The 56,014-nt window shown below is 60.0% G+C and carries 54 protein-coding genes, 2 tRNA genes and 1 riboswitch (2 of these 57 only partly in view); of the genes, 32 read left to right on the forward strand and 24 right to left on the reverse strand.

Annotation, left to right across the window (positions count from 1 at the left end; all coding sequences use genetic code 11):
- Positions 1-117: the end of a phosphate regulon transcriptional regulator PhoB gene (phoB, locus tag N5D22_RS06440; protein WP_003493692.1), read on the forward strand. The gene continues 567 nt to the left of window position 1, outside the view; 117 of the gene's 684 nt are visible here — the last part of the coding sequence; the start codon falls outside the window, past its left edge; its stop codon occupies positions 115-117.
- 316 nt (positions 118-433) lie between these two features.
- On the opposite strand, the gene N5D22_RS06445 is transcribed toward phoB, so the two are convergent.
- Entirely contained in the window at positions 434-967 is a 534-nt protein-coding gene (locus N5D22_RS06445; RefSeq protein ID WP_279654861.1) for a GcrA family cell cycle regulator, read from the reverse strand.
- Between the two features lie 431 nt (positions 968-1,398).
- Here N5D22_RS06445 and N5D22_RS06450 point away from each other — a divergent pair, with 431 nt between their 5' ends.
- The 3 genes from N5D22_RS06450 (at position 1,399) to N5D22_RS06460 (ending at position 4,801) form a co-directional block, all read left to right on the forward strand.
- Positions 1,399-2,598, forward strand: coding sequence for an aspartate aminotransferase family protein (locus N5D22_RS06450; RefSeq protein ID WP_279654862.1), 1,200 nt, complete (start codon positions 1,399-1,401; stop codon positions 2,596-2,598).
- Positions 2,599-2,654: 56 nt separating this feature from the next.
- Positions 2,655-3,572 carry an ornithine carbamoyltransferase gene (argF, locus tag N5D22_RS06455; protein ID WP_279654863.1) on the forward strand — a complete coding sequence of 306 codons (918 nt, stop codon included), beginning with the start codon at positions 2,655-2,657 and terminating at the stop codon, positions 3,570-3,572.
- A 239-nt stretch (positions 3,573-3,811) separates the two neighbouring features.
- Positions 3,812-4,801: an Hsp33 family molecular chaperone gene (locus N5D22_RS06460; RefSeq protein WP_279654864.1), complete on the forward strand. Its 990-nt coding sequence runs from the start codon at positions 3,812-3,814 to the stop codon at positions 4,799-4,801.
- 48 nt (positions 4,802-4,849) lie between these two features.
- Here N5D22_RS06460 and apaG read toward each other — a convergent pair whose 3' ends face one another.
- The gene (gene apaG, locus N5D22_RS06465; RefSeq protein WP_279654865.1) at positions 4,850-5,242 is read right to left on the reverse strand and encodes a Co2+/Mg2+ efflux protein ApaG; all 393 of its coding nucleotides are present in this window, start codon (positions 5,240-5,242) and stop codon (positions 4,850-4,852) included.
- Between the two features lie 233 nt (positions 5,243-5,475).
- The gene (locus N5D22_RS06470) at positions 5,476-6,660 is read right to left on the reverse strand and encodes an O-succinylhomoserine sulfhydrylase (protein ID WP_279654866.1); all 1,185 of its coding nucleotides are present in this window, start codon (positions 6,658-6,660) and stop codon (positions 5,476-5,478) included.
- A gap of 43 nt (positions 6,661-6,703) precedes the next feature.
- Positions 6,704-6,782, reverse strand: a riboswitch (SAM riboswitch).
- Positions 6,783-6,855: 73 nt separating this feature from the next.
- On the opposite strand from N5D22_RS06470, the gene N5D22_RS06475 reads away from it, so the two are divergent.
- From N5D22_RS06475 to N5D22_RS06495, 5 genes are all read left to right on the forward strand, one after another.
- Positions 6,856-7,953 (forward strand): 2'-deoxycytidine 5'-triphosphate deaminase, encoded by a 1,098-nt coding sequence (locus N5D22_RS06475; RefSeq protein WP_279654867.1) that lies wholly within the window; start codon positions 6,856-6,858, stop codon positions 7,951-7,953.
- Between the two features lie 56 nt (positions 7,954-8,009).
- A tRNA-Gly gene (locus N5D22_RS06480) sits at positions 8,010-8,083 on the forward strand.
- A 363-nt stretch (positions 8,084-8,446) separates the two neighbouring features.
- A complete protein-coding gene (locus tag N5D22_RS06485) occupies positions 8,447-8,725 on the forward strand; it encodes a hypothetical protein (RefSeq protein WP_279654868.1) in 279 nt (92 codons plus the stop codon).
- Positions 8,726-9,054: 329 nt separating this feature from the next.
- Entirely contained in the window at positions 9,055-9,780 is a 726-nt protein-coding gene (aqpZ, locus tag N5D22_RS06490; protein ID WP_279654869.1) for an aquaporin Z, read from the forward strand.
- Between the two features lie 53 nt (positions 9,781-9,833).
- On the forward strand, positions 9,834-10,127 hold the full coding sequence (locus N5D22_RS06495; protein WP_279654870.1) for a hypothetical protein: 294 nt from the start codon (positions 9,834-9,836) through the stop codon (positions 10,125-10,127).
- Between the two features lie 198 nt (positions 10,128-10,325).
- Here N5D22_RS06495 and N5D22_RS06500 read toward each other — a convergent pair whose 3' ends face one another.
- Positions 10,326-12,263, reverse strand: coding sequence for a glycosyltransferase family 2 protein (locus tag N5D22_RS06500; protein ID WP_279654871.1), 1,938 nt, complete (start codon positions 12,261-12,263; stop codon positions 10,326-10,328).
- A gap of 170 nt (positions 12,264-12,433) precedes the next feature.
- Between N5D22_RS06500 and N5D22_RS06505 the strand changes: the two genes are divergently transcribed.
- Positions 12,434-13,195 carry a transporter substrate-binding domain-containing protein gene (locus N5D22_RS06505; RefSeq protein WP_347881138.1) on the forward strand — a complete coding sequence of 254 codons (762 nt, stop codon included), beginning with the start codon at positions 12,434-12,436 and terminating at the stop codon, positions 13,193-13,195.
- A gap of 36 nt (positions 13,196-13,231) precedes the next feature.
- Here N5D22_RS06505 and uppX read toward each other — a convergent pair whose 3' ends face one another.
- Positions 13,232-14,524, reverse strand: a complete 1,293-nt coding sequence (gene uppX, locus N5D22_RS06510; RefSeq protein WP_279654873.1) for a Wzx-type polysaccharide biosynthesis protein UppX — start codon at positions 14,522-14,524, stop codon at positions 13,232-13,234.
- 288 nt (positions 14,525-14,812) lie between these two features.
- On the opposite strand from uppX, the gene uppY reads away from it, so the two are divergent.
- Both uppY and N5D22_RS06520 read left to right on the forward strand, forming a co-directional pair.
- The gene (gene uppY, locus N5D22_RS06515) at positions 14,813-16,108 is read left to right on the forward strand and encodes a Wzy-type polysaccharide biosynthesis protein UppY (protein WP_279654874.1); all 1,296 of its coding nucleotides are present in this window, start codon (positions 14,813-14,815) and stop codon (positions 16,106-16,108) included.
- 26 nt (positions 16,109-16,134) lie between these two features.
- The gene (locus tag N5D22_RS06520; RefSeq protein WP_279654875.1) at positions 16,135-16,887 is read left to right on the forward strand and encodes a polysaccharide deacetylase family protein; all 753 of its coding nucleotides are present in this window, start codon (positions 16,135-16,137) and stop codon (positions 16,885-16,887) included.
- Between the two features lie 37 nt (positions 16,888-16,924).
- On the opposite strand, the gene N5D22_RS06525 is transcribed toward N5D22_RS06520, so the two are convergent.
- Positions 16,925-17,575, reverse strand: a complete 651-nt coding sequence (locus N5D22_RS06525) for a helix-turn-helix transcriptional regulator (RefSeq protein WP_006313323.1) — start codon at positions 17,573-17,575, stop codon at positions 16,925-16,927.
- A gap of 111 nt (positions 17,576-17,686) precedes the next feature.
- Positions 17,687-18,337: a response regulator transcription factor gene (locus tag N5D22_RS06530; protein WP_279654876.1), complete on the reverse strand. Its 651-nt coding sequence runs from the start codon at positions 18,335-18,337 to the stop codon at positions 17,687-17,689.
- Between the two features lie 242 nt (positions 18,338-18,579).
- Between N5D22_RS06530 and N5D22_RS06535 the strand changes: the two genes are divergently transcribed.
- Entirely contained in the window at positions 18,580-18,933 is a 354-nt protein-coding gene (locus tag N5D22_RS06535; RefSeq protein ID WP_279654877.1) for a DUF952 domain-containing protein, read from the forward strand.
- Positions 18,933-20,024, forward strand: coding sequence for a quinone-dependent dihydroorotate dehydrogenase (locus N5D22_RS06540; protein WP_279654878.1), 1,092 nt, complete (start codon positions 18,933-18,935; stop codon positions 20,022-20,024). The genes N5D22_RS06535 and N5D22_RS06540 overlap by 1 nt, the downstream gene beginning before the upstream one ends.
- Before the next feature lie 184 nt (positions 20,025-20,208).
- Here the strand turns inward: N5D22_RS06540 and N5D22_RS06545 are convergent, their stop codons facing one another.
- Positions 20,209-20,706 (reverse strand): CAP domain-containing protein, encoded by a 498-nt coding sequence (locus N5D22_RS06545; RefSeq protein WP_279654879.1) that lies wholly within the window; start codon positions 20,704-20,706, stop codon positions 20,209-20,211.
- A gap of 1 nt (position 20,707) precedes the next feature.
- Positions 20,708-20,974 (reverse strand): DUF6460 domain-containing protein, encoded by a 267-nt coding sequence (locus N5D22_RS06550; protein WP_003493739.1) that lies wholly within the window; start codon positions 20,972-20,974, stop codon positions 20,708-20,710.
- A gap of 168 nt (positions 20,975-21,142) precedes the next feature.
- Here N5D22_RS06550 and N5D22_RS06555 point away from each other — a divergent pair, with 168 nt between their 5' ends.
- The 3 genes from N5D22_RS06555 to N5D22_RS06565 all read left to right on the forward strand — a co-directional run bounded on the left by N5D22_RS06555 (position 21,143) and on the right by N5D22_RS06565 (position 23,543).
- Entirely contained in the window at positions 21,143-22,084 is a 942-nt protein-coding gene (locus tag N5D22_RS06555) for a class I SAM-dependent methyltransferase (protein ID WP_279654881.1), read from the forward strand.
- 134 nt (positions 22,085-22,218) lie between these two features.
- A complete protein-coding gene (locus tag N5D22_RS06560) occupies positions 22,219-22,830 on the forward strand; it encodes a YitT family protein (protein WP_035236585.1) in 612 nt (203 codons plus the stop codon).
- Between the two features lie 71 nt (positions 22,831-22,901).
- Complete coding sequence (locus tag N5D22_RS06565) at positions 22,902-23,543, forward strand: YitT family protein (RefSeq protein ID WP_279654882.1); 642 nt, start codon at positions 22,902-22,904, stop codon at positions 23,541-23,543.
- A gap of 26 nt (positions 23,544-23,569) precedes the next feature.
- Here N5D22_RS06565 and N5D22_RS06570 read toward each other — a convergent pair whose 3' ends face one another.
- Complete coding sequence (locus N5D22_RS06570) at positions 23,570-24,031, reverse strand: carboxymuconolactone decarboxylase family protein (RefSeq protein WP_279654883.1); 462 nt, start codon at positions 24,029-24,031, stop codon at positions 23,570-23,572.
- Positions 24,032-24,128: 97 nt separating this feature from the next.
- The gene (locus N5D22_RS06575) at positions 24,129-24,632 is read right to left on the reverse strand and encodes an Rrf2 family transcriptional regulator (RefSeq protein WP_279654884.1); all 504 of its coding nucleotides are present in this window, start codon (positions 24,630-24,632) and stop codon (positions 24,129-24,131) included.
- Positions 24,633-24,753: 121 nt separating this feature from the next.
- Between N5D22_RS06575 and N5D22_RS06580 the strand changes: the two genes are divergently transcribed.
- Positions 24,754-27,273 (forward strand): ligase-associated DNA damage response DEXH box helicase, encoded by a 2,520-nt coding sequence (locus N5D22_RS06580; protein ID WP_279654885.1) that lies wholly within the window; start codon positions 24,754-24,756, stop codon positions 27,271-27,273.
- Positions 27,274-27,301: 28 nt separating this feature from the next.
- Positions 27,302-28,030, forward strand: coding sequence for a ligase-associated DNA damage response endonuclease PdeM (pdeM, locus tag N5D22_RS06585; protein ID WP_279654886.1), 729 nt, complete (start codon positions 27,302-27,304; stop codon positions 28,028-28,030).
- Positions 28,031-28,048: 18 nt separating this feature from the next.
- On the opposite strand, the gene N5D22_RS06590 is transcribed toward pdeM, so the two are convergent.
- From N5D22_RS06590 to podJ, 4 genes are all read right to left on the reverse strand, one after another.
- Entirely contained in the window at positions 28,049-28,486 is a 438-nt protein-coding gene (locus tag N5D22_RS06590) for a universal stress protein (protein ID WP_020010966.1), read from the reverse strand.
- A gap of 159 nt (positions 28,487-28,645) precedes the next feature.
- Positions 28,646-29,473: a TIGR02186 family protein gene (locus N5D22_RS06595; protein ID WP_279654887.1), complete on the reverse strand. Its 828-nt coding sequence runs from the start codon at positions 29,471-29,473 to the stop codon at positions 28,646-28,648.
- Positions 29,470-30,396: a sulfite exporter TauE/SafE family protein gene (locus tag N5D22_RS06600; RefSeq protein ID WP_279654888.1), complete on the reverse strand. Its 927-nt coding sequence runs from the start codon at positions 30,394-30,396 to the stop codon at positions 29,470-29,472. Before N5D22_RS06600 ends, N5D22_RS06595 begins: the two co-directional genes overlap by 4 nt.
- A gap of 264 nt (positions 30,397-30,660) precedes the next feature.
- Positions 30,661-34,407 carry a cell division protein PodJ gene (gene podJ / locus N5D22_RS06605; RefSeq protein ID WP_279654889.1) on the reverse strand — a complete coding sequence of 1,249 codons (3,747 nt, stop codon included), beginning with the start codon at positions 34,405-34,407 and terminating at the stop codon, positions 30,661-30,663.
- 376 nt (positions 34,408-34,783) lie between these two features.
- On the opposite strand from podJ, the gene N5D22_RS06610 reads away from it, so the two are divergent.
- The 7 genes from N5D22_RS06610 to N5D22_RS06640 all read left to right on the forward strand — a co-directional run bounded on the left by N5D22_RS06610 (position 34,784) and on the right by N5D22_RS06640 (position 42,248).
- Positions 34,784-36,580, forward strand: a complete 1,797-nt coding sequence (locus tag N5D22_RS06610) for an acyl-CoA dehydrogenase C-terminal domain-containing protein (protein ID WP_279654890.1) — start codon at positions 34,784-34,786, stop codon at positions 36,578-36,580.
- 14 nt (positions 36,581-36,594) lie between these two features.
- Positions 36,595-36,834: a hypothetical protein gene (locus N5D22_RS06615; protein WP_078051282.1), complete on the forward strand. Its 240-nt coding sequence runs from the start codon at positions 36,595-36,597 to the stop codon at positions 36,832-36,834.
- Positions 36,835-36,872: 38 nt separating this feature from the next.
- Positions 36,873-38,081: an acetyl-CoA C-acetyltransferase gene (locus N5D22_RS06620; protein ID WP_174056039.1), complete on the forward strand. Its 1,209-nt coding sequence runs from the start codon at positions 36,873-36,875 to the stop codon at positions 38,079-38,081.
- Positions 38,082-38,224: 143 nt separating this feature from the next.
- Positions 38,225-40,441, forward strand: coding sequence for a 3-hydroxyacyl-CoA dehydrogenase NAD-binding domain-containing protein (locus N5D22_RS06625; RefSeq protein ID WP_279654891.1), 2,217 nt, complete (start codon positions 38,225-38,227; stop codon positions 40,439-40,441).
- A 314-nt stretch (positions 40,442-40,755) separates the two neighbouring features.
- Positions 40,756-41,181 (forward strand): hypothetical protein, encoded by a 426-nt coding sequence (locus tag N5D22_RS06630; protein ID WP_279654892.1) that lies wholly within the window; start codon positions 40,756-40,758, stop codon positions 41,179-41,181.
- Between the two features lie 238 nt (positions 41,182-41,419).
- A tRNA-Phe gene (locus N5D22_RS06635) sits at positions 41,420-41,495 on the forward strand.
- 159 nt (positions 41,496-41,654) lie between these two features.
- Positions 41,655-42,248: an alpha-ketoglutarate-dependent dioxygenase AlkB gene (locus N5D22_RS06640; RefSeq protein WP_279654893.1), complete on the forward strand. Its 594-nt coding sequence runs from the start codon at positions 41,655-41,657 to the stop codon at positions 42,246-42,248.
- Positions 42,249-42,257: 9 nt separating this feature from the next.
- Here the strand turns inward: N5D22_RS06640 and N5D22_RS06645 are convergent, their stop codons facing one another.
- From N5D22_RS06645 to N5D22_RS06685, 9 genes are all read right to left on the reverse strand, one after another.
- The gene (locus N5D22_RS06645; protein ID WP_279654894.1) at positions 42,258-42,842 is read right to left on the reverse strand and encodes a hypothetical protein; all 585 of its coding nucleotides are present in this window, start codon (positions 42,840-42,842) and stop codon (positions 42,258-42,260) included.
- 22 nt (positions 42,843-42,864) lie between these two features.
- Entirely contained in the window at positions 42,865-43,083 is a 219-nt protein-coding gene (locus tag N5D22_RS06650) for a hypothetical protein (RefSeq protein WP_279654895.1), read from the reverse strand.
- Between the two features lie 215 nt (positions 43,084-43,298).
- Positions 43,299-43,643 (reverse strand): monovalent cation/H(+) antiporter subunit G, encoded by a 345-nt coding sequence (mnhG, locus tag N5D22_RS06655; protein WP_003522773.1) that lies wholly within the window; start codon positions 43,641-43,643, stop codon positions 43,299-43,301.
- Positions 43,640-43,921: a K+/H+ antiporter subunit F gene (locus tag N5D22_RS06660; protein WP_003522772.1), complete on the reverse strand. Its 282-nt coding sequence runs from the start codon at positions 43,919-43,921 to the stop codon at positions 43,640-43,642. Before N5D22_RS06660 ends, mnhG begins: the two co-directional genes overlap by 4 nt.
- Positions 43,918-44,406 carry a Na+/H+ antiporter subunit E gene (locus tag N5D22_RS06665; protein ID WP_279654896.1) on the reverse strand — a complete coding sequence of 163 codons (489 nt, stop codon included), beginning with the start codon at positions 44,404-44,406 and terminating at the stop codon, positions 43,918-43,920. The genes N5D22_RS06660 and N5D22_RS06665 overlap by 4 nt, the downstream gene beginning before the upstream one ends.
- Positions 44,403-46,049 (reverse strand): monovalent cation/H+ antiporter subunit D, encoded by a 1,647-nt coding sequence (locus tag N5D22_RS06670; RefSeq protein WP_279654897.1) that lies wholly within the window; start codon positions 46,047-46,049, stop codon positions 44,403-44,405. Before N5D22_RS06670 ends, N5D22_RS06665 begins: the two co-directional genes overlap by 4 nt.
- On the reverse strand, positions 46,046-46,381 hold the full coding sequence (locus tag N5D22_RS06675) for a Na+/H+ antiporter subunit C (RefSeq protein WP_020810384.1): 336 nt from the start codon (positions 46,379-46,381) through the stop codon (positions 46,046-46,048). Before N5D22_RS06675 ends, N5D22_RS06670 begins: the two co-directional genes overlap by 4 nt.
- Entirely contained in the window at positions 46,381-49,299 is a 2,919-nt protein-coding gene (locus N5D22_RS06680; RefSeq protein ID WP_279654898.1) for a monovalent cation/H+ antiporter subunit A, read from the reverse strand. The genes N5D22_RS06675 and N5D22_RS06680 overlap by 1 nt, the downstream gene beginning before the upstream one ends.
- A gap of 106 nt (positions 49,300-49,405) precedes the next feature.
- Positions 49,406-49,783, reverse strand: a complete 378-nt coding sequence (locus tag N5D22_RS06685; protein ID WP_279655048.1) for a hypothetical protein — start codon at positions 49,781-49,783, stop codon at positions 49,406-49,408.
- A 517-nt stretch (positions 49,784-50,300) separates the two neighbouring features.
- On the opposite strand from N5D22_RS06685, the gene N5D22_RS06690 reads away from it, so the two are divergent.
- The 6 genes in view from N5D22_RS06690 to cheB are tightly spaced (at most 16 nt apart) and all read left to right on the forward strand, a layout consistent with a single transcriptional unit that may run on beyond the window.
- Entirely contained in the window at positions 50,301-51,896 is a 1,596-nt protein-coding gene (locus tag N5D22_RS06690; RefSeq protein ID WP_279654899.1) for a globin-coupled sensor protein, read from the forward strand.
- Entirely contained in the window at positions 51,896-52,195 is a 300-nt protein-coding gene (locus N5D22_RS06695) for an STAS domain-containing protein (RefSeq protein ID WP_279654900.1), read from the forward strand. The genes N5D22_RS06690 and N5D22_RS06695 overlap by 1 nt, the downstream gene beginning before the upstream one ends.
- Positions 52,192-52,557 (forward strand): chemotaxis response regulator CheY1, encoded by a 366-nt coding sequence (cheY1, locus tag N5D22_RS06700; RefSeq protein WP_003493773.1) that lies wholly within the window; start codon positions 52,192-52,194, stop codon positions 52,555-52,557. The genes N5D22_RS06695 and cheY1 overlap by 4 nt, the downstream gene beginning before the upstream one ends.
- 16 nt (positions 52,558-52,573) lie before the next feature.
- Entirely contained in the window at positions 52,574-54,841 is a 2,268-nt protein-coding gene (locus tag N5D22_RS06705; protein WP_279654901.1) for a chemotaxis protein CheA, read from the forward strand.
- A 13-nt stretch (positions 54,842-54,854) separates the two neighbouring features.
- Positions 54,855-55,763 carry a protein-glutamate O-methyltransferase CheR gene (gene cheR, locus N5D22_RS06710; protein WP_279654902.1) on the forward strand — a complete coding sequence of 303 codons (909 nt, stop codon included), beginning with the start codon at positions 54,855-54,857 and terminating at the stop codon, positions 55,761-55,763.
- Positions 55,760-56,014 carry the 5' portion of a protein-glutamate O-methylesterase CheB gene (gene cheB / locus N5D22_RS06715; RefSeq protein ID WP_003522763.1) on the forward strand. The gene runs 801 nt beyond the window's last position, so only the first 255 of its 1,056 coding nucleotides appear in the window; its start codon is at positions 55,760-55,762; its stop codon lies beyond the right edge, outside the window. The genes cheR and cheB overlap by 4 nt, the downstream gene beginning before the upstream one ends.

The following is a 56,014-nucleotide window of genomic DNA, read 5'->3' on the forward strand; positions in this document are numbered from 1 at the left end:
GTGGATGAGCGCACCGTCGACGTGCATGTCGGACGCCTGCGCAAGGCGCTCAATTTTTCGCATATGCAGGATGTCATCCGCACCGTTCGCGGCGCCGGATATTCGATGGAAGCCTGAGCCGGGCCAAACTGACGGTTCCGCTCTGGACCACATTCCACCAAAAACCGAAAGGCCCGACACCGGAATGGCGTCGGGCCTTTCGTTTTTTGGGTTTTCCCCACATGTGGCAGCTTGGTCTTTGTCTCAAGGGACGACCAAGCACCCGCAGGAATCCGGCAATGAAATCCGGATTGCGGGTCAGGTGGAGCAGTGATGCAGGATAGGCTCAGCGTTTCGCTGATGGGCTGACGCAGGAACTGCCTCGAGTTCTGTCACAAAAAAAAACGGGCCCGAAGGCCCGTAGTTTTTGAGTGTCGAATGCGTGCCGCAACACTCAAGCCTTGCGGCGCTCGCTTACCGGCTGGTAGGCAAGCTTCGCATGGAACTTGCAATAGGGCGAAGATTCCAGCGCTTCACAACCGCAGAAATGGAAGTCGTCTTTCAACGGGTCGCCGACCGGCCACTTGCAGGTGCGCTCCGTCAGTTCCGTCAGCGTCAGGCGACGGGAAATCGGCGTCACGACATTTCTCGAAGGAGCGTAATCGAGGACCTCAGCGGTCTCGATGTCGATCTCCTCGTGCAGCGCCGTTGCCGCGTTCGAACGGTTCAGGGCGCGTGCCGGTGCTGCGCTGACGCGGGTCGCGAAATTCGTCGCGCGTGGGGCAGGAGCCGCGGTACGCTTGGGCGCGGAGCGCGCCGAAGTGACCGGACCGCCGGCCTTGACGCGTCCCGGCAGATTGAGGCGATGGACCTTGCCGATGACGGCATTGCGGCTGACACCGCCCAGCTGTGCTGCTATCTGGCTGGCGCTCAGTCCCTCGGCCCACAATTTCTTGAGTTTCTCGACCCGCTCGTCTGTCCAGTTCATGCCGCTTCTCCGCTTGTCGCGTATAATTTCGGCAGAATCCCTCTCCGTCTCGTGGACATGCCGCGAGCGTGGTTTCCGCCGGATTTTTGGTGACTAGTTCCGCCGCAATGCAGTCTAGTAATTAGCGATTAACCTAGTGCCAGCCCGACTCCGTGGCAAGAGTCGCGGGAATCATCTGGAATCGATTTTCCGGTTTTCCCCAACTTGCTGGCGAGTTGAGTCTGAAAGGCAACACCTTGGGGCTGGCTGGCCTGCACCTACTAGTGCTTGAGAAGGCCGGGAAATGCGGACTTTTGTTGACATCGGCAGGCGAAGTGACAATAGTGCCCCTGCCGCCGCAAGGCGGCATTTTTGATTTTCAGGCGAGGGATAACCCCGAGAGCCTATTGACAACCGTCTGACAGCGCATCCGCGCAAGGAGTGATACAGCCATGGCCGAAGCCGCCGCGCCATTGTTCGATACGTTTGCAAGAGCCCCCCTGCGCTTCGAGCGAGGCGAGGGCGTCTGGCTGTTCACGGAAAGCGGCGAACGATATCTGGATTTTGCGGCGGGCGTCGCGGTCAACTCGCTGGGCCATGCCCATCCGCACCTCGTGGATGCGATCAAGACCCAGGCCGAGAAGGTCTGGCACGTCTCGAACCTCTATGAAGTTCCCGGCCAGGAAAAGCTGGCAAAACGCCTGACGGAAGCGACATTCGCGGACAAGGTCTTCTTTACCAATTCCGGCGCGGAAGCACTGGAATGCGCGATCAAGACCGCGCGTCGTTACCACTATTCCAAGGGCCATCCGGAAAAGTTCCGGATTATCACCTTTGAAGGCGCCTTCCATGGTCGCACGCTGGCGACGATCGCCGCCGGCGGGCAGCAGAAATATCTCGAAGGTTTCGGCCCCAAGGTCGAAGGTTTCGACCAGGTGCCGTTCGCTGATGTCGATGCGCTGAAGGCCGCCATCACGGCCGAGACGGCCGCACTTCTGATCGAACCCATTCAGGGCGAGGGCGGTATCCGCGCACCCAGCAAGGAGTTCCTGCAGCTCCTGCGGGCGCTGTGCGATGAGCATGGCCTGCTCTTGATCTTCGACGAAGTCCAGACCGGCGTCGGCCGCACGGGCAAGCTGTTCGCCTATGAACAGACGGGCGTTGCGCCCGACATCATGGCGGTTGCCAAGGGTATCGGCGGCGGTTTCCCGCTCGGCGCGTGCCTCGCCACGGCGGATGCTGCGTCCGGCATGACGGCAGGCGTACACGGCACCACCTATGGCGGCAACCCGCTGGCCATGGCGGTGGGCAATGCCGTGCTCGACGTCGTTCTCTCCGAAGGCTTTCTGGAAAAGGTCCGTGATGTCGCACTGGTCTTCCGCCAGGGCCTTGCCTCGCTGAAGGATCGTTATCCTGACGTCATCGAGGAAATCCGTGGCGAAGGCCTGCTGCTGGGCATCAAGGCCAGGGTTCCTTCGGGCGAACTGCTGCAGGCCATGCGGGCGGAACATCTGCTGGGCGTGCCCGCGGGCGACAACGTCATCCGCCTTCTGCCGCCCCTCGTCACCACGGCGGAAGAGGCTCGCGAGGGTCTGGCACGTGTGGAGGCGGCGGCTGCTTCCCTGACCGCGAAACAGGCAAAGATCGCCTGAGGAAACAATAAAGGGCGGGCCTCTCCCGGAGGCTCGCGAGCATGGGACTGTTTGAAATGGCTTCACCTAAACATTTTCTCGACCTGTCGGCCATGGGCTCGCAGGACCTGCGGGCAATTCTCGACGATGCGCGTGCGCGCAAGGTCGCCACGAAGGCCGGAACGGCGGAAAAGCCGCTTGCCGGCAAGATGCTGGCAATGATCTTCGAAAAGCCTTCCACCCGCACCCGCGTGTCTTTCGATGTCGGCATGCGCCAGCTTGGCGGCGAGACCCTTTTTCTGTCGGGCACGGAAATGCAGCTCGGCCGTGCGGAAACGATTGGCGATACGGCCAAGGTGCTGTCGCGTTATGTGGACGCCATCATGATCCGCACGACGGATCATTCGCGCCTCCTCGAACTTGCCGAACACGCCACCGTGCCGGTCATCAACGGCCTGACGGACGATACGCATCCGTGCCAGATCATGGCTGACATCATGACATTCGAAGAACATCGCGGACCTGTCAAAGGCAAGACCATTGCCTGGACGGGGGATGGCAACAACGTCCTGCATTCCTTCGTCGAAGGCTCGGCCCGCTTCGGGTACCGCATGACGATGGCGGTGCCGATGGGGTCTGAACCACATGACAAGTTCCTGAACTGGGCCCGCAACAATGGCGGCGAGATCATGCTGTGCCACGATGCCGACAAGGCCGTTGCGGGTGCGGATTGCGTCGTCACCGATACCTGGGTGTCCATGAACCAGGAACACAAGGCGCGCGGCCACAACATCTTCCAGCCCTATCAGGTGAATGAAGCCCTGATGGCCAAGGCGGAAAAAGATGCGCTGTTCATGCATTGCCTGCCGGCGCACCGCGGTGAAGAAGTGACGGACGCCGTGATCGACGGCCCGCAGTCGGTGGTCTTCGACGAGGCGGAAAACCGTCTCCACGCGCAGAAGTCCATCATCGCCTGGTGCATGGGCGTCATCTGAGCGGGATCACCCGGTCTGACGCGTGTCATGCCGGGTGCTTGAACTTGGCCATATAGATTACCATCTGTGGGACTTCGAAGGGGCTCGTCGGTTTGCTGGCGGGTCTGCTCCACGATTTGCACGTTTTTCTCCGGAAGCGGTTTCGCTTCCCGGGTCTCTGTGCGACAAGCAAAAAACTACATTTTAAAAGCCGGACTTTTGGACGGTAGCGGCGCCACGGCTGCGCCAGGGAGTATGACATGGCAGATGTAACGGTTGAACTCGACGATCTCGATTTTGCTGGCGACGACAAGGTTGTGCCTTTTCAGGTCGAAGGTCTGGATGTACGCGGCCGCGCGGTGCAGGTCGGGCCGCTGCTGAATGCCATCCTCGAGCGGCATGATTATCCCGCAGCGGTCGCGCGCCTGCTGGCGGAAGCGACGGTCCTGACCGCGCTGATCGGCACATCGCTGAAGTTTTCCGGAAAGCTGACCGTCCAGACCAAGGGTGACGGCCCGGTCGACCTGCTGGTCGCGGATTTCACTGCGCCGGAAAGCATGCGCGCTTATGCCCGTTTCGACGAGGAGCGGCTGGCGGCGGCGATTGCGGAAGGCGCAACCTCGCCGGAGCAATTGCTGGGCACCGGCATTCTGGCCTTCACGATCGATCAGGGCGCGGGCATGCAGCCCTATCAGGGCATCGTGCCGCTCGATGGCTCATCGCTGGAAGACATTGCGGGGGTGTATTTCCGCCAGTCGGAACAGCTTCCCACCCGCGTGCGCCTTGGCGTTGCCGAATTTTTCGACCGCGACGGCGAAGGTAAGCCGCGCCATGGCTGGCGTGCGGGCGGCGTTATAGCGCAGTTCCTGCCGCAGGCGCCCGAGCGGCTGCGCATGCGCGACCTGCATGGCGGCGACGGCGATGAGGGCGGTCACGAGGTGCAGGAGGACGATGCCTGGACTGAGGCGGTAACGCTGCTGAACACGGTGGATACCGACGAGCTGACCGATCCGCAGGTGCCGGTGGAACGCCTTCTCTTCAGGCTGTTCCACGAGAGCGGTGTGCGTATCTATGATCCGCAGGCCATTTTCGACCGCTGCAGCTGCTCGCGGGACAAGATCAAGGGGGTGCTCTCCGGCTTCACCGCCGAGGAGATCAAGGCGAGCGAGGAAGACGGCGCCATTGCCGTGACCTGCGAGTTCTGCTCCACCACCTATCGCTACGATGTCAGCGAATTTGAAACTGCCTGAGCAAGAGCCGCGCCATTCAGGGCGCGGCTTTTTCATTGCCGGGGAATGTCAGTTCAGGACCCGCATCAGGCCGGGTGAATCCAGCGAAAAGGCTGGTATGGTGACGTTGAATACCTCGCCACTTTCCGTTTCCATTTCATAATGGCCGAACATCAGGCCGGAAGGCGTATCCAGCGGACAGCCGGAGGAATATTCGTAGCTGTCTCCCGGCTTGAGATGCGGCTGCTCACCCACGACGCCGGGGCCGTAGACCTCGTCCACCTGTCCGTTCTGATCGGTAATGTGCCAATAGCGATTGACGAGGGTAACAGGAATATCGGAGTTATTTGCAATCACGACCTTGTAGCCCCAGACATAACGATCGTCATCCGGGTCGGATTGTTCCTCGAGATAATACGGATCGACCGTTACCTCGATATCCCTTGTCAGAGCACGATACATACGCGCCACACCTCGATATTATGCCTGCCGCCGCATCCTACACTATAGGTTCTGGCTATCGTCAAGAAAATGAATGACTTGACGGGCAGGGGGCGTCTCCCGTTGCGCTGTTTTCCACCGTTAGGGATAACGGGAAAGGTAAATATTGGTTGCCTGATACGGCCTTTTCGGGCCGCACGGACGAACCATGGCCCGACACGCGGTCAGGCCATGGCGATTTGCCGATTGAATTTTCAGGCCGAAACGGCCGCCAGACCCTTCGCCAGATCTTCCAGCAGATCGTCGGTATCCTCGATGCCACAGGAGAGGCGCAGGGTGCCGCCGGAAATGCCGAGTTCGGCACGCGCCTCGTCGGTGAGGTTCTTGTGCGTCGTCGTGCCGGGGTGGGTGATGAGGCTCTTGGCGTCGCCGAGATTGTTTGAAATCTTCACGATCTCAAGCGCGTTCTGCAGCTTGAAGGCCGCCTCCTTGCCGCCCTTCAGTTCGAACGCCACCAGCGTCGAGCCGCCGGACATCTGCCGGGCGATAATGTCCGCCTGCGGGTGATCGGCGCGGCCGGGATAGATGACCTTGGCGACCTTGCCGCTATCAGCAAGAAAATCGGCGATTTTGCCAGCATTGGCCGTCTGCTGTTTGACGCGCAGCGGCAGGGTCTCGATGCCTTTCAGAAGCGTCCATGCATTGAAAGGCGACATGGCCGGGCCAGTATGGCGGAAATAATCCTGCAGCTCTTCCTCGATCCACTTCTTGTCGGAAAGGATCACGCCGCCAAGGCAGCGGCCCTGGCCGTCAATATGTTTGGTGGCCGAATAAACGACGATATGGGCGCCGAGTTCGAGCGGCTTCTGGAAAAGCGGCGTCGCAAAGACGTTGTCGACCACCACCTTCGCGCCGATCTGGTTGGCGAGCTTCGCCACGCCGGCAATATCCACCACTTCGAGCGTCGGGTTGGTCGGGCTTTCGAGGAAGAACAGTCTGGTGTTCGGCTGAATCGCCTTTTCCCAGTTGCCGAGATCGCGTCCGTCGATCAGCGTGCATTCGATGCCATATTTCGGCGCAAGTGTTTCGACCACCCAGCGGCAGGAGCCGAAGAGGGCGCGGGCCGCAACGATATGGTCGCCAGCGCGCAGCTGGCACATGATGGCGGCGGTGACGGCGGCCATGCCCGAGGCGAGCGCACGGGCGTCTTCCGCGCCTTCCAGCAGGCACATGCGCTTTTCGAACATGTCATTGGTGGGGCTCGCATAGCGGGCATAGATGAAGCCGTCCGTTTCGCCCTTGAAGCGCGCTTCGGCGGCTTCGGAGTTTTCGTAGACGAAACCCTGGGTCAGATAGATCGCTTCCGACGTTTCACCGTAAGGTGAGCGTAGCGTACCGCCGTGAACCAGCTGGGTTGCCGGGCGCCATTTATTGCTCATGTGATCCCCTTCAAAACAAAAAAACCGGCCGCAAAAGCAGACCGGTTTCAATCACCCGGTCTTTTTAGCCACTTGTTTAACGTGGCTGCAAGCCGACCGGCCAAATCACCACGGGATAAGCTTGCCATACTGCCGTTACCGGCTTGCGTCAATGCTTTCCTTTTGGTTTTGTCGCCGTAAAAAGGAATGATGACGATGACGAGAACCACGGGCATTTTGGCGGATGGCGCGATCAAGGCGCTGTTTGCGGGCGGCAAGCTGAAGAGCGAGGCCGATCTCGATACTGATCAGGTGCAGCCCGCCAGCCTCGATCTCAGGCTCGGCTCGAAGGCCTATCGCGTGCGCGCCAGTTTCATGCCCGGCCCCGGAAACCGCGTCATCGACAAGCTCAATCGTCTCAGCCTGCACGAGATCGACCTTACCCAGGGCGCGGTGCTGGAAACCGGTTGTGTCTATATCGTTCCCTTGATGGAGAGCCTTGCGCTGCCGGCGGACATGTCGGCCTCGGCCAATCCGAAAAGCTCGACCGGCCGTCTCGATATCTTCACCCGCGTCATGACTGACGGCGCGCAGGAATTCGACAAGATACCGGCGGGTTATGCCGGCCCGCTCTATCTGGAAATCAGCCCGCGCACCTTCCCCATCGTGGTGCGACGCGGCTCGCGCCTGTCGCAGATCCGCTTCCGCATCGGCCATTCGCTGCTCAATGAAAGTGAACTGCTGAAGCTGCACGAGATGGAAACGCTGGTTGCCAGCGACACGCCCAACGTGACCGGCGGCGGCATCGCGCTTTCCATCGACCTCAAGGGTTTCGGCGAAAACGGCCTGATCGGCTACCGTGGCAAACACCACACGGCTGTGGTGGATGTCGACAGGAAGGCCCAGCACGACGTTCTCGATTTCTGGGAGCCGCTCTATGCGCGCGGCCGCGCCGAACTGATCCTCGATCCGGATGAATTCTATATTCTCGTCTCGCGCGAAGCCGTCCACGTTCCGCCGCTCTATGCGGCCGAAATGACACCCTTCGACCCGCTGGTGGGCGAATTCCGCGTGCACTACGCCGGCTTCTTCGATCCCGGCTTCGGCCATGCGCAGGCGGGCGGTACCGGCAGCCGCGCCGTGCTCGAAGTCCGCAGCCACGAGGTCCCCTTCATCCTCGAACACGGCCAGATCGTCGGTCGGCTGGTTTACGAGCATATGTTGCAGAAACCGGAAGGCCTCTATGGCACCGGCCTCGGCTCCAATTATCAGGCGCAGGGGCTGAAGCTCTCCAAGCATTTTCGCGCCGAATAACCAACCCGGCGGGTGCTTGACACCCGCTGCGAACTATCCGATGTCTTATGCGCGGCGCGGGTGTAGCTCAATGGTAGAGCAGCAGCTTCCCAAGCTGAATACGAGGGTTCGATTCCCTTCTCCCGCTCCAGCGATGCCGCGATCCACGTGCCGGATATTGCGTCACAAGCCGAATGTGATCGGCATTGAGCTTGACGCTGAAGGGTGGGTAAATATCGAGGACCTGCTAGCAAGGTCCATATTCCCCTGATACCCGAACTTTTGCTTGAAGTTGTTGAGACCAGCGACAAGAAGCGCTTCGCCATTTCTGCGGATGGGCAATTTATCATCTGAGAGTCAACTGACGCAAAAATAGTAATAAATTAGATAACTTTATTATAAAGAGAATTTCTATCTTCAAAACATTGATGTTCAAAAAATATTAGAAATAATGATGTATTATTCATAGTGACGAGTTTAATATTTGATTTTTTCTAGTGTATGGATCGATATTATGATCGAGAATATTATTTTAGGAGTATTTTATATATCTGTGACGGCGTATTTTTGGGTGTCTATGGCAATATCAGAAGTTCGAGATATTATGTTTTATAAAAACAACAACTGGAACTTTGAGCTTGATAGTCACCCGAAATGGAAGTCGTATGAAGGGGATTCAGATAAGCAGATTTCAAACAGATCAAGGGTAATATTTTGCATGCCAACTGCGATTCTATTTTTGTCTTTGCAGATGGTTGCAATAGTTTACGCAAGTATAATAAATTATATGTGAATAATATTTTGTTCGAGGAGAATATCTTATAATAACTTGAAATATTTTTAAATTAGAATTTAAGTCTGCATTTTTACTTGGGGTTATCGGTTTGATGGCGTGATATGTGACCTTTGAAGGAACGACGCGGCAGAACACCGCGTTGGGCTATTTGAAGTGTAATATCTGCAAAAATCTCGGTTCGACGGCCATCCGATGCCGTTCGGGTTGTGGATGGCATAACGCTTCGGAAGTAAGAGCGTTACCATAAAAGAATAGTACACAATTTTGCTTGACTACGATTAAATTGCACGTAACAGTTGATGCAGTCGTAACATAGGGGAAGTGTTATGAGTCGCAAGCTTCTTTCGGAATTTCTGGGTACCTTTTGGCTCGTGTTCGGAGGCTGCGGCAGTGCTGTTTTTGCCGCCGGCTTTCCTGAGCTCGGCATTGGCTTCCTTGGTGTGGCCTTCGCTTTCGGTCTGACGGTGCTGACCATGGCCTATGCGGTTGGCGGCATTTCGGGCGGGCATTTCAATCCGGCGGTTTCCGTTGGCCTTTCCGTTGCCGGTAAATTCCCGGCGTCGAACCTCCTGCCCTACATCGTGGCGCAGGTTCTGGGGGCGATTGTCGCGGCCGCGGCGCTTTATGTCATCCTTACGGGCAAGGCGGGGGCGGAGATTGGCGGTTTTGCAGCCAATGGTTATGGTGAACATTCGCCGGGCGGATATTCTCTCGTTTCGGCGCTGCTGATCGAGGTCATTCTGACGGCGTTTTTCCTGATCGTCATTCTCGGGTCGACACATGGCAGGGTTCCGGCTGGTTTCGCGCCGATCGCCATTGGTCTCGCCTTAACCCTTATTCATCTGATTTCCATCCCGGTCACCAACACATCGGTCAATCCGGCCCGCTCGACGGGGCAGGCCCTGTTTGTCGGCGGATGGGCGCTGCAGCAGCTTTGGCTGTTCTGGCTCGCGCCGATCCTCGGCGGCGCCATTGGCGCCGTGATCTGGAAGATTTTCGGCGAGGAAGAGAAGGCCGGCCATGCCGGTTCTGCCCAGCCTGCGCAGACTTGAATAAGAGGCTTTTGTTTCTCCGAATGGTCGGAGAAACAAGTGAGGAGGATGACATGGATCTTGCTTCTATATTGGCCCAGATCGTCGGCGGTGCGGTGGGCGGCACGGCTGGCGGAAAGATAGTGAAGGATTCCGATCTCGGCTCGCTCGGTAACCTGATCGCGGGCGCCATTGGCGGCATCGGCGGCGGAACCGTGCTCGGATCGCTGCTCGGCGCGGCGGGAGATGCGGCAGCCGGCGGCGTGGATATCGGCGCTCTCGCCGGTCAGCTCGTTGGCGGCGGTGTCGGCGGCCTGATCGTGCAGATCATCGTCGGCCTGATCAAGAACAGGCTTGTCGCCAAATAGAGTTATCAGGCCACTTCGGTGGCGACGTGAAACGCCTTGCCGTGGAGAAGGCCCGTTCGGCAAGGCATCTTGAATATTGATGCTTCGATAGCCCATCGTCATCGAAGCCGGAGCCGTCTTGCGAATTTCAGAAGTACCGTCTGGAATAGCAGGGCCTGTTCCGCGTATCGTGAAAAACCGCTCTCTGGTTCTGTCCCGTCAGGCCGGATTTTTGACGACTGGCACATGCGGTGTCTTGTTCCAGACGAAGGGCCTGGTTTTCAACTCCACCACGGCGCGCCAGGCCGCAACGGACATCATCAGCCAGTAGAGCGGGATTGCCGTCCAGCGGCGTCCGACCTGTTTTTTCTCGTAGGATATCATCCTGTTTCGGCCCATCAGCATGAAGATGGCGTAGCTTCCGAGGATATTCAGCGTATCGATGGTGAATAGAATGCCCTGCCAGGACAGCAGCATATCCCCGCCATTTTCGCGGATCGCCATGACCATGAAGGCGAAGGAAACGTACAGAAAGGGATGCGTCAGTGATGACAGGAGCATCCCGCCGATCAGCAGTTGAAAGACCAGATAGGCGCGCCATCCCATGTTGCGGGCGGTTGCAAAGGGTGCGCGTGTCATCACCAGCCAGCTTTGCAGCCATCCCTTGTACCACCGTGCACGCTGGCTCAACCAGACGGGAAGCGATGTCGGCGCATCCTCCAGCGTTTGCCGCCGGATGACGCCGCAACGATAACCGAGCCTGTGCAGCCTCAGGCCGATATCGGCATCTTCCGTCACATTATAGGGGTCCCATGCACCCGCCCGGCGCAACGCGGCGGTCCGGAAATGGTTGGAGGTGCCGCCAAGCGGTATTGGCAGCTTCTGCGCAGCGAGAACGGGCAACAGGCAACGGAACAGGCCTGAATATTCCAATGCAAAACATGCGCTGAGCCAGGAGGATTGCGCATTGCTGATGATAAGCGGCGCCTGCAGGCATGCCACCTCGTCCGGCTGCTCGCGGAAGCTGGCATGGGCTTCGCGCAATTGCTGCGGATGCGGTCGGTCCTCGGCGTCGTAGACGGCAATGAATGTGCCGCGCGCGCCGGAAAGCGCATAGGTCAACGCCTTGGGTTTGGTACGCGGCAGGGAGGGAGGCACCCTTACAAGCTCGATATGTGGACCGGGATCTATCCGCTGGATGGCTTCGATCGTTGCGTCGTCGTCCGCCTCGCAGACGAGCTTGATGTCGAGCCGGGATTTCGGCCAGTCCAGCCGTTCCAGCGCGCCGACAAGCTGTCCAACGACCGCTTCTTCTCGATAAAGCGCCACGAGCACGGTATAGACCGGCAGTTCTCCGTCATGCTGGAACGGCAGAACGGCTCCCGCCTCGCTTTCCCCGGGAGCGTGGATGAGCGCAAACAGCCTGAAAAGCAGTGTGGAGAGATAAAGCAGCGTCAGGGTGATGTGAATAAAGGCCAGCGCTGCCTGCGTATAAAACAGCAGCGAAAGAATGAGCAGGGTCACGAATACGCCGCTCACGAAACCCTGCTGGCCGTGCAGCGTGATCCTGGCGGAATGCTGTGGCGCCGCGTTGAAAAGCTGATGACGCGTCTCAAGGCAGCGGCGTGTTTCACCGGCCTTCCAGATTGCGCTGCGCATGGCCTGCGGCGTGGTCACGGCTAGTTCGCCGAAAAGATGCGGGTGCTGATCGAGTATGCTTCTCAGCATTTCCATGCGTCCCAGTTCGGGCACGATCAGCAGCACTGCTTTGCCATTCAGCGGCGTCAGCCGTAGCAATCGCGGTTCGGCAAGTTGCAGGTCCAGATGAGTGACATCCGTTACCCGGCCGGGATCGATTTCTGAAAGAAACGGCAATCGCAAAAATCTGGCAAAGGCACCGTAATACGCATTCGTATCGACGAGACCGCTCGCCAGGAGTTCATCCTCGACGGTTGAGCCGTTTTTCAGGGCCTGTTCTTTGAAAGTGCTGATATAGGGCTTTCCAAATCCAAGCGAGGTGAGGAAGCGCGTTGGTCCGGGTGTATCCGGCTCGATGGCGGACCGGAGTGGATTGCCGTCGATGGACGAAAATACAATTTTTCGCCCCGCTGGCGTCGTGCGAAACGATTCTCGTGTATATTGCCTAAAATGATCCATGCATCGCCGCCGCCGTCATGGTAATGCCCCACTTCCTGATATGGACAGTATAGATGAGAATGACGAATGTAACGCGGAATGTAGTTCTTGTTTTTACTTTAGTTTTTGCTTTACAATTTGTCGGTTTTTTAAGGGAAATTCATGCCGAGGGCCTCTCGGATGGAAACCGCATGCCGGTGCTTTTCGATGCGCAGGAGCGGTTTCCGGGAGGCGATCTTTCGTCCATTCCGCGGATCAGATTTCTGATGTCGGTTGATTTTCCGCCCTTCAATTTTACCGATCAGGAGGGCCGGCTGGCGGGTTTCCATGTCGATCTGGTCCGCGAAATCTGTGCTCAGCTGAAGGTGGAAAGCAAGTGCCAGGTGCAGGCCCTGCCATTTGACGAGCTGGAGGCGGCACTGGAAATGGGAGAGGGGGAAGCGGTGATTTCCGGCATCGCCACCACCGCCGACCTGCGCAAGAGTTTCACCTTCTCGCGCCCCTATCTGCTGTTGCCGGCCCGTCTTGCTGTCAACAAGGCCGCGAAATTTTCCGGATCCGGTGCCGACGCCCTGTCGGGAAAGAAGGTGGGTGTCGTTACGGGCTCGCGGCACGAACAGATGCTCAAGGCATTTTTTCCCAAAGCCATGGCTGAAGGTTTCGAGGGCTACGACCCCATGTATGAAGCCCTGAAGACGGGCAAGGTGGACGCCATTTTTGCCGACGGCCTGCGCCTGCCCTTCTGGGTTTCGGGCAGCGCCTCCGAGGGTTGCTGCGCTCTCTTCGGCGGGCCTTACATGTCGGACAGGTTTCTTGGTGAGGGCCTTTCCATCATGGCTGTCGATCCGGACAATGTGCTTGTGCCGGCCTTTGACCAGGCGCTTGCCGCGCTTTCCCGCAATGGCCGGCTGGAGGAAATCTACCGCCGTTATTTCCCCTACGGACTTTATTAGAACAGTGACTGGCCGGATTGGGCTCCGGCCAGTGCGTTATTTGGCGGGTGCAAAAGCCTCGCCATCGCGGCGCAATCGCAGAAGCGCGATCCAAACGGCGGCGGCGATGGCGGTTTCCACGATGAAGTAGCTGCCGATCGTTCCTGAAATGCTGAAGGACCAGGTGAAGAGGGCGACTACGACGGAGCCGATGAGATTGCCGCTGTTCCATATCTTGGCGCGAATATCCTGTCGCCCGGAAGCGCCGAGTGCCTCAAGCGCCGTTGCGGCAACCGCCATCGGCAGCACCGCCCAGCAGAGAACACGGGTTATGACGGGCAGCGAGACATATTCGTCTCCAAACAGCAGGGGCAGGAAGGGTGCGATGATGAAGATCGCCAACGCGCTGCCGGCCGCGATGAAAAGAGCGGCCTTCAGGACATTATAGGCGCGTTCTATGGTCTTGCCGATGCCCTGCAGGGCGGCGGAGGCCGAACCCGGATAGATCAGGCGGTTGAGAGCTTCTACGGAGAGGTAGGAACTGTCGAGAATACGACGGGCGATGGAGTAGCTGCCCAGAACCTCGGCGCTGGCGATGGCGCCGAGAACGAGAATATCGGCATTGCCACGCACGGCCTTGAACAGGAACTGGGTGGAAAACAGGACGCCGATGCGGATTTCTTCGCGAACGATCCGAAACACCGGCCGGCCGAGCCTGCCGATCGCCTTGACCGAGATAACGGCGGCAATCGTGTGTGCGGCAAGGTTCCACAGGGCCCAGGCCTCGACTGTTTCCACCTTGAAGACAAGGCATGCGACCACGGCGGCAATCGTGCGGGCCACGGCAAACATGACTTCCAGCTTGTTGGCGGAGGCAAAATCGGAATGGGCGATGAAGCTCTGCGTGGAAAGCGAAATGACCTTCAGAAGAACGAGGTTCGTCACCAGGATCAGGAAAGTGGTAATGAGCGTGTGCAGCAGGGTTTCCGAGGTGGGGAAAAACACCGGGATCGTTATCATGCCGACGATGGTCAGCACCACACCGGTGGCGGCGCTCAGGAGATAGCTGTGGCCGAGCATGACAGGAAACATGCTGCGATCCTGCGCCACGCGGCGGATGAGCGATTCCTGCGAGCCGATGCCGCAGATCTGCACACCGAGATTGGTGACGGCCGTGATGGAGGCGTAAAGCGCGAATTGTTCGACGCCGAGATGGCGGGCAAGCAGGGCAAATGTCAAAAGCTGGGCGGCGCTCGACATCAGCAGCGCCCCCCCGGATGCCATGTAGTTCAATCCCAGTCTCACCAGATGGCCGAACCGCGGCGTATTCAATGACACCTCATTCTCCATGTTTTTTCGACATTGCCGGGCAAATTCAAAGATAACCGCCCTGCCTTGCAATAGTTTGCGAACTGAAAAGGCCGGTGACCGGCCAGTAAACTGAATGCCAGTAATCCGAATGAATGACAGTTTCTCCTGTCTTAGCCGTCTTGAGGTAAGAGAGGGTTAAAGCAATTGCACAATAATGATGATAATCACCATTTATGGTTATTTGGACATGGCCCGGTTTCCAAGGGTTTTGTTATTCATCACAGGGCAGGCCGATGATCCGATTTTCCGTTCCCGATGCAGGCGACCATGCCGCGTTTTGCTGACACGCAGTCGGTTTCTGCGGGAGGTAACGCCATGTCACTTTCGGGTAGCCGTCGCGACGCGATTTTTTTCGTCGTCACGATGCTCTATATCTGGATTTCAGTCGCACCTTTCGAAAGTCTTGCGGTTCCAGCGGTGCCGCGCGCCGCCGCAAACCAGCTGACCGGTCTGGTGATCGCGCTGCTCCTGGGAGTATTTGCCCTGCGGCACCGGCTGACCGGGCTGCTGCTGCGACCGCGTCTGCCCATTTTGCTGCTGTTTTCCTGGCTGTTGATCTGCTCGGTGCTCGGTGAACAGTCCGGCACCTCGCTGCAACGCCTGATCTTCACGGCGCTTCTGTGCTTCATCACCAGCGTCCTGGTGGTCATGCCAAGGGACCGACGGCAATTCGACCGGATGATGGCTGTTTTCGCCATCATCCTGCTCGCGCTTTGTTATTTCGGGGTGATCTTCCTGCGTTCGCGCTCAATCCATCAACCTTTCGATCTCGATGAAAAAGCCCTTGCGGGCGACTGGCGCGGCATTTTCAACCACAAGAACGCCGCAGCGCCTGCCATGATCATCCTTTTCATGGTCGGGCTTTATCTGCGTAACGCCTGGTCTACGGTCGGCGGCATTGCAATCGCGCTGCTGGCGGGGTTCTTTCTCTGGAAAACCAACGGAAAAACCGCCGCCATGCTGTTACCCGTCACCATTGCGCTGGTCTGGCTCATGGAGAGACAGGCGGGACGCACATTGCTGATGATCGGCGGGCTTCTCACCTTCCTCAACATTGTCGCAGTCGGTTCCACCTATTTTCCAAGCATCCAGAATCTGGTCGAAAGTCTGGGGATCGATTCCACCTTCACCGGCCGGACCGACATATGGCGCCTGTCCTTCGACACCTTTGCGCAGTCGCCGATCTTCGGGCAGGGTTTCCAGGCGTTCTGGACAAGCGACCGGCTTTTATCGCAGGCCGATATTGCCGGAACCTGGGCAGTCACGGCTTTCCATGCCCATAATGGTTATGTCGAAAGCCTGCTGAATGGCGGCCTGCCGGCCTTTATCCTCACCATCATATGGCTCGTCATCATCCCCGCAAATGATTTCCGCACGGCGGTGGACAGGGGAACGGATCCGGGTCTGACTCGACTTTTCGGACGAATCTGGGTGTATGCCCTGCTTTCTTCGTGTCTTGAGAGTAATTTCTTTACCGGAACCGGGCCTATCTGGTCTTCTCTTCTGATCGCAATCTATTGTTTGAGGCATCAGGCTTACGACATACTTGAACAGGGGCAGTAACTTGTTGACAGGCCGGGGGGCTATGTATGACGCAGAAAATCGGGACGATCGCAGACCGGGTCAATAACCGGCTCGTGCGATATTTTCCGGGACCGGCGGTGCGGATCGAAACCTCCGGGCCGATCGTTTCCTTCACATTCGATGATGTGCCGGCGACTGCCTGGACAAATGGAGCCCGCATTCTCGAGGATGAGGGCGTTCGCGGGACATTTTACATTGCAGGCACTTTTATCGACGGGCACAACGAACAGCAGGAAATGATTTCCGCGAAAGGCTGCTCGGAGCTTGCCGCGGCTGGCCACGAGCTTGCCTGCCACACCTATTCCCATCGCAAGCTTTCGAGTTTTTCACGGCGCGGGCTTGCGGAAGACCTCGATCGCAATGACAGCGTGCTCGGCTCTTTCGACGGAAAACGCCACAGGCAGAATTTTTCCGTTCCTTTCGGCATGGCCTCGCCGATCATGCAGCCGCTGTTGCGGCGTAGGTTCAGAACCGCGCGCGGCATCATGCCCGGCATTAACCGGGGCGGCATCGATCCGCATAATCTTGCCGCCGTGGAACTGCGCTCGGATCGAAATTATCTCGATGCCGCCGATCGCTGGCTCGATGAGGCTTTGCAAAATGGCGGCTGGCTTGTCATTTTTACCCATGATGTTTCGGCGACACCGAGCTTTTACGGTTGCCCGGAAGAGAGATTCCGGGGTCTTGTTCGCCGGGCGACATCCGGAGGGGCGAAAGTCATGACGGTGGACGCCGCCGCAAGCGCGCTCGGACTCTGAGCATGTTGCGGCAGATTACGGCAGCTTTTCAAAGGGCTTATTGGCTGGCCCAGATGATGCGGGCGATCCATTCCACATCGGCCATGTCGAAGCTGCGGTTCGGATGCTCGGGGTTGAGTGAAAGAAGCTCGATATTCTTGGGGCTCTGCCGCGCCAGCACCTTGGCCATCACTTCACCGTCGCGGCTTTTCAGCACCACGCGGTCCCCGCGCCGCACCTGCGCGCCGGGCTCCACGATGAGGATGTCGCCGTCGCGGTAAAGCGGCATCATGCTCTCGCCCTGCACTTCGAGCGCGTAGACGCCCTGCTTGCGTTCGGGAGATGAGGGGAACTCCACCACATCCCAGCCCTGACCTGCCGGGAAACCGCCATCGTCGAAAAAGCCGCCGGAACCCGCCTGCGCGAAACCGAGCAGGGGAATGGCATTGTCCGCGCCGGAAGGCTGCATCGTCTGCGCCCTGCCGAAAGCATAACCGAAAAACTGGTCGACGCTTGCTCCCGTCGCCTCCAGCACCTTGGAGACGGATTCCGTCGAGGGCCAGCGCTTGCGGCCATCCGGGCCGAAGCGTTTCGATTTATTGAAGGATGTGGGGTCGAGACCGGCGCGTTTCGCCAAGGCCGAAGGCGTCAGCTGATGGCGTTCGGCAAGCGTATCGATGGCGCTCCAGATCGTCTCGTGTGAAAGCATGATAGAAAGCCCGCAAGTGGAGCCGATAGCGGAAAGCTCCTGTCGTTTACTGACCGGAATCTAGACCATATCCGGTCAGGAGTAAAGGAAGGAAAGGAATAAAATCCTTGCCTATGCCACCATGGCCGAGGTATTTATCTTGGCGAGCTGGATCACCGCCTGCGTGCGGCTATCGACCTTGAGCTTCAGCAGGATGGCGGAGACATGCGCCTTGATGGTGGCTTCGGAAACATTGAGCTCATAAGCGATCTGCTTGTTCAGCAGCCCCTCCGCCAGCATGCCCAGAACCCGGCTCTGCTGCGGTGTCAGCGTTCTGAGCCGGCCGATGAGATCGGCCACATCAGGGTCCTGTTCCTTTTCACCCTGATGTCCCGCCGGTATCCAGACATCACCTTCCAGAACCGCGCGAATGCCGTCTCTGATATCGTCGATACCCGAGGATTTCGAGATGAAACCGGAAGCGCCAAGTTCGATCGAACGGCGAACGGTGGTCGCATCGTCCGTGGCCGAAACGATGACGATCGGCAGGCTGGAAAACTCCGCTCGCAGCGCCATCAGGCCGGAAAATCCGCTGACCCCCGGCATGGCGAGATCGAGAAGCATGAGATCGGCGTCGTTGCGCGCTGCGGCCGCACTTCGGGCAGCCTCGAAATCCCCGGCTTCAATGATCGTCTGCTGTCCGTCTAGGCCGGATACGGCCTGTTTCAGGGCGCCGCGAAAAAGCGGGTGATCGTCTGCAATGATAATGACAAGTTCCGACATTCTGGCCCCCTCCCAAGGGCGTTATGCGGTTCTTTCCAAGGTACTGGTACACTCCCTATGCCGGTGGTCGAAACACGCCCGGCTTCTCCGCCAGAGGTTGCGCCAATCGGTTCCGCATTACAAGGAAAAGCTTGTGGACAGGCGGCCTTTCAGGCCAGCCACAATAAAAATGCCGTGGAAACTGTGGACAATCTGCAAGCTTTGCGGCAAATCCCGCTGAGTGGAAAGCCTTGGAGAGCCCTATGCAGGAAACGCCCGCGATCATCTATAAAATCGTGCCGGAGACGTTATGGAATGCGGCCAAGGCGAAGGGCGTGTTCGAGGGCGCCGCCATCGACCTGACCGACGGCTTCATTCATTTCTCGACGGCAAAACAGGCGGCCGAGACCGCCGCGCGGCATTTCTCCGGCCAGGTCGACCTGCTTCTGATCGCGGTTGACGGCGCCGCCCTTGGCGACAAGCTGGTCTATGAACCGTCCAGGGGCGGCGACCTGTTCCCGCATCTCTATGCCCCGCTTCCCCTAAGCGCCGTGCTCTGGGAAACGCCGCTCTCGCTCGATCATGATGGCCAGCACCAGTTTCCGGAGATTTTGTGATGAGCGGATTATTTTCCTCTGTCGGCCGCAGGGGCCTGTTTCTGGTCGATCCGGAAAAGGCGCATGGGCTGTCCATCGCGGCGCTGAAAAGCGGCTTTCTGCCCACCTGCATGGTGCCGCACGATCCGCGGCTGCAGCAGACGGTTGCCGGTCTCGTTTTCCCCAATCCGCTCGGCATGGCGGCGGGTTACGACAAGAATGCGGAAGTGCCGGGACCGCTTCTCCGTCTCGGTTTCGGTTTTACCGAAATCGGCACCGTCACGCCCAAGGCGCAAGCGGGCAATCCCAAGCCGCGCATCTTTCGCCTGGTCGAAGACGAGGGCGTCATCAATCGCCTCGGGTTCAACAATGAAGGCCATGCCGCGGCACTGGAGCGCCTGAAGCAGGCAAAGCTGCGCGGCATTGTCGGTGTCAATATCGGCGCCAACAAGGATAGCGAGGACCGCATCGCCGACTATGTGCAGGGCATAGAGGCGTTTTATGCGGTCGCATCCTATTTCACCGTCAATATTTCCTCGCCCAATACGCCCGGCCTGCGTGACCTGCAGGCGCGTGAAAGCCTCGCCGCCCTTCTTGCCGCGGTGCTGGAACGCCGCAAGGCGGAAGCCGAACGTTTCGGCAAACGCATCCCGGTCTTCCTCAAGATCGCGCCCGATCTGACCGAAGAGGGGCTGGACGACGTTGCCGAAGAGGCGCTCGCCCATGACCTCGATGGCCTGATCGTCTCGAACACCACACTTTCCCGCGAAGGCCTGCGGCCCGGTCCGCAAAGGGCAGAGGCGGGTGGGCTGTCGGGCAAGCCGCTGTTCGAGCTTTCCACAACGGTTCTCGCCAAGATGCGCCGGCGCGTCGGCGACAACCTGCCGATCATCGGCGTCGGCGGTGTTTCATCCGCGGAAACGGCGCTGGAAAAGGTGAGGGCAGGGGCTGATCTCGTGCAGCTTTATTCCTGCATGGTCTATGAAGGCCCCGGCCTGCCGTCGGCCATCGTCAAGGGCCTGTCGAAGCTGGTTGCCCGCGAGGGCGTAGAGTCCATTCGCGACCTGCGTGACAGCGCGCTGGACCGCTGGGCCGACCGCAAACTCGACTGAGCGCGACCTGGACGGTCGAGGCAGCGCTTCTTCTCTACCCTCATCCCTGTGCTTGTCACAGGGATCCGGCCAGCCCAAGTCCTCGGGCTGAAAAGAAGAGTCCTCTCGTCGAGTCGACGCATGTCGGCTGGTTTCCTGTGACGAGCACAGGAATGAGGAAAGAGGGTGGTTTCCCCGCTTTACCTCAGGCGCAGAGCACCATCGCCCAATAGGGCCGGTTGCGGCTGGCGGCGTCATAAGCGACCGCGACGCCTAGGCCATTATAGGGCCCGAGCATGTTTTCGAGATGGTTTTTCGAGCCGATCCAGGCCTTCACCACCCGTTCGACGCTGTCCTGCCCGGCGGCCACGTTTTCCGCGGCCGGAAGCGGCACATTGCCGTCCTTCATGCGGATAAGGAAACTGTCGGTGAGGCCGATCAGATGCGCCATCTTCTGCGCCTTGACCATGCGGCCGGCCTGATAGGCGGCAGCACCGCTGGCCGCACCATTGATGGAAAGCGGCGAAAGCCCCTTCGAGCGGCGCAGATCGTTGACCATGGGAAGTGCGGCCGCCGTCTCATCGCGGGTGCCTGACGGCATGCCCTTGTTGGTGGGCATCGAAACGCAGGCGGAAAGAACGGAACCGGCGGAAATCAGCACGAAGCCGCGCCGTGAAAGCGTTTGAAAGGTGGAATCGGTCATGTCAGCGGCGATAGCTCAGAAGGCGCAGGATGATGAAAACGGGAATGACGATCGTGGCCCCGAGGATCAGATAGTCACCGATTGCGCCCAGCGCATGAAAGCCGCTGCGCCACAGGTCGACCACGAAATCGCGCGCGCCGTAAATGATGTTCCACGGCGTCAAGCCGAAGATCGCCATCAGAAAGCCGACGAGCAATGAAACGACGAGCAGTTTCACCACGGTGCGGGCCACCGTATCACCCAGCATTTTGTTGACCTCACCGGCCATCAGCAAGTCTCCTGTTTTGTCCTGACATATGGGGCGCACCGCTTCGATGCAAGTTTTCGCGCATTATATCGCGCCATATCAGTCAATTCCACGCAGGGGCCATGAATTAGGACTTGAGTTTTTTTATGGCTTGATAAATGACAACCGGCATCTTCTCAGGAATCATTGATGGCCCCAAACCAGTTTTCTTCCGGTGACGTCATTGCCGACCGCCGGGCGGACTATGCCCGCATGTTGGCGGAAGGCGGCGATTATCCCGCCGCCGCCGAACTTATGGAGCAGGCGCTCGAACTTGCGCCGCGGTGGACGGCGGGATGGTTTCGCTTCGGGGAATATCACGAAAAGGCGGGGGAGACCGCAAAAGCCGTGGTGGCTTACGAGAAAGTCGCCGCACTTGATTTGGAAGGGCTGTTTGCAGCCGAACTGAAACTTGCGGTTCTTGGCGCCGCCGAAACACCCGAACAGCCGCCAAGCCGTTATGTGGAAGGGCTGTTCGACGATTATGCCGACCGTTTCGAAACCTCGCTTGTCGAGAAGCTGGATTACAGCGTGCCGCAAAAACTGGCGGAACTGATCGGCAAGGAAGCGAAAGACAGCGCCTTTGACACTGTCGTCGATATTGGCTGCGGTACCGGTCTCCTTGGTGTTGAAATCCGCTCCCTCGCAAAACGGCTCGAGGGTTTCGACATTTCCCAGAACATGCTGGCCAAGGCGGAGGAAAAGGCTCTTTACGATCATCTCGGCCAGGCCGATCTTTCATTGGACGAAGAGAGTTCGGGACTGTTCATCCCGACACTTGCGCAGCGCCGCGCCGATCTCGTCGCCGCCGCCGACGTGATGATGTATCTCGGCAGTCTCGAAACCGTCATGCCGCTTGTTTCCGCCCTGCTCAAGCCATCGGGCCTTTTTGCCTTCTCGGTGGAGGATGCGGGGGATGAGGAAGGTTTTATCCTGCGGGAATCCCTTCGTTACGCCCATTCCAAAAGCTACGTAACCGAGCTTCTTGAGCGCACGGGCTTTTCCCTCATTGAAATCCGCAAAACCACCATTCGCAAGGATGCCGGAAAACCGCTTTCCGGCATTCTTTTTCTTGCCCGCGCCAAAGCCTGAACATTCCGTTTCTTGCCTTTTTCGCGATAGGTCAGGCTTGCTTACTTATCCATCTTGATCGGCGATTTTTTGCAGTGCAAAATATGTCGGAAAGCTGAGGGAAAAGCGTGAGCATAACGAGAAGCGTTTACGGCATGTGGAGTTCCGATCCAGCCAAGCATGCGCCGGTGGAAGACGTTCAGGGCATCGTCACCGGTGCCATCGTCTCGGCGCTCGGCTTTTATCTCCTGAACAAGGTCGGCCTTCTGACCGGCGGCACCGCCGGCGTTGCCTTCCTGCTTCATTATGCCTTCGGCATCAGCTTCGGTCTGCTGTTCTTCCTCGTCAATCTGCCATTTTATTACCTGTCCTTCCGCCGCCTTGGGCTCGCATTCTCCTTCAAGACATTCATCGCCATCGGCCTTGTTTCGGTACTGACGGAAGTGGAGGCGCGCTGGATGGTGATCGACAGCATCAATCCGCTCTGGGCGGCGCTGCTTGGCGGCCTGCTTCTGGGCTATGGTCTGCTGGCGCTTTATCGTCACCGCGCCAGCCTCGGCGGCATTGGCATTCTCGCCATCTATATTCAGGACCGTTTCGGCATCCGCGCCGGTCTGATCCAGCTCGCCTTCGATGCCTTCGTGATGCTCTGCGCCTTCCTCGTCATCGATCCGGCGACCGTCGTTTATTCGATCGTGGGTGCCTTCGTTCTCAACATGTTTCTGGCCATCAACCACCGCTCGGACAGATACATCGTCGTGCGCTGAGCAAAGGTGGTTGAAATCCGTCGCGCTTCGGCGCAATAGCTCGGCAGGGTCCGAAAGACAGGGGGATGGGCATGGATGATACGACTGCGCGCAGGCGTCTGAACCTTTGGGCCTCCGCGCCGGATCGTCATTCATTGCTGGAGGATGCGCAGGGCGTTCTCGCGGGCAGCATGCTGGTTTCGCTCGGTGTCACGCTGTTTTCCGCAGCGGGCCTTTTGACGGGCGGCACTGTCGGCCTCGCTTTTCTCGTGCATTACGGCACGGAGCTGAGCTTCGGCACAGTCTTCTTCCTCGTCAACCTGCCGTTTTATTATCTCGCCTTCCGCCGCCTCGGCCTCGCCTTCACGGTCAAGACCTTCTGCGCCATCGCCATGACGGCGCTGCTGTCGGAATATATGCCCGGCTTCTTTGCCTTCCAGAGCATCAATCCGGTTGCTGCGGCACTTTTCGGCGGGCTGACGGTTGCGGCCGGCATGCTGGCGCTGTTCCGTCATCGCACCAGTCTCGGCGGTTTTGGTATCCTCGCGCTTTATTTGCAGGATCGTTTCGGCTGGCGCGCGGGCCTCGTGCAGCTCGCCTTTGACGGCATGGTGCTGGCCTGCTCGTTTTTCGTGGCCACACCTTTCGTCATCATCTGCTCTGTCCTCGGCGCGCTGGTCATGAACCTTACGCTCGCCATCAATCACAGGAACGACCGCTACATCGCCATGTAGCGGCCGCCCGTTTCGGGTTTAACAGGTCACGCCGCCTTCGCAGCCGCATCGACCGGATGCTGGGAGCGGAAACCGACGGCGATGCGGTTCCAGGTGTTGATCGCGCCGATGGCGACGGTAATCTTCACGATCTCCTCATCGGAAAAATGCGCCTTAAGCATCTCGAAGGCGTCATCCGGGGCGCCGGTTTCGGCAATCTTCGTCACCGCGTCCACCCAGCCGAGCAGCGCCCTTTCCTGCTGGGTATAAACGGGGGATTCCCGCCACACGCTCATCAGGTTGATCCATTGTTCGGAAAGCCCGTCATGGCGGCTTTCCTTCACATGCATGTCCACACAAAAGGCACAGCCGTTGATGATTGAGGCACGCAGCTTGATGAGATGAACGAAGCGGCGCTCCAGCCCGCTGCCCTGGACATAATTCTCCAGAGCCATGACTGCCTTGAAGGCTTCGGGGGATGCTTTGGCATAGTTGATACGGGTTTTCATGGGTCTCTCCATTGGTTGGGTCTGTTTGAGGACATGCGTTATCGATCCGGAAAGCCGTGAGGCTTCCGGTATTTCGGTGATCCTGTCTTTTCGGGTCTCAGCGCGCCATCGTCTTGCGCTCGTTCAGCGCCAGAAAGGCGCAGCCTCGCGCGGCAATCCCGCCATCATCATTGGCGGCGAGATCGCCCAGAATGTCGGCGATGGTGGTCTTGGCGAGCTCGGCCCGATAGGCTTTCTCCGCTTTCAGCATTGCGGCATTGATGCCGCAGGGCTTGGTGAAATAACGCCCCGGCAAAGGGTTCGGCCCGCGCTGGCGGATTTCTGCGCAGCGGAAGGCGGGCTGCGGCCCTTCGACAGCCAGCACGATATCGAGCAGGGTGATCCTGTCGGTCGCCCTGGCCAGACGGTAACCGCCCTTCGGCCCCGGCACGGTGGCGACTATTCCGGCGTTGGACAGCGACTGAAGATGCTTCAACAGATAGCTTGTGGAAACGCCGTGAAATTCCGCCAGCGCCGCCGCCGACAGCACGCCGCCTTCGGAAAGTCCCGCCAGCATGCCCACGCTGTGAATGGCCTGTTCCACGCCGTCGCCGAGTTTCATCCGACTTGTCCCTGTGCGGTTTGTTTCAGTATCATGGATAAAATTTATCCGCGATTATGCTTTCTGTCAAGCGGTGCCGTTCCGCCCTTCTTTTTTGCAGCTTTTTCACTACCTTGAAGACGTGAAACACACCGAGTCTCCCATTTCCGGCACGCATGTCGGCTCCTTGCCCCTTCCATTCCAGAAATGGTTTGCCGAAAAGGGGTGGTCTCCGCGCGCGCATCAATTGGAGCTGATGGCCCGAGCACGCGGCGGCGAGAACATGCTGCTGATCGCGCCCACGGGCGCCGGCAAGACGCTGGGCGGCTTCATGGCCTCGCTCACCGCTCTGGCGGAACGCGGCAAGGTGCCGCCGGGCTCTGGCTTCGTCGGCGTGCACACGCTCTATATCTCACCGCTCAAGGCGTTGGCGGTGGATATCGAACGCAACCTCACCAGACCCGTCTCTGAAATGGGCCTGCCGATCTCCATTGAGACACGCACCGGCGATACGCCGCAGGGCAAACGCCAGCGCCAGAAGGTCAAGCCGCCGGATATTCTGCTGACGACGCCGGAGCAGGTCTCGCTGCTGCTCGCCAACAAGGAGGCCGAGCGCTTCTTCCGTGACCTGAAATATGTGGTGCTGGACGAGCTGCATTCGCTCGTCACCTCCAAACGCGGCCATCTGCTGGCGCTGGCGCTCGCCCGGGTGCGCCGGCACGCACCCGATGTGCGCTTCATCGGCCTCTCGGCCACGGTGGCGGAGCCGATGGATTTGCGCCGTTATCTCGCGCCGCAGGGGCAGGACGAGCCGCCCGCCGGCCTCATCACCGTCGAAGGCGGCGCAAAGCCGGATATCTCCATCCTGAGCACGGAAGAGCGCATCCCATGGTCCGGCCATTCGGCGCGTTACGCCATGAAGGATTTGTACGCCGCGCTGAAGGACCATCAGACGACGCTGATCTTCGTCAACACGCGCTCGCAGGCCGAGCTGATCTTCCAGGAACTCTGGACCATCAACGACGATAATCTGCCGATTGCACTCCATCACGGCTCACTGGATGCCGGCCAGCGCCGCAGGGTGGAAGCGGCCATGGCGGAAAACAAATTGCGCGCCGTGGTCGCCACCTCCACGCTCGATCTCGGCATAGACTGGGGCGATGTCGACCTTGTCGTGCATGTCGGCGCACCGAAGGGCGCAAGCCGCCTGGCCCAGCGCATCGGCCGCGCCAATCATCGCATGGATGAGCCGTCAAAGGCGATCCTCGTTCCCGCCAACCGTTTTGAGGTGATGGAGTGCCGCGCAGCTTTGGATGCCAATTATATCGGCGCGCAGGATACGCCGCCGATTGCCGAGGGCGCGCTTGATGTTCTCGCCCAGCATATACTCGGCATGGCCTGCGCCGAACCCTTCGATGCGGATGATCTCTATTGCGAAGTGGCCAGCGCTTCTCCTTATGCCGATCTGTCGCGCGCTACATTTGACCGGGTGGTGGATTTCACCGCCACCGGCGGTTATGCGCTGCGCACCTATGAGCGTTACGCCCGCATCCGCCAGATGAAGGACGGTCGCTGGCGCGTCTCCAATCCGGCGGTCGCCCAGCAATATCGGCTGAACCTCGGCACCATCGTCGAGGCGGCGGAATTGAACGTCCGCATGGTCAAGCGCAATGCCAAAGGCACCGTCGGGCGCGGCGGCATGTCGCTCGGCAAGGTCGAGGAATATTTCCTCGAGCAGCTGGTGCAGGGCGATACCTTCCTGTTCGCCGGCAAGGTGCTGCGCTTCGAAGGCATTAGGGAGAATGAATGTCTGGTGTCGCAGGCATTTTCCATGGACCCGAAGATACCCTCCTATGCCGGCGGCAAGTTCCCGCTTTCCACCTATCTCGCCGATCAGGTGCGCTCCATGCTGGCAGACCCGACGCGCTGGCACGCTTTGCCGGATCAGGTGCGTGACTGGCTGGCGATCCAGAAGGAAAAGTCGATCATTCCCAAGCGCGAGGAGCTGCTGGTCGAGACCTTCCCCTTCCGCAAGCGCTTCTTCATGGTCATGTATCCCTTCGAAGGGCGCTTGGCGCACCAGACGCTCGGCATGCTTTTGACGCGACGGCTGGAGCGTGCCGGCGCAAAGCCCATGGGTTTCGTCGCCACCGATTATTCGCTCGCCATCTGGGCCATGGAGGATATCGGCAGACGGCTGAAATCCCGCCGCCTGTCGCTTGCAGACCTGCTGGACGAGGACATGCTGGGCGACGATCTGGAGGCGTGGCTGGACGAATCCTTCATGCTGAAGCGCACTTTCCGCAATTGCGCCGTCATTTCCGGGCTGATCGAACGCCGCCATCCCGGCAAGGAAAAAACCGGCAGACAGGTCACGGTCTCCGCCGATCTTATTTATGACGTTCTTCGCAGCCATGAGCCGGACCATATCCTGCTGGAAGCGACACGGCGCGATGCCGCGGCGGGACTTTTGGATATTGGCCGTCTTGGCGATATGCTGAAGCGAATCAAGGGTCACACCACCCATCGCGCGCTGGAACATGTCTCGCCGCTCGCCGTTCCTGTCATGCTGGAAATCGGCCGCGAGACGGTGGCGGGTGAGGCGATGGACGATGTGCTGGCCGAGGCCGCCGACGAGCTGATCGCCGAGGCCATGTCCTGACATACGCGATGAAGGAACAACGACAAAAGTGCTGAGCCGGCTGACATTGAGCGACAGGTTTTCCAATGGCTTCGAATGCCTTGGCAGCGAAACCGCCATCAACGGCGTCGCCGCCTGGTGCGATCCCCTGGGCGGGCTCTACCTGCCGGACCTGTCGCTGCTCGTTGTTTCCGACCTGCATCTGGAAAAGGGCGCGGCCTTCGCCCGGCGCGGACGCATGCTGCCGCCATACGATACCATCGCCACCCTCAAAATACTGTCCTCCCTCGTCAGCCGTTACGATCCGAAGATCGTCGTCAGCCTTGGCGATAATTTCCACGACCGCGTCGGTTCCGAGCATCTGCCGCTGCCGTTGCGCGAACTCATCCGCGACATGGCCCGAGGCCGCGAATGGATATGGATCAACGGTAACCACGACCCTGACGGCACGGTCGACCTGCCGGGCTCTTCGGTGGACGAGATGTTCTACGGCAGCCTCGTCTTCCGCCATGAGCCAAAGCCGGGCGATGCCGCCGGCGAAATCGCCGGGCACCTGCATCCCTCCGCCACGGTTCGCCGCCGCGAAAAGACGGTGCGGCGGCCCTGTTTCGCCACCGACGGGTCGCGTCTGTTGATGCCGGCTTTCGGGGTGATGAGCGGCGGGCTGGATCTGCGCCACAAGGCCATGCGCGGCCTGTTCGATCATGCCGCTCTCGTCGCGCATCTGATGGGGCGGGACCGCATCTATTCGGTGCGGTTTTCAAATCTCATCGGCTGAGCGCATCGCGCCAGCTACCTATTGCCGGTAGACCAGCACCGGTATCTTCGAGTTCTTCAACACCTTGGCCGTGACACTGCCGAGCAGCATCTCGACAAAACTCCTGCGCCGGTGCGACGCCATGGCGATGAGGTCGCAGCCGGTCTTGTCGGCGATTTCGATGATCGCCTCGTCCGGCCGCCCCGCGCGCGCCAGCAGGGCCTCGCAATCGAGCCCCATGGCAGCAGCGTGCGCCTGCGTATCGCGCAGCAGATGCTCCGCCTCCTCACAACGGTGAAATTCCTCTTCGGCAATGGCGGCAATGTCCTCGACATCGCTGGCAATCACATGAAAGGGTTCCGATACCGTCACCACGGTCACCTTTGCGCCTGCCTCCTTGGCGAGAGCGAACCCTTGGTCGATTGCGATCTGCGCCAGCGGCGAGCCATCGGTGGGAATGAGAATGTGCTTGAACATGACATTTCTCCTTTTCATCCCCGTCACAACCGCGCATACCGCCACGAGCTCCGTGCGTGATTGTAACGCCTTGAATTTTACCGCAAACCGTTGGCGGAAGCGAATGCTATCTTTGCCCCCTTGCGGGTGGCAGGGCGCTCTTTCGGGTGATGAAAGCGATCAGTCCTTGCGGAAGATGATGCTGGCGCCCCAGCCGGTCACGACGGCGAGCAGAACGCAGAGCGCGCCATAGGCAAGCGGCGTCTGATGCGCGGCGTCGGTGATCGCCTGCTCCATGCCGGTCTTGACGACACGCAGCTTCAATTCGCGCTGGGCGATGAATTTGCCGCTCTTGAAGAGATAGGCGCGGGCGGTGTGCACGCCGTTCGGCACGTTGGCCGGCAGGCGCAAGGTCGCCCAGAACAGGCCGGTGCGTTCCAGCCGCACCCCGGTCGTGTCGTTGCGATAGATGCCGCTCGAAAGCTTCAGCCGCCGATAGGCCTCCTGAAAATCGAAGACATTGTCGGGCACGCCGGAGAAGACCGCGCTCTTGAGCGAAAGATGGTCGACACCGAGCCCCATGGCGCGGAGCATTCCGGGCGAGGCGACATCGCTGATATTGCGCGTGCTGGCCATGGAATAGGATTCCGGCAGCGGCGTGAAGGTGATGGCGCTGGTATTGATCCAGATGCCCGCCACGCGCTCCTTCTTGCGCACGGTCATATAGTCGCTCGGCCCTTCCAGCGTCACGACGATATCATATTGCCCGATGGCGAGCAGCAGCTGGTCGGTATTGTTGAGCGCGCCGAAAAGCGTGAAATCCGCGCCGCGAAAATCCGACGCGATGGGAATTTCGGTCGTCGATGCGCCGATTTCGATATTTTCCTGTAGCGGCCGCTGCTGCGGGCCGGGCGGCAGGGCAAGTGGCGGCGTCTGCGCCGAAGCGGTTTGCCCGAGGGCAAGACATGAGAGCAGGGCAAGGGCGGCAAGCAGCAAATGGCGGGTCAATAACCTAACCCCCCGACGGCCACCGAAAACAGGTCTTCGGGCCGCACCACCAGTGAAACGGCAAGGCGAAGCGCGACCGCGAGGACGAGCAGGGCGAGCAGGGCGCGCAGCTGTTCGCCGCGCAATTTCTGGCCGACGCGCACGCCATATTGCGCGCCGATGACGCCCGCCACCATCAGGATGAAGGCAAGCACCACATCGACGGAATAGTTGGTCGCCGCCTGAACCACGGTCGTATAGGCGGTGACGAAAATGATCTGGAACAGCGAGGTGCCGACAACCACGCTGGTGGGGATGCGTAAGAGATAGATCATCGCCGGCACCATGATGAAGCCGCCGCCCACACCCATGATCGAGGTGAGGATGCCTATGCCGAAACCCAGCGTGACGATGGGAATGATGCTGAGATAAATCTTCGATTTCTTGAACCGCATTTTCAGCGGCAGGCGGTGCACCCAATTGTGATGACCCGGACGGCGCAGCGTCACGGTCTCGTTGCGGGCGGCGCGCCGCAGCGCCGAAATGCTTTCCTTCAGCATCAGCACACCGACGGTGCCGAGCAGGATGACGTAAAGCAGCGAGACGATGAGATCGAGCTGGCCGATGCTGCGCAGGAAGGAGAATATCCACACGCCGACCGTCGCCCCCACCAGACCGCCCACAAGCAGCACGCTGCCGAGCTTGACGTCGAGCGTTCCACGTCGGAAATGCGTGATCGAGCCTGATACGGAGGAGGCGACCACCTGGTTTGCACCCGTCGCCACGGCCACCACAGGCGGAATATTGTAGAAAATCAGAAGCGGGGTAATCAGAAAGCCGCCGCCCACGCCGAACATGCCGGAAAGAAAACCGACGGCCGCGCCCATGCCGAGAATGATGAAAATATTCACCGACAGTTCTGCGATCGGCAGATAGACAGTCACGGCTCGGACCTCGGGCAAATGGTTCCGGGCGGCAGGGCTTGTCCGGGTGAGGGGGCCGCGCCGCGATTTATACTTTCTGTCTGAAAAGACCGGGCATGCCCGGCCTTCTTCCGTCATGCCCCTGAGGGCCTGACCTGTCAACATTCAACGGTAAATACGTTGATAATTTGGAAAGATAGCGGCCGTGTGTCGGCGGCCGGTCACATTCCTGCGCCGGACTGCGGGGAAGCGGCCGGGGGGGCCGCTTCATTCGTTCCGGAAGACTTATTTGTTGCGGGCAAGCAACGCGGTCACGAGCTCGTTGGTGATGCGTCCGTCAGGTGTCTGGCCCACGGATTTCTGGAAGTCCTTGATGGCGGTCACGGTGTTCTTGCCGAGCTTGCCGTCCGGCTGGCCGGCATCAAAACCGTTCTTGTTCAGGATCGCCTGAATGTTGCGGATCGCCTTCTCCATATCCACGGAGGCGGTCTTCACGCCTTCCTTGCCGGCCCATTCCTCGGGCGGGTTGACGCTGTTGGCATCTTCCGAAAGCGGCTTCACCTTCCAGGCATCCACCTTGGCCTTGGCGCTCTGAAGCTGCTGCGGGTTCAGCGCGCCCGCAACCTCATCGCGTTTCTGGGCGGCGTCAGCGTCGCCATCCTTGGCGGCGATGGCGAACCACTTGTAGGATTCCTCGATGTCCTGCTTCACGCCGCTGCCGCGGGCGTAAAGAATGGCAAGGTTGAACTGGCTGTCACGGACGCCGAGGTCGGATGCCTTGATGAACCATTGTGCCGCGGCGGTGAAATCAGGTTGGCCGGCGGCGTCGGAAGCGAGCAGAACGGCGAGATTGTGCATGGCGCCGGCATTGCCCTGCTCTGCGGCCAGCGTGTAGTAGCGCTTCGCCTCCGAAAGGTTGCGCTCCACGCCATTCGCCTTCTCGTAAAGATTGGCGAGACGATATTGCGCCGGTGCCAGGCCGCGATCCGCGGCCAGCTTGTACCACTTCGCCGCTTCCGCACGGTCAGCGGCAACACCGCGACCGTCGGTATAACGTGCAGCGATCTCGAACAGCGCCTGTGTATCACCCTTGGCCGCCGCTTCCGCAAGCGATGCGGGCTCAATGCCGGTGGGAACCGCGATGGCCTCCTGGGCAGGGGCAGCCGGGGCGGCGGTCTCAGTCGGTTCCGGCGCTTCGGCCTGCGCGACGGTGCCGGAATTTGCGGGGTCCACGACGGGGGCATCGGCGACCGGCGGCTCGTCCGGCAGCGGCGCGCCGCCCACGGAGCGGGGATCGATGGTATTTTGCGCCGGCGCATTGTTTTCGATGCTGTCGGCGGATGCCGCCTGCTCGGGATCGATGGCGAGATCGGACGGGATGGTCACGGCCTTGTCGCCGGCTTCGGGAAGCGCGGAAACCGGGCCAGTATCCATCTTCTGCTCGATGACCGGTGCGGGGGCTTCCGCACCGCCGATCAGCGTCTTGACGAGCGGCATCGCCATCATCGCCAGGAGAATGGCGCCAATGCCGAGCAGCAGCGGCCGGCGATAACGCGAAAGCGCCGAGCTGTCAGCCTTGCGGGACTTCTTGCCGGTTTCGAGCTTCTCCGGCGATGTTTCCATGGCGGCAGCCTGCGCCGCGCGCCGGGCGGCGGCGATGAAGTCCGTGCGTCCTTCGGCATCCGCAGCCTTGCCGCTGGCGGCGACCTGGCTGGCGCGCACCCGCTCCAGTATCTTCTTGATGTCAGGCGCGCCCGAACCCGGCTCCAGAAGTTCATTCTCCTGGCCTGCGGGGAGAACGTCGATCGGATCGAGCGACGGGGCGGGCTCCACCTGTGTGCGGGTGGAGGCGGACGATACGGGTTCTTCCGCAGATTTGGCGGGTTTTGCCGCGCCTGCCTTGAAACGTTTCGTCAGGCCGGCCAGCAGGCTCTTCTTTTCCGCCTTTGCAGGCTTCGCAGCCGCAGGCGGCACAATTGCAGTCTCATCGTTTTCGCGGGTGTCGTCGAGAATGGCCTGTTCTTCGGCGATATAGCCTTCTTCCGGGAAGACGGCGGCCGGCATGGCCACATCTTCGCGGGCGGAGGAAACCATGGGCTGCGCAATATTGCGGGGAGCCTCGTCACGATAGGCGGGACCATGGTCGAGATTGTCCAGCCGGCCGGCAATCTGCACCAGCGTCTCGTGCAGCGCCTCGAAGGTGCGGTGCGTGCGCTCTTCGGTGTTGCGGCTCAGGGCCTCGAGGCTGCGCAGGTCGGTCGCAAGATCGGTCAGCATCGTCATGTCGGCGAGGTTTGCACCGGCCGACAGATTGTTGCGTGTATAGGCGTCCAGAACAGCCTCGGCCGCCTGCCGGGCCGCTTCGATGATATATTCATCGTTGGACGCCATGTAGTCTTCGATCGCCGCCATACGGGCGTCGAGTTCCGGTGACATGCCTGCGGCCTGCATCTGCGCCGGCTGGCTGATCAGCGTCGACAGATGGGCGATCTGGTTTTCGAGGCTCGCCAGCGCGTGGCTGTCGGCGGGGGCGGCATGGGCGGTCTCGTCGAGACGGGCGGCGATATTGCCAAGCCGCTCCTCCAGGCGCGAAAAGGCGCTTTCGCTGAGGCCCGATGTCGGCTGCGGCTGGCTGTAGCGATAATCGAGATCCTCGATCCGCCGCGAGAGCGTGTCGAGCCGTTCGGCGAGACCGTCATTGACGGCGCCGTGATCCAGCGCGTCGATCTTGCGGGAAATGTCGCTGAGGAAGGAGGTCAGTTCCGCCTGCTGCGAAGGGCGCTGCGAGCGCTCCAGAAGCAGCGAAAGCTGGTCCAGCCGCTCGTGCAGCTGCGCGGCATCGCGGGCGGTGCTGAGTTCGTCGATCTTGCCGGCCAGCGCTTCGAGACGGGCCGTGAGATCGAGCGCGGGTTCAGGCTTGGCGGCGGCGAGGCGGTTGATATCGCCCAGCTGTTCGGCAAGGCCGTTCAGTCGGCTTTCCAGCCGCTGCGCCAGCGCATTGTCGGCGGCCTGCGCATTGGCGCGCGTGCCGGTCGCGGCAATGGCGCGGCTGATTTCGTCGAGGCGCTGGTCGAGGCCGGAAAACTGCTCGGTAAAAGCGGCCTCGTTCGGCTGCATATGCTTGCCGAGCTGCTCCACGGCGCTGGCAATGGCGATCAGCTTTTCCTCGAGCACGCGTACGGCGGGATTGTTGCTCATGCCGCCGAGCTGCGTCTTGATGTCATCGAGACGATAGGCGAGCGAAACGATTTCATCCTGCAGCGCGCCGGCATCGAAACCGCGCAGCGTGTCTTCGACATTGTTCCAGCGGCTTTCGATCCGGTGCACGCTGTCTTCGCGCGCTAGCTGGTCGATGGTGAGACGCAGGTCCTCGAATTCGTTGCGCAGCCCGTAAGCGTCCGGAGACGCCAGATTGCCGAGCTGGTCGATGCTGCCGGCCAGCCGCGCAATGTCGTCACGCAGGTCGCCGATGAATTGCTGGTCTTCCGCCACCGCGCGAATATTGCGAATCTCGGCGCGCAGCCCCTGCGCTTCGCGGGCAACGCCCTCGGTTATATCGTGCTTCAGCTCGTGCCGGAGATTGACGAGCGCCTGTGCGATTTCCTGCAGGGCCGCGTCATTGCGCTGCTGATCCTGATAGGGCGGAATGGCGCGGGCCCGCGGTGCGGGAGCGGTGGCCTGCTGGGCGTCCCTCGCCCGGTATTCCGGCGCAAGCGGGCGGGTAATCGTCCGTTCCGGACGGGCAGCGGGTTCCTGCGGGCGCTGGAAGCTCGCTTCGAGAAGGCGCTGGCGCTGGCGAATTTCGTTGACGGGATCAAGCTGCGGCGGGGTAACGCTGGCGCGCGGTTCTCGCGATGCGGCGTAAGCCTCGTTTTTGGGCTCGGCTTGCGCGCTCACGGGCCGCGGATCGCGCGGAAATTTCTGGCTCATCAGCCCTTCGATACGGGCTTCAAGGCCTTCAATGGTGCGATTGAGAGCATCAAGAGACGATCTGTCGCCTGGCTGTTGGGTTTTCGATCGCAATCCGTTCATCTTCTCGCTCGCTTCGCTTCCGCCCGCCGTGCCCGGTTATCTGCTGCGGCGTTGCCTGCCTGGACGCATTGTCTCCGCAACATGCAGCAATTCCAGAGCCGGTTTTGCCCCCTTGGAGGAAAATGCGCCGGAGTACGAAGCAGTTACCTCTGTCGGGAGAATTCACGAAACGTGGTAAAGAAGTGGTTAACTATGGTGGGAATTTTTTAACTTTTGCGGCGCATGGCGCGCTGACGCCGGGCTCTGCCTGCATTCCAGGAAAAACGGAGGGTGATATTCCGAGGAAATTTGTTTGACGTTTACGCGCACGTCAAATATTGTCATCCCATATCGGCCGGATTTTCGCCGGCGCTCACGATGCGGAGGAACATCGGTAATGCCTGTTTACAAGGCCCCAGTCAAAGACACGCTTTTTATTCTGAACGACGTTCTCGGCCTGGAGCGGTATAACAACCTGCCCGGCTTCGAGGATGCAACCCCTGACATGATCGAAGCGATTACCGGTGAAGCGGCGAAGCTTGCCGAAGAGCGGCTTTTCCCGCTCAACCTTTCCGGCGACCAGCAGGGCTGCAAGCGCGCCGATGACGGTTCGGTCTCCGTGCCCGATGGTTTCAAGGACGCTTACGACGCCTATTGCGAGGGCGGCTGGATCGGCCTTGCCGTTCCCCAGGAATTTGGCGGGCAGGGCCTGCCCTATACGCTGCATGCGGCGATCGGCGAATATATGTCGTCGGCCAACCTGTCGCTGATGATGTATCCCGGCCTGACGCAGGGTGCGATTGCCGCAATCCTCGTGCATGGCAGTCAGGAGCAGAAGGACACCTATCTGCCGAAGATGGTGGAGGGCACCTGGTCCGGCACCATGAACCTCACCGAGCCCCATTGCGGCACCGATCTCGGCCTTCTGCGCACCAAGGCGGTGCCGCAGGGTGACGGCAGCTACAAGATTTCCGGCCAGAAGATATTCATCTCGGCCGGCGAGCATTCCATGACTAATAATATCGTCCATCTGGTGATTGCCCGTATCGAAGGCGCGCCTGAGGGCACCAAGGGTATTTCGCTGTTCATCGTGCCGAAATTCCTCGTGAAGGAAGACGGTACGCTCGGCGAGCGTAATGGCGTCACGTGCGGTGCGATCGAGCACAAGATGGGCATCCACGGCAATTCCACCTGCGTCATGAACTATGACGATGCGACGGGATATCTGCTCGGTGCGGAGAACAAGGGCCTTTCGGCCATGTTCGTGATGATGAACGAAGCCCGCTTGGGTGTCGGCCTGCAGGGTCTTTCGGTCGGCGAGATCGCCTATCAGAATGCCGTCGAATATGCCCGTGACCGCATTCAGGGCCGCTCGCTTTCCGGCGCGAAATTCCCCGACAGGAAAGCCGATCCGATCATTGTGCATCCCGATATCCGCCGCACATTGATGACCATCAAGGCCTATAACGAGGCCGGCCGCGCTTTCCTTCTGTGGACAGCGCTGCAATCCGACATCGCCCATCGTTCCACCGACGAAAAAGCGCGTCAGGCGGCGGACGACCTGCTCGGTCTCGTCACCCCGATCCTGAAAGGCGTGCTGACCGACAAGGGCTTCGACCATGCGGTGATGGCGCAGCAGGTCTTCGGCGGCCATGGCTATATCGAGGAACATGGCATGAGCCAATATGTCCGCGATGCGCGTATCACCATGATCTATGAGGGTGCGAACGGCATTCAGGCGCTCGATCTCGTCGGCCGCAAGATCGGCATGAATGGCGGCCGCGCCGTGATGGCGCTGTTCAAGGAAATCGGCGATTTCTGCGAGGAAAACCGCGCCGACGAAAAGCTCAGCCTTTACACCAAAGGCCTGAAGAAGGGCTTGAACGACCTGCAGGCCGCAACCATGTGGTTCATGCAGAACGCCATGGCCAAGCCCGACAATGCCGGTGCCGGCTCGACCGACTATATGCATCTCTTCGGCATCGTGGTGCTGGGCTACATGCAGGCGCGCATGGCGAAAGCCGCCAGCGAAGCGCTTGCGGCAGGCAGCGCTTCGGACGAGGATTACCTCAGGACCAAGCTTGTCACGGCGAAGTTTTACATGGAGCGCATCATGCCGGAAACGGCGCTGCGCAAGGCCCGCATCGAAACCGGCGCGGACACCATGATGGAACTGGCTGCGGAAGCATTCTGAGAACGAGGGTTTCGATGGTTACGAAGGCAGATTTAACAGATTGGGTAGTCGAGGCGCTTAAGGCGAACAAAGGCGAAGGATCAATTCTGTACGTAGCCCAGTATATTTGGGACCATCATGAAAAGGACCTGCGCGGGCACGATCTTTTTTATTCGTGGCAATATGACATGCGATGGGCAGCGACGGAGTTGAGAAAAAAGGGCCGTCTCGTTGCCGCTGATGACGATCGCCGCGGAAAATGGACGCTTAAATGAGTTTGGTGCACTGAGAATACGGTGCAAGGGAGAGAGTTATGACCGACGTTTTTATCTATGACCATGTCCGCACCCCGCGCGGACGCGGCAAGAAGGATGGCAGCCTGCATGAGGTGCCTTCCGTTCGCCTTGCTGCCAAGACACTGGAAGCCATCCGCGACCGCAATGGGCTGGACACATCCGCTGTCGATGACATCATCATGGGCTGCGTCGATCCTGTCATGGATGCCGGTGCGGTGATCCCGAAGGCCGCCGCCTTCGAGGCCGGTTATTCCAACAGGGCGCCGGGCATGCAGATCTCGCGCTTCTGCGCCTCGGGTCTCGATGCCATCAACTTTGCGGCCGGCAAGGTCAAGGCCGGTTCGGACGATATCGTCATTGCCGGTGGCGTCGAAAGCATGTCGCGTGTCGGCATGGGCATGTCCGGCGGCGCCTGGTACATGGACCCTTCGGTCAACTTCCCGGCCTTCTTCATGCCGCAGGGCGTGTCGGCCGATCTCATCGCCACAAAGTATGGTTTCTCCCGTGACGATGTCGACGCCTATGCCGTCGAAAGCCAGAAGCGTGCGGCGCATGCCTGGGAAAAGGGCTATTTCAACAAGTCAGTCATTCCGGTGAAGGATTCAAACGGCCTGACGATCCTCGACCGTGACGAGCATATGCGCCCCGGCACGGACATGCAGGCGCTGGCCTCGCTCAACCCTTCCTTCCAGATGCCCGGCGAAATGGGCGGTTTCGAAGCCGTCGGCATCATGGCGCATCCGGAAGTGGAGCGGATCAATTACGTGCACCACGCCGGCAATTCGTCCGGCATCGTCGATGGCGCTGCCGCCGTGCTGGTTGGCTCGAAGGCGGGCGGCGAGGCAATGGGCATTAAGCCCCGCGCCCGCATCAAGGCATTCGCCAATATCGGCTCCGATCCGGCGCTGATGCTCACCGGCCCGGTGGATGTGACCGAAAAGCTCCTGAAAAAGACCGGCATGTCGCTTGCCGATATCGATCTTTTCGAACTCAACGAAGCCTTCGCCGCCGTGGTCCTGCGTTACATGCAGGCCTTCGACATCGACCACGACCGGATGAACGTCAATGGCGGCGCCATCGCCATGGGCCATCCGCTCGGTGCAACCGGCGCGATGATCCTCGGCACGGTGCTGGATGAGCTGGAGCGGCGCGATCTGAACACTGCGCTCGTCACGCTCTGCATCGGCGCTGGCATGGGCACGGCGACGGTTATCGAGCGGGTTTAAGGCAGCGGTAACAACCCCGCTTCCGTCATCCTCGGGCTTGACCCGAGGATCTACGCCGAGGTGCTGGATGGTCGGGTCAAGCCCGACCATGACGGGAAGGAGGAGTTAGACGCGTCAGGAAATTCAGGGAAGAGGAATCCCAAATGAGCACTTACACCAATTTCACCATCGAGACGGACGCAGACGGCATTGCCCTCGTCACCTGGGACATGCCGGAAAAATCCATGAACGTCTTCACGTCAGAAGTGATGGACGAGCTGAACGCGATTGTTGATGCCACCGTCGCCAACAGCGCCGTCAAGGGCGTCGTCTTCACGTCAGGCAAGAGCACCTTTTCCGGCGGCGCCGATCTTTCGATGATCAAGTCGATGTTCTCCTTCTACAATGACGAGAAGACGAAGAACCCGGATCAGGCCGCTGCAAGGCTGTTCGAACTGGTTGGCCGCATGACGGGCCTGTTCCGCAAGATCGAGACCAACGGCAAGCCCTGGGTTTCCGCCATCAACGGCACCTGCATGGGCGGCGCGTTTGAGTTGTCGCTTGCCTGCCACGGCCGGGTTGCGTCCAGCGCCAAGAACCTCAAGATCGCCCTGCCGGAAGTCAAGGTCGGCATCTTCCCCGGCGCCGGCGGCACCCAGCGTGTGCCGCGCCTGACGGATGCGCAATCGGCATTGCAGATGATGACAACCGGCCAGTCGCTGACCGGCGCGCGCGCCAAGGCCATGGGGCTGGTGCATCAGGTGGTGGAGCCGGATCAGCTGGTCGCAACCGCAAAGCAGATGATCAAGGACGGCCTGAAACCGGTCGCCCCCTGGGATGAAAAGGGCTTCAAGGCCCCCGGCGGCGGCATCTGGACGCCGGCCGCTGCCCAGCTGTGGCCGGCCGCTCCCGCCATCCTGCGCCGTGAAAGCGCCGGCAATTATCCGGCCGCCCTCGCCATCCTCAAATGCGTTTATGAAGGCCTGCAATTGCCCTTCGATACCGCATTGAAGGTGGAGCAGCGTTATTTCACCGAAATCCTTCGCTCGAAGGAAGCCTTCGGCATGATCCGCTCGCTGTTCATTTCCATGCAGGAACTGGGCAAGGGTGCGCGCCGCCCGGTCGGCCAGCCGAAGACCGAGTTCAAGAAGGTTGGTGTCGTCGGCGCGGGCTTCATGGGCGCAGCCGTCGCTTATGTCACCGCTGCCGCCGGCATCCCCGTCGTGCTGGTGGATCGCGATCAGGAAGCCGCCGACAAGGGCAAGGGCCATTGCGAGGAAAGCGTCAAGGCCGCTATCGGCAAGGGCAAGCTGACGCAGGACGAGGGCAAGGCCCTGCTCGACCTCGTCACCCCGACAGCGGATTACAAGGCGCTCTCCGACGCCGATCTCGTCATCGAAGCCGTCTTCGAGGACCGCGACGTGAAGAAGGCCGTCATCGAGGCGGTGGAAGCCGTCTTGCCGCAGGGCGCGATCTTCGCTTCCAACACCTCCACTTTGCCGATCACCGGCCTTGCGAAGAACTCCAAGCGCCCGGCGGATTTCATCGGCATCCACTTCTTCTCGCCGGTCGAGAAGATGATGCTGACGGAAGTGATCCTCGGCAAGGAAACCGGCGACAAGGCGCTCGCCGTCGCGCTGGATTATGTGGCCAAGATCAAGAAGACCCCGATTGTGGTCAACGATACGCGCGGCTTCTTCGTCAATCGCTGCGTGCTGCGCTACATGGCGGAAAGCTACGATATGCTGATCGAAGGCGTACCCGCCGCCATGATCGAAAATGCCGCGAAATTCGCCGGCATGCCGGTCGGCCCGCTGGCGCTGAACGATGAGGTGGCGATTGACCTTTCCTACAAGATCCTGAAAGCCACCGTCGCCGATCTCGGCGAAAAGGCCGTCGATCCGCGCCATATGGAGCTGGTGAAGAAGTTGGTGGAAGGCGAGGGCCGTTTTGGCCGCAAGAACGCCAAGGGCTTTTACGACTATCCGCAAAAGCCCGCCAAGAAGTCCCTTTGGCCCGGCCTGAAGGACCTCTATCCGCAGCAGAAGCCTGAAGCGGTGGATATGGAGGTGTTGAAACAGCGCTTCCTCGTCACCGTGGCGCTGGAAGCCGCCCGCACGGTGGAAGAAGGCATCGTCACCGATCCGCGTGAGGCGGATGTCGGCTCCATCCTCGGTTTCGGTTTCGCGCCCTATACCGGCGGTGCGCTGTCCTACATCGACGGCATGGGCGTGAAGAACTTCGTGGCGCTCGCCGAGAAACTCAGCGAGACCTACGGCCCGCGCTTCAAGCCGACACCGCTGCTGAAGGACATGGCCGCTAAGGGCGAAACCTTCTACGGACGGTTCGATCCCTATGCCAGCGCCGCCAAGGCGGCGTAAGCCTTCAAGGCACATCAGCGAACGGGCCCTTCCAGGTTCCAGTTTACCTCTCTCCAAACTCAACGTCATCCTCGGGCTCGACCCGAGGATCCATTCTTCCAACGGGTTATGGATCCTCGCCTCAAGGGCGAGGATGACGTTGGAGAGGATTCACACCTTTGCCATCAGTCTGAGGCCCTCCGGGGGCCTTTTTTATGGGCCGATTGCGTCGGTGCCGTCGCTTTCCGTGCATCCTTTGCCGGGCTGAGGCGTTGAAAAGGCTGACCGGGCAAAAGCACCCGCCGCCGCAATTCAGCACGCCTCAGGAGACAGCGATGAAAGCACCACTGCGATCCCACGGTTTCGACAAGCCCTCGGACCTTGACGACCATCTGGCCGAACTGGACGAAGAGGCCGTGGAGAAGAAGGCTGCAAAACCCGCTGCTGCCCGAAGGGCGCGTGCCTCCGCCCCGGCGGAATCATCCTTGCGGGCGGAACTGGATGATCTGCGCAAACAGCTCGAAAAGATTCGCCGCGACGTCAAACGGCTGGAAGCCGCCTCCAGCCCGTCGCATCATAAATCCGCCAACGCCCGGCATGAGCGCGACCGCGAGAATTCGCGCCTGATGACGGTGGTGCGCTCCGTTGCCGTCACCTCGCTGGCAAGCCGCATCTTCGCCTCCTCGCCCGTCATGGCGGCGCTGGTGGCCGTTGTGCCAATCGCGCTTGGCCTTGCCGCACGGCGTAGTGAGGGAGCATAAGCCGCCACCTGCCGCGCCGGCACCCGCTGGCCCGGCGGATGTCCAAGAGCGGTTTTCCGCCGCAATCCCGCCTTCGCCGGGCATAGATTTCAACCATCCACAGGCGCCGTGAAAAAACTGTCAAAAAACTTCGCGATGGCGCTTGCCATGTCCGAACAAGATGTTATAACCCCGCTCACTTTCGGGGCACCAAACAGCCCCGCCCGCCAAAAGCGGAGGTTCTTCAAGGACCTGAAGTGCCCGGATAGCTCAGTTGGTAGAGCAGCGGATTGAAAATCCGCGTGTCGGTGGTTCAAATCCGCCTCCGGGCACCATTTATCTCAACCTCATTTTTGATGAATTGCGTGCTTGGTGACTTGTCCATTTGCAAGCGAATTTCGATGAGTGGCTACCGCCATCATATGCTTTTGACGGGCCCGGTGTAGCCATGGGCCAACCCTGTTTGTTGCAGGCAGTTGGAAAGCAGCCCGCAAATGGATCGTGTCACAAGCCTACCTCTTCTACCGCCCGGCATTGTCTATTTTGACGGCTTTCTCTCTCCAGAGGAGGAGGCCGCCGTCGCCCACAGACTGGATGCGGGTGTGTGGAGCACGGAGCTGAAACGTCGCGTGCAGCATTTCGGTTATCGGTACGACTATAAGGCGCGCGCTGTTACCGCAGATGCGTATATCGGGCCGTTACCGCCATGGCTTGGCGTGTTCGCGGAGCGGTTAGTTGCCGCAGGTTATTGTCGGGATTTGTCCGATCAGGTTATCGCGAACGAATATATTCCGGGGCAGGGCATCAGTGCGCATGTCGATTGTGTGCCCTGTTTTGACGATGGGATCGTATCGATAAGCCTTTTATCCACATGCGAGATGGTTTTCCGCGAATTGCGTGGACCAGCCATATGCGGCGTCTTGCTTCAACCTCGCTCCGGCGTCTTGCTGAGAGACGCTGGCCGCTACGGGTGGACCCATGAAATTCCGGCTCGCAAATCGGATATCGTGAATGGAGTTAGGACAGCCCGAAGCAGACGAATTTCCCTGACCTTCAGGAAGGTGACCGCCGCCAAAAAAGCGCGATGAATATTCACCTCATTCATCCCATCGGACTTCAAGGTGACCACCGAGTGCCCTCACTCCTCGATTAATAGCTTTGAAGTTAGGATATTTGCTTCGGTAACCGCGTGTCTGAAAATAACGTCCTGTTCCCGCGTCTTCGTCCACGTCCCGCATGGTCAAATTTGCATCGTAGCAATGATTTCGAAGCTGATCGAGCGCCAGAACACCAGTAATTTTATAAGGTTTTTTCTTGCGACGATATCCGTAATAGCGGGCCGCCGACTGAATTTTCTGCCATTCTACCCCGGGGAAAAATTTGCAAATATCTTCCCGGCTGGCTTCTGGATAGAGTTTCCGCAACTTCTGTCTTGCTGACCACTCCCAAGATTGCTTGCGTGGAACCAAGCCGAGCTTTTGACAGCGTGTCTGGATCGCCTTTTTTGATCGTTTATCCAGAACTTGACATAAGGCAAAGTAGTCAGGGTAGAATATTTTGCAAACCAAGTCTTCTTTGTCTGCCCAAACTTTGTGGCCGCTAACCGTAAAACCGGAACGCAGAATTCTTGACCGAGCACGTTCTGCTGAAGCGGCATTTCTTGCCAGATATGCCAAATCCATGGCCAATCTCATAACCCGGAAGTTAAGCTTTTTTCACGTTCATAACACGGAACGGATTAAACGTTCCCGCCTTGTCGGTGAAGTTTTCCGCTATGCCTTTGGGTAATCCGTTCAGCTCTCGAAGTTTGTAAGCGAGAGTGGCAAACTCCAGTTTCAAGCGATCAATTTCTTGCGCTCTGACCTCAACGATCCGCGCTTCAATCTCGGCTTTCTGACGAAGGAGTTCATCCAGTTCAGACATTACAGCGCTCCTAATATAATCGAATTGATTCCGGCTATTGGAAGCTGCTGCCGTAAATAAGAGCCTACAAACCGATTTTCGTTGAAGCGTTTATTAAGTCGCTTTTTTTGCAGATATATGAAGATATCTTGCAATATTGCGATGCACATGAAGTAAATGGATGATCGGTTGTCGAATTCTAACTTTTGTTGAGGGCGGCACCACTTATCCGTGACCTAAAGATGCTCCCGATTATCCGTATTCTGCTCCGCCCGGTCCCGATAAAGCGCGGCGCGTCCCAGCAGCATCAGGGAAACCGGGGTCGTCACCGTCATGAAGATGCCGATGAAGATTTCGTGGAAGGCGAAGCGGTCGCCGGAGACGGAGAAATAGATGATCGAGGCCATGACGATGCCGCCGGTGCCCCAGCTGGTGCCGAGCGTTGGTGCATGCAGGCGCTCATAGAAGCTGTTGAGCCTGGCAAAACCAATGGTGCCGATCAGCGTCAGCGAGGCGCCCAGCAGCACGAAGAAGGCCACGGCAATGGCGGCCCAGAGGGGAAATTCGTGCGCCTCGCTCATTCGATCACCTCGCCACGCATCAGGAATTTGGAAAGGGCGACGGTGGAGACGAAGCCGAGGATGGCGATCAGCAGCGATGCCTCAAAATAGATGTCGTTGCCGGTGCGCAGGCCGAAGGTCAGGAGAAGCAGCATGGCGTTGACATAGAGCGTATCGACGCCCAGCACGCGGTCCTGCGCGCGCGGGCCGATGGCGATACGATAGACCGAGATCGCCATGGCGATGGCGAGCATGAACTGCGCCAGCGAGAAGGACCAGAAAAGGATAATCGAACTCATTCGAATATCTCCATCAGCAGTTTTTCATAACGGTTCTTGATGAGGCTTATCCACGCTGCCTCATCCACATCGTCGAGAACATGAAGCAGCAGCGTGCCCTGGCTGGAATTATATTCGAGCCATGCGCTTCCCGGCGTCGAGGTCAGGATCGTCGCCAGAACCGCAAGCGCCATCGGATCGCGAATGTCGAGCGGTACGGCCAGGAAGCCGGATTTGCGGTCCCTCTCGCGCTTGAACAGGATGATCCTCACAACCGCGATATTGGACCTGACGATATCGTAGAGCACGATCAGGATCAGCTGCACCAGCCTGTGCCAGTTGCGGATGCGCGGCTTGGCGGGCCTGAGCGACGCCATCGCCCAGGAGGCGACAAGCGCAACACCGGTACCGAGCAGCAGATGCCCCGGCGAAAAGCTGTTGATCGTCATCCAGAAGAAGATCAGTGAGATCGTCAGCAGCGGGTAAGGCAGGAGACGGCTCATCATGGCTCCGCCTCCGGGTTGCTTCCCGCCCTCGGCGCGGAAATGACACCCTGAATATAGCTTGCCGGCAGGTCGAGGATACGCGCCGTTTCCTGCATGTAACGCATCACCGGTCCCGCCTGCACGGTCATGGCAAGCGTTAGGCCGAGCAGCAGCATCACGGGGGCGATTTCGATGACGAGCACGCGCGGCACAGTGCCTTCGATGGAAGCCCAGAAGGTGCGGATGCCGGCGCGCGTCATCGAAATCAGCGAGGCGAAACCGGCAAAGACGATCAGGAAGACCAGCCACCAGGACAGCGTGGAAACGCTGTCATTGGCGCCAAGCCCGGAAGGGTTGAGAATGGCGGTCAGCATCGAGAATTTGGCGATGAAACCCGAAAGCGGCGGCAGGCCGGCCAGAAGAATGCCGCAGGCGGTAAAACAGGCGCCGAGCACCGCCATGGTGGCGGGCATGGTCACGCCGACCTCCTCTTCCTCCTCTTCCTCGTCGCCCTCGCCATAGGCCTCCATGGTCACGGCAAGAACGTTCGCGCCGGCATCCTGTCCGCGTTCCACAAGCTCGATCAGCATGAAGAAGGCGCTGATGGTGAGGGTGGAGCTGACCATGTAATAAAGCGCGCCGGCCGCAACCGTCGGATTGCCGGTGCCCATGGCGGCAAGCAGCGTTCCCGACGAGACGAGAACCGAAAAGCCGGCAAGCCGACCCAGCGCCTGCGACGCCAGAACGCCGATGGCCCCGAAGATGATGGTGGCGATGCCGCCGACCAGCAGCGCGTCATGGCCGAAACCGGCCGATTCCCCCGCCGTCTGCCCGAAAAGCAGGAAGGACAGGCGGGCGATGACATAAATGCCGACCTTGCTCATGATGGCGAAGAGCCCGCCCACCGGGGCCGACGCCGCGCCATAGGCGGAAGGCAGCCAGAAATTCAGCGGCCACATGCCGGCCTTGACCAGAAAGGCGACGCCAAGAACTGCCGCCCCGGTTTCCAGAAGCATGCGCTGGTCCGGGTTGAGCCCCTCGATGCGGTGGGCGAGGTCGCCCATGTTCAGCGTGCCTGTCACGCCATAGATGAGGCTGACGCCGATCAGGAAGAACAGGGCGGCGACGAGGTTGATGGCGATATAATGCAGCCCGGCCTTGACGCGCTGCTGGCCGGAGCCGTGCAGCAACAGGCCGTAGGAGGCGGCCAGCATCACTTCGAAGAAGACGAAGAGATTGAAGAGATCGCCGGTCAGGAACGCACCGTTGACGCCCATCAGCATCATCTGGAACAGCGAATGGAAATGCGCGCCCGACCTGTGCCACTTCGCCATCGAATAGATCAAGGACGGAATGGCGAGCAGCGCCGTGAGCAACACCATCAGGCCCGAAAGACGGTCGGCGACGAGCACGATGCCGAAAGGCGCCGGCCAGTTGCCAAGCAGATAGACGCCGCTCGATACCACGGCGGCGATCTCGGTATTGACCGTCGAGTTCACCTCGCGGAACAGCAATATGGCGACCACCAGCAACAGCACGGTCGAGGCAAGGCTGATGGCGGCTTTCGCCACGCGCTGGCGCTCGTCGAAGAACAGCAGCAGGGCTGCGGTAATCAGCGGCAGCAGAATGGGCGCGATGACGATGTGGAAGGGGAACGACATCATTTCGTCTCCCTCCCGTCCACATGGTCGGTGCCGGTGAGGCCGCGGGCGGCAAGCAGCACGACGAGGAACAATGCGGTGGTGGCAAAGCCGATGACGATGGCCGTCAGCACCAGCGCCTGCGGCACGGGGTCGGCGAGCGTCGAACTGTCGACGCCGTTGACCAGCACCGGCGGCGCATTGGTCTTGATGCCGCCGACGCCGAAGATGAAGAGGTTGACGGCGTAAGACAGCAGCGAAAGCCCGACGATGACCTGATAGGTGCGCGGGCGCAGCACCAGCCACACGCCGGAGCCGGTCATGATGCCGATGCCGATTGCAAGAATGAGTTCCATTACACGTCCTCCGCTTTTGCGGCTTCAGGCGTGCGAACGCGGTAGTTACGCAACGATTGGTGTGCCAGTGCTATCAGCATAAGAACGGTGGAGCCGACGACCGTCGAAAAGACGCCGAGATCGAACAGCAGGGCGGATGCCGTCGGCATTTTGCCGATATAGGGTATCTCCGTATACTGGAAATAGGACGTCAGGAACGGGTAGCCGAAATACCAGGAGCCGATACCCGTCGCCGTCGCCATCAAGAGGCCAAAGCCCATCCAGCGCAGCGGCAGGATGCGGATGCGGTCTTCCGCCCAGCGCGCCCCGCCGGCGAGATATTGCAGCAGGAAGGCGATCGCCATGGTGATGCCGGCCGCAAAACCGCCGCCCGGCAGGTCGTGCCCGCGCATGAACAGGAAGATCGAGAAGGTGATGATAACAGGGAACATCCATTGCATGACGATGGACGGCACATAGAGATAGTCGCGCACCGTATCGCCCTTGCTGCGGTCCGGCCGTTCGGCATCGAAGGCGTTCTGCATCTGCTGCTGTTCCGGCACCCCGATGCTTTCATGGGCGGGGCGGAAACGGCGCAGCAGCGCAAAGACGGTGAGGGCAACGATGGCCAGCACCGCGATTTCGCCGAAGGTGTCGAAGCCGCGGAAGTCGACGAGGATGACATTGACGACATTGGTGCCGCCGCCTTCGGTATAGGCGCGTTCCAGGAAATAGGTCGCAATGGCGTTCGGCACCGGCAGCGTCATCACGGCATAGGCGATGACGGACATGCCGATACCGCTGCCTGCGGCCAGCAAAAAGTCACGGGCGCGGCGAAGCTGCGCCGGCAGCTCATCGCTGCTGTCGACCTTCTCGACGCGTTTCGGCAGCCATCTGAGGCCGAGCAGGATGAGAACCGTGGTGACGATCTCCACCAGCAGCTGGGTGATGGCGAGATCCGGCGCGGAAAGCCAGACGAAGGTGAGGCAGGTGACGAGGCCCGAGACGCCGAGCATGACCAGCGCGGCAAGGCGGTGATATTTCGCCTGCCAGGCCGCACCCATGGCCGCGATCATGCCTATCAGCCAGAGGATGGCGAAGATCGGGTCGAAGGTCGTCACGCGCGGCAGCGAGAGGGAAAATTCCGAAAGGAAGAGAGGCGAGAAACCGGCAAGAAGCGCCACGAGGATGAGAAGTCTCAGCTGCGGCTGCAGACGCCGCGTGCCGAGCGTGCTTTCCAGCCACCGCGCCCACTTCCAGGACACGGTGACAAGAATGCGCTCGAAGATGCGCTGTCCCCGCAAATGCCGGAAGACCGGCGGGCCATCGTCGCAGCGTGAGAAATAACCGCCGAGCAGGGCATAGATCGTGACGCCGCCGATCAGCGCCGCGATACTCATGATCAGCGGCAGGTTGAAACCATGCCAGATCGACAGGCTGTAAACCGGCGTTTGCGCACCGAGAACGGAAAGCACGGCCGAATGCAGGAACGGGCCGATGGAGAGGCTCGGAACGATGCCGACGATCAGGCAGGCGAAAACGAGGAATTCGATGGGGAAACGCATCCAGCGCGGCGGCTCGTGCGGATGCGGGTTCGGCAGATCGACAGGTTTGGGGCCGAAGAACACCGTATGGATGAAACGCAGCGAATAGGCGACGGCGAATGCGCCCGACAGCGTCGCGACATAGGGTAGCGCCCGGTCCAGCAGCGAGTCGGCATGGGTTTCGACTGCCTCGGCGAAGAACATTTCCTTGGAAAGGAAGCCGTTGAACAGCGGCACCCCGGCCATGGCCGCACTCGCCGCCATGGCGAGCGTCGCGGTTGCGGGCATATAGGTGTAAAGCCCGCTTAAGCGTCGCATGTCGCGCGTGCCGGTTTCATGGTCGATGATGCCGGCCGCCATGAAGAGCGACGCCTTGAAGGTGGCGTGGTTGACCATGTGGAAGATGGCCGCCACCGCCGCAAGCGGGCTGCCGAGGCTCAGAAGCGTGGTGATGAGGCCGAGATGGCTGATGGTGGAATAGGCAAGCAGCCCCTTCAGATCCTGCTGGAACATGGCGAAATAGGCGCCGAGCAGCAGGGTGATGATGCCGGCCGCGCCCACCAGCCAGAACCATTCCGGCGTGCCCGCCAGCACCGGCCAGAACCGCGCCAGCAGGAAAACCCCGGCCTTCACCATGGTGGCCGAATGCAGATAGGCGGAAACCGGCGTTGGCGCCGCCATGGCGTTGGGCAGCCAGAAATGGAACGGAAACTGCGCGCTCTTGGTCAGCGCGCCGCCAAGGATGAGAATGAGCGCCGGTACATACAGCGGATGGGCGCGAATGGCGGCGCCGGCCTCGATGATTTTGTCGAGATCGTAACTTCCGGCCATATGGCCGAGGATCAGCAGGCCCGCCAACAGACTGAAACCGCCTATCCCGGTCACGGTCAGCGCCATGCGCGCGCCATCGCGCGCACCGGCGTTCTGATGCCAGTAGCCGATCAGCAGGAACGAGAAGATGCTGGTCATTTCCCAGAAGATCGACAGCAGGATGACGTTGCCGGAGAGCACCACGCCGAGCATCGAGCCCATGAAGGCGAGCAGGAAGGCGAAGAAGCGCGGTATCGGGTCTTCCGCCGACATGTAATAACGGGCGTAGAGCACCACGAGCAGGCCGATGCCGGTAATGAGCATCGTGAAGATCCAGGCAAACCCATCGAGCCGCAGGGTGAAATTCAGGCCGAGTTGCGGCAGCCATTCCACATCATATTTCAGCACGCCGCCGCCGCTGACATTCGTATAAAGAAAGATGCTGCTGACAAGGCCGAATAGGGCGACTGCGCCCGCAACGGAGGCGGGGCCTGCCGCCGCACCCTCGCGCGGCATGAAAGCCGTCAGAAGCGCGCCGACGAAGGGCAATGCGACAATGAATGGAAGAATGGTTGCAAGTGTCATATGCGGCGGCGGTTTTCTCTCTGGAATGGGAGTCTGCGGCGGGTTTCCGACGACTCCGATCCCTCAGGGTTCCCAAAGAACCCGATGATGATGACCGCCGGAATGACTAATACATAATATGCGGAGGCGCGCGTGGAACCACGCTGGCAAAGTCTCGGAAAGCTTGTGGCACGATGGCAACAGCAACGATCGAGGCTTTGGCGTTGTCGGTGATGTCGGGAGCGGGTGAAAGAAACTCGTGGTACGGGAACCCTAAGCCGGCCTTGCCGGCGTTACAGCCATAATCATTGCCGCTGTCGCAATCCTTCTCCCGAAGAGAAAGGGAACGGCTGAGATCGACGGTCTGCAATCGTTCGAGCCGGTTGGTCTTGGAAAGGGTCTTGACGCCGGCCGGCGCCTGAAAGCCGATCATGACGAGCAGGCTCGCGACCACGAGGCCGATCAGCACTTGCGGATGGCGGCTTGAACTGCGGCCTTTCTCCATCCATGGCAAGTTGGCATCTCCTTGATCGAAAAGGTCTCTTTAAAGCATCACCGTTGAGCGAATATCCTGTTGATTTGTTTTAGGGGAAGCCGGACATGCTTGTCCAGCGCGCATGCGGGAAAAACCGCCGGCAGCACCCGATTCCTTTTCGTTTTTGCCCGTTTGCGGCAAAGTAAGGGCGGCTTTCGCTAAAAGCTTTTGCAAATTTTACCGTTTGACGCCGGAGCTGACGTTTCTTAACTTTCAAGCAAGGAATTAACCATAAAGATTGGTGGTATTTCCACGGCGGAATGGGGCTCTCTCCCCTTCCAGGCATGACGCCGCACTGCCGTACCGGGGCCGATCCGGTATTTTCGTTTCTTGGTTCAAGAAGGTCTGGCAAGCGTCGATGCCGCATCGTCCGCGATGGGTATGTTCGTTCAAAAATCCCCTCAGGGTGCTGGCGTTCTGAACCTTGGCCAAATTGGCCGGGTTTGACCGGCCGTCATGTTGTTGGGGACGTCGGTTGGGGCAGGACTTGCCATCAGATCAAGCGCGCAGATCGGCAGGCGGAAGCCTGGCGGGACGGCTGCGCTTTGCCGGCCTCGATGAGACGCAATCCGATTTCCTGCGTAGTTATCGCGGCATGCTGGAGCCTTACGTCAAGGCCGGCCTGCGCGATGTGATGACCCGCTTCCAGTCCATGCCGGACTGCTCGCCGTCCTTCGAAAGCGAAAACCAGCTCGACCGTCTGCACGATCTGCAGTCCTCGCACTGGAGCGTGCTGACGGATGCGCGTTTCGATGCGCTTTATGCCGAGCGGGTGAAGGTTCTTTCCGACAATGCCAGCCGCATGGGTCTCGATCCGCGCTGGCAGATCGCCAGCCACGCGGTGGTTCTGGAGCATCTGCTGGGCGGCCTTGTGGCCGAACATGCGCCCCGCTCCATCCTGCCCGGTAGCCGCAAAAAGAACCGTGAGCTTGCGGACGCGGTAAAGAATGTCGTCCGTCTGGTGATGGTCGATACCGAGATTGCCGTGTCGCTGCGCTTTAATGAACTGCGCCTGCGCCATGGCCGCGAACTCCAGGAACAGCGCGACAATGACCGCTCGGAAGCGGCCAAGCTGCTGGGCACGGCACTGACGGCCTTTGCCGCAGGCGATTTGCAGGCCCGCATCGGCGACGATGTGCCCGACGCCTATCGGGACGTGGCGGAAACCTTCAATGCGGCGCTCGCGACGATCGGCGCGTCGCTGATATCGGCCCAGAACGGTGTCGGCGAGGCGGAGGCGTTGAGCGCGCGTTTTGCCGGTATCGGCCGTTCCATTGCGGAGCGTTCGCACAAGCAGGCCGAAGCCCTTGCCGAGACCTCCCGTGCGCTTCAGGCGATGATTGCGCATGTCGCCGAAAACGGCGCCCGCATGTCGGCGACGGAAAAGGCGGTTTCCAGCGCCCGCGACGCGGCCGTCGAAAGCGGCAGGGCGATCGGCGAGGCAATCGACGCCATGGCGGATATCGAACAATCGGCCGAGCAGATCGGCAGGATCATCGGCACCATCGACGAGATTGCCTTCCAGACCAACCTTCTTGCCCTCAATGCCGGCATCGAGGCGGCGCGCGCGGGAGAAAGCGGTCGTGGTTTTGCGGTCGTGGCGCAGGAGGTCCGGGCGCTCGCCCAGCGTTCCGCTGATGCCGCAAGGGAGATCAAGAGCCTTGTCGGTTCCACGAAAACGCAGGTCGAAGGCGGCGTACGCATGGTCAACCGCACGCAGGAGGCAATCGGCGGGGTCGTCCGGCAGGTGTCCGGCATCAACGACATGATCGCCGAAGTTTCCCGGCACACCGCCGAGCATGCCGGGGAACTGCAGTCGGTCGCCGCCGATATCGACGAACAGCAACGGCAGGCCGGCCGTAGCGCCGCCGATCTGGGCGCGGGCGCCGCCGAAGCCGATGCGCTGCACACCGTCATTCTGGAACTCGGCCGCACCGTCCGCGAGTTCCGTATTGCCCGCCAGGAACATTTCGCTGCCGCCGCCAGCGCGGATCGGCAGCACTCATCATTTATGGCCCGTGGGGATAACCGCACGGATTACCGCCAGGATTACCAACAATTCAGACGCCAGGGAGTCATGTAATGACAGCCAGAAAAGCAGCTGAGGCGACGCTGAAACTGTCACCGGTGCTGGATCTCAACGAAGCATCGGCCCTGCACGGCAAGCTGATGACGCTGAGAGGAGCACCGTTGTCGGTCGACGCGTCCGAGGTGGAACGCATCGGTGCACTTTGCGCCCAGGTCCTGATGGCCGGTGCGAAGTCCTGGGAAGAGGATGGCAAGCCTTTCGGTTTCGCCAGGGTTTCCGATGCATTCGACAAGACCATGAAACTGATAGGCGTCGATATTGACCATTTGCTCCCCAAGGAGATGCAAAAGTGAAGAAAAAAGTTCTCACCGTGGATGATTCCCGGACGATCAGGAACATGCTCCTGGTCACGCTCAACAATGCCGGTTTTGAAACCATTCAGGCCGAAGACGGCATCGAGGGCCTCGAAGTGCTCGAGCAGAGCAACCCCGATGTCATCGTGACCGATATCAACATGCCCCGTCTCGACGGTTTCGGCTTCATCGAGGGTGTAAGGCGCAACGAAAAGTACCGCGCGATCCCGATCCTCGTTCTGACGACCGAAAGCGATGCAGAGAAGAAGAACCGCGCCCGTCAGGCCGGTGCAACCGGCTGGATCGTCAAGCCGTTCGATCCTGCAAAACTCATCGATGCCATTGAACGCGTAACCGCCTGATACGGGACATTTCACGATGGATATGAACGAAATCAAGGAAATCTTTTTCCAGGAGTGCGAGGAGCAGCTCGCTGAACTGGAATCGGGGCTTCTTAAATTGAATGACGGCGACCGCGATCCGGAAACCGTCAACGCCGTTTTCCGCGCCGTTCATTCCATCAAGGGCGGGGCCGGTGCCTTCGGTCTCGATGACCTCGTGGCCTTCGCCCACGTTTTTGAAACGACACTCGACTGCGTCCGCTCCAACAAGCTGGAGCCGACCCAGGATGTTCTGAAAGTCATGCTGCGTTCCGCCGATGTGCTGGCGGACCTCACCAATGCCGCGAGAGACGGCGGCAGCGTCGATGAAAGCCGCACCCGCGGCCTCGTCAAGGAACTGGAAGCGCTGGCAAACGGCGAAACCGTGCAGGTTTCCGCCCCGGCGCCAGCGCCAGCTGCCGTCAAGGCGCCGCAATCCGTCGCACCCAAGCCGACGGACGAGAGCGGCTTCGAGCCGATCCCGTTCTCCTTCACGGACTTCGCCGACGAAACCACGCCGCTGATGGAAGCGCCGTCCTTCCAGATCACCTTCAAGCCGCACGCATCGCTTTATTCGAAGGGCAACGAGGCTGCCCTTCTCCTGCGCGATCTTTCGCGCATCGGTGAAATGAGCATCAATTGCGACATGTCGGAGCTGCCTTCGCTCGACAAGCTCGATCCTGAAGCGTCCTATCTCTCCTGGACGGTTTCGATCACCACCGAAAAGGGTGAAGAGGGTATCCGCAGCGTCTTCGAATTCGCAGAATGGGATTGCGATCTCGAAATCACCCCCGTTCTGTCGGATGCTGCTGCGGATGAGGAAGAACTTCCGATGATCCCGGTTCCGTTCGATCTCTCGGCTCTCGATAGCGGACCGGAAGAGGAACCCGCCGTCGAAGCCATCGCAGCGGAAGCGTCCTACGTTGCCGCAGCCGTCGAAACGGCCGTCGCGACGACGCAGATCGCCCAGAGCGTCAATGCCGCCATCGAAAAGCGTGAAGCGGCAGCAGCGCCTGCCGCAGCCCAGGCGAACGCCAACGCAGCCGCCAATGCCAGCGCCGGCCAGACCATCCGCGTCGATCTCGACCGTGTCGACCGCCTGATCAACCTCGTCGGCGAGCTCGTCATCAATCAGGCGATGCTGTCGCAGAGCGTCATCGAAAACGACGCCAGCGGCACCTCCGCCGTCAATATGGGCCTCGACGAGCTGCAGCAGCTGACGCGCGAAATCCAGGACAGCGTCATGGCGATCCGCGCGCAGCCGGTGAAGCCGGTCTTCCAGCGCATGTCGCGTATTGTCCGCGAAGTCGCCGACATGATCGGCAAGCAGATCCGCCTCGTTACCGAAGGCGAGAACACCGAAGTCGACAAGACGGTCATCGACAAGCTGGCCGAGCCGCTGACCCATATGATCCGCAATGCCGTCGACCACGGCATCGAAACGCCGGAAAAACGCGAAGCGGCGGGCAAGAACCCGGAAGGCACCATCAAGCTTTCGGCCAAGCACCGCTCGGGCCGTATCCTGATCGAGCTTCAGGACGACGGCGCAGGCATCAACCGTGAGCGCGTTCGTCAGAAGGCAATCGACAACGATCTCATCGCCGCCGATGCGAACCTGACGGATGAAGAAATCGACAATCTGATCTTCGCCCCGGGCTTCTCCACCGCCGACAAGATTTCCGATATTTCCGGCCGCGGCGTCGGCATGGATGTGGTCAAGCGCTCCATCCAGGCGCTTGGCGGACGCATCAGCATCTCCTCGCGCCCCGGCCTCGGCTCGACCTTCACCATGAGCCTGCCGCTGACGCTTGCCGTTCTCGACGGCATGGTGGTGACCGTTGCCGGCCAGACGCTGGTGGTGCCACTGACGGCGATCGTCGAAACCCTGCAGCCGGAAGCGAAGAACATTCATTCCTTCGGCGCGAACCAGCGGCTGATCTCCATCCGCAACTCCTTCTGCCCGCTGGTCGATGTCGGCCGTGTGCTGAACTTCCGTCCGACCCAGGCCGATCCGGTCGAAGGTGTCGCTCTTCTGGTGGAATCGGAAGGCGGCGGCCAGCGTGCACTGATGGTCGACGCGATCCAGGGCCAGCGTCAGGTTGTCATCAAGTCGTTGGAAGCCAACTATACCCATGTTCCGGGCATTGCCGCCGCCACTATCCTCGGTGACGGACGTGTTGCGCTCATCCTGGATGTCGACGCCATCGTCAGCGCCTCGCGCGGACAGCCCCTGAAGCAGGAAATGTCGCTTGCGGCGACAGGTTGAAAGCGGATCGTTCATGGCAGCACTTAATCTCAGCGACCAGCGCCAGTCTTCCGACGACGTTCTTGCCAGCGGCGAATACCCGCTGACGAGACGGGACCTGTCGGAAATCGCGGCGATGATCTACGCCGATGCGGGCATCTATCTCAACGACACCAAGGCGTCGCTGGTCTATTCCCGCCTGTCGAAACATATCCGCAATCTCGGCCTGTCAGGTTTCCGCGAATATTGCTTACTGGTGTCTTCGCCCGAGGGTGCGCAGGCGCGGCGCGAAATGCTGTCGCACCTGACGACGAATTTCACCCGCTTCTTCCGCGAGAACCATCATTTCGAACATCTGCGTGACGAGGTCCTGCCGGGCCTCATCGCCAGGGCGAAGAGCGGCGGGCGTGTCCGCATCTGGTCTGCCGCCTGTTCCGATGGGCAGGAACCCTATTCCATCGCGCTCACCGTGCTCGCCATGTTTCCGAATGCGGCGGATTATGATTTCAAGATCCTCGCGACGGATATCGACCCGAAGATTTTGGCGCAGGCCCGGGCAGGGGTTTATGATGACAATGCGCTGGAAACCGTGTCTCCCGCCATGCGCAAGCAATGGTTCACGGAAGTCGATGCCGGCGGTCGCCGCAAGTTCCGCATCGACGACAAGGTCAAGCGGCTCATCACCTTCAACGAATTGAACCTGATGACGCAATGGCCCTTCAAGGGCAATTTCGACGTGATCTTCTGCCGCAACGTCGTCATCTATTTCGACGAGCCGACGCAGATGCGCATCTGGTCGCGTTTTGCCGGGCTGCTGCCGGAAGGCGGTCATCTTTATATCGGCCATTCCGAGCGCGTGTCCGGCGACGCCAAGAACCTGTTCGACAATACGGGCATCACCACCTACCGCTACATCGGTCACGCTTCGGGGAGGAAGGCATGAGCGCACTCGCACGGGTCCTCGTCGTTGACGATTCCCCCACCATGCGCGGCCTGATTTCGGCCGTCCTGAAGGCCGATCCGGAAGTTGAGGTGGTCGGGCAGGCCGGCAACGCCATGGAAGCGCGCGCCGCCATCAAGCAGCTCAATCCGGATGTCGTGACGCTCGACATCGAGATGCCGGAGATGAACGGGCTGGAATTTCTCGAAAAGATCATGCGCCTGCGGCCCATGCCGGTCATCATGGTCTCGTCG

This window comes from Agrobacterium sp. GD03872, assembly GCF_029840625.1.
Classification (GTDB): Bacteria; Pseudomonadota; Alphaproteobacteria; order Rhizobiales; family Rhizobiaceae; genus Agrobacterium; species Agrobacterium fabrum_A.

Excerpts from the sequence above, each read along its gene's own strand:
- N5D22_RS06445 (WP_279654861.1), bottom strand. The coding sequence starts at position 967 with ATGAACTGGACAGACGAGCGGGTCGAGAAACTCAAGAAATTGTGGGCC.
- N5D22_RS06450 (WP_279654862.1), top strand. The coding sequence starts at position 1,399 with ATGGCCGAAGCCGCCGCGCCATTGTTCGATACGTTTGCAAGAGCCCCC.
- argF (WP_279654863.1), top strand. The coding sequence starts at position 2,655 with ATGGCTTCACCTAAACATTTTCTCGACCTGTCGGCCATGGGCTCGCAG.
- N5D22_RS06460 (WP_279654864.1), top strand. The coding sequence starts at position 3,812 with ATGGCAGATGTAACGGTTGAACTCGACGATCTCGATTTTGCTGGCGAC.
- apaG (WP_279654865.1), bottom strand. The coding sequence starts at position 5,242 with ATGTATCGTGCTCTGACAAGGGATATCGAGGTAACGGTCGATCCGTAT.
- N5D22_RS06470 (WP_279654866.1), bottom strand. The coding sequence starts at position 6,660 with ATGAGCAATAAATGGCGCCCGGCAACCCAGCTGGTTCACGGCGGTACG.
- N5D22_RS06475 (WP_279654867.1), top strand. The coding sequence starts at position 6,856 with ATGACGAGAACCACGGGCATTTTGGCGGATGGCGCGATCAAGGCGCTG.
- N5D22_RS06485 (WP_279654868.1), top strand. The coding sequence starts at position 8,447 with ATGATCGAGAATATTATTTTAGGAGTATTTTATATATCTGTGACGGCG.
- aqpZ (WP_279654869.1), top strand. The coding sequence starts at position 9,055 with ATGAGTCGCAAGCTTCTTTCGGAATTTCTGGGTACCTTTTGGCTCGTG.
- N5D22_RS06495 (WP_279654870.1), top strand. The coding sequence starts at position 9,834 with ATGGATCTTGCTTCTATATTGGCCCAGATCGTCGGCGGTGCGGTGGGC.
- N5D22_RS06500 (WP_279654871.1), bottom strand. The coding sequence starts at position 12,263 with ATGGATCATTTTAGGCAATATACACGAGAATCGTTTCGCACGACGCCA.
- N5D22_RS06505 (WP_347881138.1), top strand. The coding sequence starts at position 12,434 with ATGCCGGTGCTTTTCGATGCGCAGGAGCGGTTTCCGGGAGGCGATCTT.
- uppX (WP_279654873.1), bottom strand. The coding sequence starts at position 14,524 with ATGGAGAATGAGGTGTCATTGAATACGCCGCGGTTCGGCCATCTGGTG.
- uppY (WP_279654874.1), top strand. The coding sequence starts at position 14,813 with ATGCCGCGTTTTGCTGACACGCAGTCGGTTTCTGCGGGAGGTAACGCC.
- N5D22_RS06520 (WP_279654875.1), top strand. The coding sequence starts at position 16,135 with ATGACGCAGAAAATCGGGACGATCGCAGACCGGGTCAATAACCGGCTC.
- N5D22_RS06525 (WP_006313323.1), bottom strand. The coding sequence starts at position 17,575 with ATGCTTTCACACGAGACGATCTGGAGCGCCATCGATACGCTTGCCGAA.
- N5D22_RS06530 (WP_279654876.1), bottom strand. The coding sequence starts at position 18,337 with ATGTCGGAACTTGTCATTATCATTGCAGACGATCACCCGCTTTTTCGC.
- N5D22_RS06535 (WP_279654877.1), top strand. The coding sequence starts at position 18,580 with ATGCAGGAAACGCCCGCGATCATCTATAAAATCGTGCCGGAGACGTTA.
- N5D22_RS06540 (WP_279654878.1), top strand. The coding sequence starts at position 18,933 with ATGAGCGGATTATTTTCCTCTGTCGGCCGCAGGGGCCTGTTTCTGGTC.
- N5D22_RS06545 (WP_279654879.1), bottom strand. The coding sequence starts at position 20,706 with ATGACCGATTCCACCTTTCAAACGCTTTCACGGCGCGGCTTCGTGCTG.
- N5D22_RS06550 (WP_003493739.1), bottom strand. The coding sequence starts at position 20,974 with ATGGCCGGTGAGGTCAACAAAATGCTGGGTGATACGGTGGCCCGCACC.
- N5D22_RS06555 (WP_279654881.1), top strand. The coding sequence starts at position 21,143 with ATGGCCCCAAACCAGTTTTCTTCCGGTGACGTCATTGCCGACCGCCGG.
- N5D22_RS06560 (WP_035236585.1), top strand. The coding sequence starts at position 22,219 with ATGTGGAGTTCCGATCCAGCCAAGCATGCGCCGGTGGAAGACGTTCAG.
- N5D22_RS06565 (WP_279654882.1), top strand. The coding sequence starts at position 22,902 with ATGGATGATACGACTGCGCGCAGGCGTCTGAACCTTTGGGCCTCCGCG.
- N5D22_RS06570 (WP_279654883.1), bottom strand. The coding sequence starts at position 24,031 with ATGAAAACCCGTATCAACTATGCCAAAGCATCCCCCGAAGCCTTCAAG.
- N5D22_RS06575 (WP_279654884.1), bottom strand. The coding sequence starts at position 24,632 with ATGAAACTCGGCGACGGCGTGGAACAGGCCATTCACAGCGTGGGCATG.
- N5D22_RS06590 (WP_020010966.1), bottom strand. The coding sequence starts at position 28,486 with ATGTTCAAGCACATTCTCATTCCCACCGATGGCTCGCCGCTGGCGCAG.
- podJ (WP_279654889.1), bottom strand. The coding sequence starts at position 34,407 with ATGAACGGATTGCGATCGAAAACCCAACAGCCAGGCGACAGATCGTCT.
- N5D22_RS06610 (WP_279654890.1), top strand. The coding sequence starts at position 34,784 with ATGCCTGTTTACAAGGCCCCAGTCAAAGACACGCTTTTTATTCTGAAC.
- N5D22_RS06615 (WP_078051282.1), top strand. The coding sequence starts at position 36,595 with ATGGTTACGAAGGCAGATTTAACAGATTGGGTAGTCGAGGCGCTTAAG.
- N5D22_RS06620 (WP_174056039.1), top strand. The coding sequence starts at position 36,873 with ATGACCGACGTTTTTATCTATGACCATGTCCGCACCCCGCGCGGACGC.
- N5D22_RS06625 (WP_279654891.1), top strand. The coding sequence starts at position 38,225 with ATGAGCACTTACACCAATTTCACCATCGAGACGGACGCAGACGGCATT.
- N5D22_RS06630 (WP_279654892.1), top strand. The coding sequence starts at position 40,756 with ATGAAAGCACCACTGCGATCCCACGGTTTCGACAAGCCCTCGGACCTT.
- N5D22_RS06640 (WP_279654893.1), top strand. The coding sequence starts at position 41,655 with ATGGATCGTGTCACAAGCCTACCTCTTCTACCGCCCGGCATTGTCTAT.
- N5D22_RS06645 (WP_279654894.1), bottom strand. The coding sequence starts at position 42,842 with ATGGATTTGGCATATCTGGCAAGAAATGCCGCTTCAGCAGAACGTGCT.
- N5D22_RS06650 (WP_279654895.1), bottom strand. The coding sequence starts at position 43,083 with ATGTCTGAACTGGATGAACTCCTTCGTCAGAAAGCCGAGATTGAAGCG.
- mnhG (WP_003522773.1), bottom strand. The coding sequence starts at position 43,643 with ATGAGCGAGGCGCACGAATTTCCCCTCTGGGCCGCCATTGCCGTGGCC.
- N5D22_RS06660 (WP_003522772.1), bottom strand. The coding sequence starts at position 43,921 with ATGAGTTCGATTATCCTTTTCTGGTCCTTCTCGCTGGCGCAGTTCATG.
- N5D22_RS06665 (WP_279654896.1), bottom strand. The coding sequence starts at position 44,406 with ATGATGAGCCGTCTCCTGCCTTACCCGCTGCTGACGATCTCACTGATC.
- N5D22_RS06670 (WP_279654897.1), bottom strand. The coding sequence starts at position 46,049 with ATGATGTCGTTCCCCTTCCACATCGTCATCGCGCCCATTCTGCTGCCG.
- N5D22_RS06675 (WP_020810384.1), bottom strand. The coding sequence starts at position 46,381 with ATGGAACTCATTCTTGCAATCGGCATCGGCATCATGACCGGCTCCGGC.
- N5D22_RS06680 (WP_279654898.1), bottom strand. The coding sequence starts at position 49,299 with ATGACACTTGCAACCATTCTTCCATTCATTGTCGCATTGCCCTTCGTC.
- N5D22_RS06685 (WP_279655048.1), bottom strand. The coding sequence starts at position 49,783 with ATGGAGAAAGGCCGCAGTTCAAGCCGCCATCCGCAAGTGCTGATCGGC.
- N5D22_RS06695 (WP_279654900.1), top strand. The coding sequence starts at position 51,896 with ATGACAGCCAGAAAAGCAGCTGAGGCGACGCTGAAACTGTCACCGGTG.
- N5D22_RS06705 (WP_279654901.1), top strand. The coding sequence starts at position 52,574 with ATGGATATGAACGAAATCAAGGAAATCTTTTTCCAGGAGTGCGAGGAG.
- cheR (WP_279654902.1), top strand. The coding sequence starts at position 54,855 with ATGGCAGCACTTAATCTCAGCGACCAGCGCCAGTCTTCCGACGACGTT.